Annotated in this window: 40 protein-coding genes (2 of these 40 cut by a window edge); 8 read left to right on the forward strand and 32 right to left on the reverse strand. The window is 42.6% G+C overall.

Annotated elements, in window-relative coordinates; all coding sequences use genetic code 11:
• The 10 genes from U859_RS0127800 to serC all read right to left on the reverse strand — a co-directional run.
• Positions 1–38, reverse strand: partial view of an IPT/TIG domain-containing protein gene (locus tag U859_RS0127800; protein ID WP_025146490.1) — the start only. 1,003 nt of this gene lie to the left of the window's left edge; 38 of the gene's 1,041 nt are visible here — the first part of the coding sequence; it begins with the start codon at positions 36–38; its stop codon lies beyond the left edge, outside the window.
• A 60-nt stretch (positions 39–98) separates the two neighbouring features.
• Entirely contained in the window at positions 99–1,727 is a 1,629-nt protein-coding gene (locus U859_RS0127805) for a RagB/SusD family nutrient uptake outer membrane protein (protein WP_025146491.1), read from the reverse strand.
• Positions 1,728–1,747: 20 nt separating this feature from the next.
• Positions 1,748–4,945, reverse strand: a complete 3,198-nt coding sequence (locus U859_RS0127810) for a SusC/RagA family TonB-linked outer membrane protein (protein WP_025146492.1) — start codon at positions 4,943–4,945, stop codon at positions 1,748–1,750.
• Between the two features lie 619 nt (positions 4,946–5,564).
• Positions 5,565–6,719, reverse strand: coding sequence for a TlpA disulfide reductase family protein (locus U859_RS0127820; RefSeq protein ID WP_084153167.1), 1,155 nt, complete (start codon positions 6,717–6,719; stop codon positions 5,565–5,567).
• A gap of 84 nt (positions 6,720–6,803) precedes the next feature.
• Entirely contained in the window at positions 6,804–8,204 is a 1,401-nt protein-coding gene (locus U859_RS0127825; protein ID WP_025146494.1) for a RagB/SusD family nutrient uptake outer membrane protein, read from the reverse strand.
• A gap of 5 nt (positions 8,205–8,209) precedes the next feature.
• Complete coding sequence (locus U859_RS0127830; RefSeq protein ID WP_025146495.1) at positions 8,210–11,719, reverse strand: SusC/RagA family TonB-linked outer membrane protein; 3,510 nt, start codon at positions 11,717–11,719, stop codon at positions 8,210–8,212.
• Between the two features lie 206 nt (positions 11,720–11,925).
• On the reverse strand, positions 11,926–13,056 hold the full coding sequence (locus U859_RS0127835) for a FecR family protein (RefSeq protein ID WP_025146496.1): 1,131 nt from the start codon (positions 13,054–13,056) through the stop codon (positions 11,926–11,928).
• 99 nt (positions 13,057–13,155) lie between these two features.
• On the reverse strand, positions 13,156–13,725 hold the full coding sequence (locus U859_RS0127840) for an RNA polymerase sigma factor (protein WP_025146497.1): 570 nt from the start codon (positions 13,723–13,725) through the stop codon (positions 13,156–13,158).
• Between the two features lie 644 nt (positions 13,726–14,369).
• A complete protein-coding gene (locus tag U859_RS0127845; protein WP_025146498.1) occupies positions 14,370–15,542 on the reverse strand; it encodes a DUF1015 family protein in 1,173 nt (390 codons plus the stop codon).
• A 3-nt stretch (positions 15,543–15,545) separates the two neighbouring features.
• Entirely contained in the window at positions 15,546–16,655 is a 1,110-nt protein-coding gene (gene serC, locus U859_RS0127850; protein ID WP_025146499.1) for a 3-phosphoserine/phosphohydroxythreonine transaminase, read from the reverse strand.
• 305 nt (positions 16,656–16,960) lie between these two features.
• Here serC and U859_RS0127855 point away from each other — a divergent pair, with 305 nt between their 5' ends.
• On the forward strand, positions 16,961–17,428 hold the full coding sequence (locus U859_RS0127855) for an Lrp/AsnC family transcriptional regulator (RefSeq protein ID WP_025146500.1): 468 nt from the start codon (positions 16,961–16,963) through the stop codon (positions 17,426–17,428).
• 91 nt (positions 17,429–17,519) lie between these two features.
• Here the strand turns inward: U859_RS0127855 and U859_RS0127860 are convergent, their stop codons facing one another.
• Together U859_RS0127860 and U859_RS0127865 are read right to left on the reverse strand one after the other, a co-directional pair.
• Complete coding sequence (locus tag U859_RS0127860; RefSeq protein WP_025146501.1) at positions 17,520–17,759, reverse strand: hypothetical protein; 240 nt, start codon at positions 17,757–17,759, stop codon at positions 17,520–17,522.
• A 161-nt stretch (positions 17,760–17,920) separates the two neighbouring features.
• Complete coding sequence (locus tag U859_RS0127865; protein WP_025146502.1) at positions 17,921–18,793, reverse strand: LysR substrate-binding domain-containing protein; 873 nt, start codon at positions 18,791–18,793, stop codon at positions 17,921–17,923.
• 172 nt (positions 18,794–18,965) lie between these two features.
• On the opposite strand from U859_RS0127865, the gene U859_RS0127870 reads away from it, so the two are divergent.
• The 6 genes from U859_RS0127870 (at position 18,966) to trxB (ending at position 25,794) form a co-directional block, all read left to right on the forward strand.
• Positions 18,966–20,297, forward strand: a complete 1,332-nt coding sequence (locus U859_RS0127870) for an MFS transporter (protein ID WP_240183109.1) — start codon at positions 18,966–18,968, stop codon at positions 20,295–20,297.
• Between the two features lie 2 nt (positions 20,298–20,299).
• Positions 20,300–21,034: an MBL fold metallo-hydrolase gene (locus U859_RS0127875; protein ID WP_025146504.1), complete on the forward strand. Its 735-nt coding sequence runs from the start codon at positions 20,300–20,302 to the stop codon at positions 21,032–21,034.
• A 341-nt stretch (positions 21,035–21,375) separates the two neighbouring features.
• Entirely contained in the window at positions 21,376–22,536 is a 1,161-nt protein-coding gene (locus tag U859_RS0127880) for a cysteine desulfurase family protein (RefSeq protein ID WP_025146505.1), read from the forward strand.
• Between the two features lie 6 nt (positions 22,537–22,542).
• Positions 22,543–23,343: a sulfite exporter TauE/SafE family protein gene (locus U859_RS0127885; RefSeq protein ID WP_025146506.1), complete on the forward strand. Its 801-nt coding sequence runs from the start codon at positions 22,543–22,545 to the stop codon at positions 23,341–23,343.
• A 28-nt stretch (positions 23,344–23,371) separates the two neighbouring features.
• The gene (locus U859_RS0127890; RefSeq protein WP_025146507.1) at positions 23,372–24,748 is read left to right on the forward strand and encodes an MBL fold metallo-hydrolase; all 1,377 of its coding nucleotides are present in this window, start codon (positions 23,372–23,374) and stop codon (positions 24,746–24,748) included.
• 71 nt (positions 24,749–24,819) lie between these two features.
• A complete protein-coding gene (gene trxB / locus U859_RS0127895; protein WP_025146508.1) occupies positions 24,820–25,794 on the forward strand; it encodes a thioredoxin-disulfide reductase in 975 nt (324 codons plus the stop codon).
• A gap of 358 nt (positions 25,795–26,152) precedes the next feature.
• Here trxB and U859_RS0127900 read toward each other — a convergent pair whose 3' ends face one another.
• The 3 genes from U859_RS0127900 to U859_RS0127910 form a co-directional block, all read right to left on the reverse strand.
• A complete protein-coding gene (locus U859_RS0127900; RefSeq protein WP_025146509.1) occupies positions 26,153–29,086 on the reverse strand; it encodes a M16 family metallopeptidase in 2,934 nt (977 codons plus the stop codon).
• 125 nt (positions 29,087–29,211) lie between these two features.
• A complete protein-coding gene (locus U859_RS0127905) occupies positions 29,212–30,849 on the reverse strand; it encodes a protein-disulfide reductase DsbD family protein (protein ID WP_240183113.1) in 1,638 nt (545 codons plus the stop codon).
• Between the two features lie 19 nt (positions 30,850–30,868).
• Positions 30,869–31,318, reverse strand: a complete 450-nt coding sequence (locus U859_RS0127910; RefSeq protein ID WP_025146510.1) for a protein-disulfide reductase DsbD N-terminal domain-containing protein — start codon at positions 31,316–31,318, stop codon at positions 30,869–30,871.
• Between the two features lie 307 nt (positions 31,319–31,625).
• On the opposite strand from U859_RS0127910, the gene U859_RS0127920 reads away from it, so the two are divergent.
• The gene (locus U859_RS0127920) at positions 31,626–32,093 is read left to right on the forward strand and encodes an Lrp/AsnC family transcriptional regulator (RefSeq protein WP_025146512.1); all 468 of its coding nucleotides are present in this window, start codon (positions 31,626–31,628) and stop codon (positions 32,091–32,093) included.
• A gap of 17 nt (positions 32,094–32,110) precedes the next feature.
• Here U859_RS0127920 and U859_RS0127925 read toward each other — a convergent pair whose 3' ends face one another.
• From U859_RS0127925 to U859_RS0128005, 17 genes are all read right to left on the reverse strand, one after another.
• Positions 32,111–32,464 (reverse strand): BlaI/MecI/CopY family transcriptional regulator, encoded by a 354-nt coding sequence (locus U859_RS0127925; protein WP_162800068.1) that lies wholly within the window; start codon positions 32,462–32,464, stop codon positions 32,111–32,113.
• 95 nt (positions 32,465–32,559) lie between these two features.
• On the reverse strand, positions 32,560–33,708 hold the full coding sequence (locus U859_RS0127930; RefSeq protein WP_025146514.1) for a TlpA disulfide reductase family protein: 1,149 nt from the start codon (positions 33,706–33,708) through the stop codon (positions 32,560–32,562).
• Between the two features lie 28 nt (positions 33,709–33,736).
• A complete protein-coding gene (locus U859_RS0127935; protein ID WP_025146515.1) occupies positions 33,737–34,201 on the reverse strand; it encodes a protein-disulfide reductase DsbD domain-containing protein in 465 nt (154 codons plus the stop codon).
• Between the two features lie 20 nt (positions 34,202–34,221).
• A complete protein-coding gene (locus U859_RS0127940; protein ID WP_162800069.1) occupies positions 34,222–35,751 on the reverse strand; it encodes a redoxin domain-containing protein in 1,530 nt (509 codons plus the stop codon).
• A 78-nt stretch (positions 35,752–35,829) separates the two neighbouring features.
• Positions 35,830–37,356, reverse strand: coding sequence for a RagB/SusD family nutrient uptake outer membrane protein (locus tag U859_RS0127945; RefSeq protein WP_025146517.1), 1,527 nt, complete (start codon positions 37,354–37,356; stop codon positions 35,830–35,832).
• Positions 37,357–37,384: 28 nt separating this feature from the next.
• Entirely contained in the window at positions 37,385–40,873 is a 3,489-nt protein-coding gene (locus tag U859_RS0127950) for a SusC/RagA family TonB-linked outer membrane protein (protein WP_025146518.1), read from the reverse strand.
• Positions 40,874–41,143: 270 nt separating this feature from the next.
• Positions 41,144–42,265 carry a FecR family protein gene (locus U859_RS0127955; protein WP_025146519.1) on the reverse strand — a complete coding sequence of 374 codons (1,122 nt, stop codon included), beginning with the start codon at positions 42,263–42,265 and terminating at the stop codon, positions 41,144–41,146.
• A 164-nt stretch (positions 42,266–42,429) separates the two neighbouring features.
• Positions 42,430–43,053, reverse strand: a complete 624-nt coding sequence (locus tag U859_RS0127960; RefSeq protein ID WP_025146520.1) for an RNA polymerase sigma factor — start codon at positions 43,051–43,053, stop codon at positions 42,430–42,432.
• 353 nt (positions 43,054–43,406) lie between these two features.
• A complete protein-coding gene (locus tag U859_RS0127965) occupies positions 43,407–43,922 on the reverse strand; it encodes a hypothetical protein (RefSeq protein ID WP_025146521.1) in 516 nt (171 codons plus the stop codon).
• Positions 43,923–44,054: 132 nt separating this feature from the next.
• Positions 44,055–45,035, reverse strand: a complete 981-nt coding sequence (locus tag U859_RS0127970; RefSeq protein ID WP_205314449.1) for an alpha/beta hydrolase — start codon at positions 45,033–45,035, stop codon at positions 44,055–44,057.
• Positions 45,036–45,112: 77 nt separating this feature from the next.
• The gene (locus tag U859_RS0127975) at positions 45,113–45,880 is read right to left on the reverse strand and encodes a rhamnogalacturonan acetylesterase (RefSeq protein ID WP_029986243.1); all 768 of its coding nucleotides are present in this window, start codon (positions 45,878–45,880) and stop codon (positions 45,113–45,115) included.
• 12 nt (positions 45,881–45,892) lie between these two features.
• Positions 45,893–46,669 carry a rhamnogalacturonan acetylesterase gene (locus U859_RS0127980; RefSeq protein ID WP_025146524.1) on the reverse strand — a complete coding sequence of 259 codons (777 nt, stop codon included), beginning with the start codon at positions 46,667–46,669 and terminating at the stop codon, positions 45,893–45,895.
• A gap of 62 nt (positions 46,670–46,731) precedes the next feature.
• Entirely contained in the window at positions 46,732–48,588 is a 1,857-nt protein-coding gene (locus U859_RS0127985; RefSeq protein WP_025146525.1) for a RagB/SusD family nutrient uptake outer membrane protein, read from the reverse strand.
• A gap of 10 nt (positions 48,589–48,598) precedes the next feature.
• On the reverse strand, positions 48,599–51,859 hold the full coding sequence (locus U859_RS0127990) for a SusC/RagA family TonB-linked outer membrane protein (RefSeq protein ID WP_025146526.1): 3,261 nt from the start codon (positions 51,857–51,859) through the stop codon (positions 48,599–48,601).
• A gap of 141 nt (positions 51,860–52,000) precedes the next feature.
• Entirely contained in the window at positions 52,001–56,398 is a 4,398-nt protein-coding gene (locus tag U859_RS0127995) for a hybrid sensor histidine kinase/response regulator transcription factor (protein WP_025146527.1), read from the reverse strand.
• Positions 56,399–56,727: 329 nt separating this feature from the next.
• Positions 56,728–57,339 (reverse strand): hypothetical protein, encoded by a 612-nt coding sequence (locus tag U859_RS0128000; protein ID WP_162800070.1) that lies wholly within the window; start codon positions 57,337–57,339, stop codon positions 56,728–56,730.
• 19 nt (positions 57,340–57,358) lie between these two features.
• Positions 57,359–57,671, reverse strand: the final stretch of a protein-coding gene (locus U859_RS0128005) for a hypothetical protein (protein WP_025146529.1). The gene runs 728 nt beyond the window's last position; 313 of the gene's 1,041 nt are visible here — the last part of the coding sequence; the start codon falls outside the window, past its right edge — the gene reads right to left on this strand; it ends in the stop codon at positions 57,359–57,361.

The raw sequence follows: 57,671 nt of genomic DNA on the forward strand, positions 1-57,671 counted from the left end.
ATCAAGGCATGTTTCAAAAAATAATATTTTCTTTTCATTTTGATTTATTTTCTGTGATGCCAGCAGCTAAGCATGCTGACATCAGGTGAATGAGCTATTTACCAGCCTGGATTGTTGGCCGTGATGGCTTTGTTGGTATTCATTTCGTCCTGCGGAATCGGCAGTAATAGATTGCGCTGGGTACGTTGCTTGTTTATGTTATTTTGCTGAACGGTTATCCGGTTCATCACACCCAGATAAATCCCCCAGCGTAACAGGTCAAAATGACGGATAGAGTTTTCAAGTGCAAACTCACGTCCGCGCTCTTCAAGCACAAAACTTCTGAAATCCTCCCTGCCCATTCCTATTGGCGCGGATGAAGCTTTTGCGCGGGTACGTACCGCGTTGAGCTGCGTGTAAGCAGTTGAAGAACCTGGATTGATTTCATTCTCGGCTTCAGCGAAAATTAGCAATACCTCACTATATCGCAGCAAAGGGTAAAATGCATCACTTTTACCCAGGGTAGGATCTGAAACATCACTGTATTTATTAATGTAGGCTTTATTATCTGCCGCGCCGTCATTATTATAAACTGTACCATCAGGTGCAGTTCCACCATACAAACTACTTTGAGCAGAAGGATAATAATAATAGGTTCCCCAATTGGCTTTATAACGGTGGGTTACCCCATCCAGAACACGCGTATCGCTTAACTCATAGTTGTCGTAGTGGTGATTGCTCATCCATACTGCCCCGATACCAAAAAGCGAACCTGCAGAAAAATAAGAATGGAGGTCATTTTGGAAATCCGTACCAGCCAGGGACTGGAGTTCCCACATCTGCTCCTGCTTATTGCGGTTTCCCTTAGCAAAAACATCCTTCCAGTTCGTAAACAGCGCGTACGAGGCCCCATAGCTGGAAATTACTTCCTGGGCTTTGTCTCTGGCAAGTTTGAAATATGCCGGACTGTCGAAAGATTCGTAGCCAGCCACTACAGTCTTGCTGTAGGTATAATAACTGTTATCGTTGCCACCCCTAACTTTTATGTTGGCTGCCGACAGTGCACCTGAAGCCATTGTCAGATAGGTCTTGGCCAGGAAAGACGATGCTACGGCCTTGGTTACCCGCCCCAGTTCCCCTACATTCGCATCAGTTGAAGGGAGCAGTTTTGACTCAGCGTTTTTAAAATCTGAAATCACCACATCGTATACTTCCTTGACCGATGAGCGTGGCACATTGGTACTTTTGTCCTGAGAAAGTGATTTCAGGCGAACTGGAACCCCTCCATACAGCTGCACGAGCTGGAAATAGGCCCAGCCCCTTAAAAAATAGGCCTCACCTAATATACGGTCCCTGACTGTAGCGTTCATACTACTGATATTGGCCACATTTTCCAGAACCGCGTTGGCACGGGAAATCATCGTGTAACAACCTGCCCATGGGCGGGAAACGCCCCAATAGCTTTGCGGGTTCCCCGCACCCGCGTTACCCAAATACCAGTCGGCACCTGAAACGTGGTCGTCATCCAGCAGGGTCAGGTTCCAGAAGGGCTGGATAAACAAATCATAGGTATATAGTTCATTATATACCCCATTTATGGCAGCCTTGGCATCCGTTTCGTTCTGGTAAAAATTATTAGGGGAGACAAAGGTAAAAGACTTTTCTTCCAGTGCCTTCTTACAGCCCCAAAAACCCATACTCATGGCCAGGGCGGTAATCATTAATATTTTTTTTGAAATTGTGTTCATTGTCGCTTTTGGTTAGATCATTAGAAATTGCATCGCAAAGTAAAATTGAAGGTGCGGGAATTGGGATATCCGCCCAAATCCACCCCATAAAGCGCCGGGTTATCCCCATAACTATTCACTTCCGGGTCATATCCGCTATAGCGTGTAAGGGTGTATAGGTTATTGGCACCAACAGCAACCCGCAAACCGTTAAGGCCCAGAACCTTGGTCTTGAAATTGTATCCAATGGTCACGTTTTTAAGACGTGCAAAGCTGCCATCCTCTATAAACCTGGAGGTAAAACGTACGGTCTGGCGGCTGAAATCCCGAATAATTTTGGGACTGGTGGCATTATTGTTATCCTGGCCTTCCCTCCATGCACCTTCATACATCGCATAGGTGATATTCTTAAAATCTCCTGGCAATCCGATGAAACGCGTATTCATATTGATGATGTCATTACCATAACTTCCGTTGATGAAAATGCTCAAATCAAAGTTCTTGTATCTGAAGTTATTGGTAAATCCAAAGGTAAACTTAGGATTGACATTGCCAATGAAGGTACGGTCATTATCGGTTATCGAGGAGGGATCATTATCCAGGTTGCGGTATTTGATCTCACCGATCATCTTTTTGATTAATGCCGCGTTGGCATTGGTGAACTGAGGATCATTACGAACCTCGGCTTCATTGTCATAGTAGCCATCCTCTACCCATCCGTATATCGTTCCGATGGACTGTCCGACGATCTGGATGAACGGCGAGTCACCCGTTGAGATGTTTCCTGCAAACTGCCGCTGAACTTCGCTTCCTAAACTGGTAATCTTGTTTCGGTTGAAGGCTATGTTAAAACTGGAGTTCCATTCAAAATTTTCGGATTTCACAGGCGATCCGCTCAGGGTAAATTCGATTCCCTTATTTTGCACGCTGCCTGCATTCACCAGCTTTCGCGGGAAACCGGAAGAGAGCGGAGTGGTCACATATTGCAGTAAATCATTGGTTTTTTTCAGGTAAGCATCTACAGTGAGGTTCAGGCGGTTCTGAAACATGCCCAGGTCAAGACCAAGGTTGTAGGCATCTGTGGTTTCCCATTTCAGATCAGGATTCGCCGGACCGGAAAAGTAGTCATCCGCATATCCTGTCTGAAGCGCGCCGTTTAGAGGGTATTTGTAAACGGTGAGCTTGCTCAGCGAAGAATAGGATCCTATCCCCTGGTTGCCGGTCTGACCATAACTCAGGCGGAGTTTAAGTTCACTAAGACTTTTGATTTTATCTTTAAGGAAGCCTTCATTGATTAACTTCCAGGCGATGGCTGCCGAAGGAAAGTTGGCCCATTTATTATTTGCACCGAACTTGCTGGAGCCGTCCCTTCTTAGTGATGCTGTCAGGAAATAGCGGTTATCATAACTGTAGTTCGCCCTGCCCAGAAAGGATATGAGTGTGGATTGTGACTTGTCTCCCTGTGGAGTAACCTGGGTTGCACCAGAACCCAGGTTTTCATTTTGCAAGAGGTCACTGGTAAAATCACGCGCCTCCTGTTTTTTCCACTGGCTGTTGGTCAGTTCATAGGTTGATCCTGCCACCACGCTTATCTCGTGTTTTTCAAGTTTTTTATAATAGGATAGCAAACTTTCCGACACTACGCTGTTCCACTGATCATCTGCTTTCAGCCCATCTCCATTAACGGTGAAGCCTTCATATACCGTACGCGGATAATACTGGTCACGGGTATTGGATGAGAAGTTGAAGCCCAGGTTTTGCCTGAATTTGAAATCCTTAAGAAAGGTGAACTCTGCATAATTTGAGGAGAATATATTTATCCCCTTCACCCGGTTGAGTACATCATTGACATAGATACCTGGGTTGGTAATAAAGTAGCCCTGGCTTCCTGCGGATTTGGCGTCTCCAAAAGATTGGTTATCAAAAATGGTGGTTGGATAGGTTATCGCTGAACGCACCACACCCGCATTGGCATCATCGGACTTGTCCGTTCCGGTTTTCACCCCATTGGTCACACTTCTGGCCACCGATAAGCTTGTACCCACTTTGACAAATTTTCCGAGATTCCGGTTGAGGTTAAGGTTGACACCAAAACGTTTGTAGTCAGAGTTCTCTATCGTTCCGTTTTGATCCAGGTAGTTGAAACCAATACTGTGGTTTCCGCTTTCACTACCTCCGGAAATATTCACAGAATAGTTCTGCGAAAGGCCTGTCCTGAATATCTCCTGTTGCCAGTCCTTGCTGTTCGAGGCGTAGTCCTGAGGTCCGGGTTTATAAAACTGGCCTGTTGGACCGGTAACGGTCATGCCTGGGAACGGGAATTGATCTGGTGTATAGTTGGCAATACCGTATTTATTGGCATTGGTGTAGGATAGGTTTTGGTAGGTCGCATAATCAGAGGCATTCAGCATCTTATACAGGTTGGATACCTGGGCAAGTCCGGAAGTCAGGTTAAACTCTACCTTGTCTTTTCCAACCGAGCCTTTTCTGGTGGTAATCAACACGACGCCATTGGCACCCCTTGAGCCGTATATCGCTGTAGCAGAGGCGTCCTTGAGCACATCAATGCTTTCAATATCATTTGGATTGATAAAAGACATTGCATTCAGGGTTTGTTTTTCATCTCCACCGATCGCCTTTGGAGTAGAGCTGCTACTGCTACTATTAAACGGGATGCCATCGATGACATATAAAGGCTCCGTGCCGCCTAAAAATGAATTCGAACCACGTACGCGAATGCTTAATGCAGCTCCTGGTGCACCATCATTCTGTGTAACATTCACGCCGGCAACCTTACCCTGCATAGCCTGCAAAACATTTGCCGGGGCATCCTTGGTCAGTTCCTCGCGGGTTACCCTGGATACTGCACCAGTCAGATCTTTTCTTTTAACGGTACCATAACCAATAACCACCACATCGGAGAGATTAGTATTGACTGATTTCAGTGTCACCGATACCTGCATTTTGCTGCCGATCGTGATTTCTTGTGTCGCGAGACCTACAAACCTGAAAACCAGGATATTTGAGCCCGATGGAAGATTAATCGAATATTTACCTTCAATATTGGTTGAGGTGGTGAGTGTGGTGCCTTTAACCTGAATGCCTACGCCAGGCAGGGTCTCCCCCTTCTCATCATAAACGGTTCCGGTGACCACCTTAGAGGTATTTTGTGCAAGGCTGCTTAAAAAAAAGCCCATACAACTCACCAACAGGAACGCTGCTCGTAAAGTTTTACTCATAATGTTTATATTTAGTTATATTTAATTATCCAAATTTAAATGCATCGTGCCGGATATTTGTAATATTATTTTAGCTTATGATGAGCGAAAAAATGCTTCTGAATCCGATTGCTTCACAAAAAAAGGAATATCTGTTAAGTCCTGAACCGCGATATCCTATTTACACTCCAAGGATGCTTCAGGCAATAGACAACTATTATCTGCTGGCGGGACTTTTATAAGCAAAATGAACAATCTCTTTTCAGAAAAGAATGAAACGAGCGTTTCTTTGTTCATATTAGGGGTGTAGTTTCAGATTTAATGACAAATGAATTCACCGGCCAGCCTAAAAACCTAATGAGTTAATGCTGCTGATGCTTCGGTGTATGGCGTTTCAGGCAAATGATATGAATCATCCGGTGTATATGATAAAACTATGCGATGCGATAGTTTTTTACTGATTTTACTTCGCTTTTTCAGAAACCGCCAATTGTAATGGATTCAGAAACTACAAGTATTATTATCAGAAAAACATCTGTATTAAGCTGACCGGAAGGATTGATTGTAATCCTACTGGTCAGCTTAATTTTTTCTTGGTTTACTAGTGTTGATGAATCATTTCTGGTGAAAATATCTCCAGTTACTTCTTTTCACCAAAAAGCTCGGCAAGTTTTACATCTAGGGCTTTCCCTCTTAAGTTCTGTCCGATAACTTTACCCTGGGGATCAAGCAGGAAATTGTCAGGGATTGTATTTACCCCAAATTGATTTGCCACATCGTTAGGATATTTAAGATCAGAAACCTGCGTCCATGGCAGTTTATCTTCCTGTATCGCTTTAATCCAGGCATCTTTTTTGGTATCCAGGGAGACGGCTAAAATTTCAAATCCGTTACCATTATAAAGATTAAAGGCTCTGAGCAGGTTTGGATTTTCTTCCCTGCATGGGTGGCACCAGGAAGCCCAGAAATCAATAAGCACATATTTCCCGCGGTAATCGCTGAGCTTGATCAGTTTACCGAGGTGACTTTTCTGTGCAAAGTCTTCCGGCACCTTCCCCATTAAATATTTCCTTTCACTAAACTCGATCTTTGAAAACAATGTTTTCGCATTATACCCGGACCGGATGGCTGGATTAAGGTTGTTCAATAAAGATTTAACCTGGTTTAAGGCTTCCAAATTTCTTAAAGGGAGATCATACATCAGTATAAACAGACTGGCCCACTTCTCAGGATTATCCTTGGCAAACTTCTCCAGGTTTCCTCTGCGAAGGCTCGCGGCATTCTGAATTTTTTTATCCAGCACTTTCATTTCCAGGCTGTCCTTATCAGAAAGCGCCTTTTTGTAGGCATCACGCAACTGCGGAAGCTGGGAGAACTGGTCTGCATTTGAGTGGATGAGACTGATTTCGTCCTGAAGTTTTGAGCCAGTAACCGATTTGCGTACAAAAGTTTGTGCTGTGGTTTCCAGGCCCGCGGTAAAAGTCACCGGTGAACCATCCAGGTAAAAACTTGCAGAAGCAGTTTTTTTGCCAGAAAGGTCTTTCAAAAAGACATTTGCGAGTGCCGGCTCCTCTGAATTGCCGGAAATTTTAAATTCACCACTCTTGAGCTTTACCGAATCTATCTTCTGTTTTCCAGCTGTTATCGGACCAATGATATATAGAAACTGCTCTGATCTGGTTCCATTGATTTTACCGGAAATTGAATAAGTTAGTTTTGTTTCCTGTGTTTTGCCTGAAAGTGAATTTAACATCAATAGGGTTATTGACAGGCATGTTTTTATATAATTCTTCATTTTATGGATTAAAAAATTTAGGTTAAAAAGGTTCACAGATTACTTTTTTTTGTAATCAGGAAGACTATGTACCTTTTGCAGTGTTTAATAGTTTTGGGTTAAATTCGGGTTAAAATCAGTGGCACTTTTAGGGAATGGAAATATCCATAAAGGAGAGTCTGGTGTCAGTGTAAAAACCGAGCCGTTCAGGTTCCTTGAAACGTTTTCCTTATTTTCTTCCTCGGTATTCCAGCGCTTGATGTTCGCAAAGTTTTTCCATGTAAACAGCAGCTCTGTGCGCGAGACATTTTTTAAACTGCGCATCGCCTGGGCTTTGGTGTTATCGTTAAGGGGTTTATACTGACTGGGATGGATGCGTAGTTTCCTGATCTCATTTAAAGTTTCCATGGCCGCGGTCAGTTGTTCTAACCTTATCTGGCATTCCGCTTTCATCAGGTAAGTATCCGAAACGGTCATTCCAGCAGAATTCTGCTCATAGTTGAAACTATACCAATAGGCTGTGCCATTAATTTTAGAGCGGCTAAAACCGTTTGTTGTGCTGTAGGTATTGGTATAAAACTTGATTATGCTGCCAGCTTCATAACTATCATAGCGCTCCGGACTCAGCGTACAATAGGTTGGATCCACAAAAAGTGAATTAGCAAAAAACAGGTTATCTGCCGCACCGAGTCCATTTCTGGAAATGGTTCCTGTCCTGAGGAATACGGTGTGATCTTCAAGGGCTTTGTTATACTGCAGGGAACTGTTGGCAGCTTCCAGGGCCCCAGAAAAATTACGCATCGAGAGCAGTATTTTTGCTTTAACCGCATAGGCAAATCCTTTTCCCACCCGCATTGCGTTAATGGGATTGTCGGGAAGTGAATTCAGTGCAAATGCATCATTAACATCGGAAAGCATAAGCCTGTAAACATCTGCGACTGAGTTTTTTTGTGAGATGGCCTCAAAATCGATTTTATTTGCATAAACAATCCCTCCGTCGGTTGAGGAGGTAAGCGGGTCATAAGCCTTCGCATAGATGTTTACCAGAATATAATGGAGGTATGCGCGAAGGATCAGTGCTTCCGCTTTCAGCATTTTCACTTTCTGCGGATCATCAGTTACTTTATCGGCTTGCTCCAGAATAATATTCAAACGGGTATTGATAATAGCGTACATTCCTTCATACTGAGGATCGGTAACAGAAAGTTCAGCCCTGTCAACAGCCTTGTCAAAGGTCAGCATAACGTAATTAAAATCCTTACGTGCGCCGGTTATAATCACCGGGACGTCTTTTGTTTCATAACAGGTTATATCGTTATCAAGTACATAAAGATTCGTGAACTTAAAAGTATTCTGAAAATAGCCCCAGGAATAATTAAGCAGATACTCGAGATCGTTTGCACGCGTCAATAAATTTTTACCTTTCGGAGTAATATCAGTATACTTTTGGCAGGATGACAAGGCAAAAGCGGTGATTATGGTGAGAATAGTGATTATCTTTTTCATAATTTCTAAAAATTTACGTTCATTCCAAGGATATAAGATGTGGGTATTCTTAAGCCCAGTGTTTCAGGATCGATGGAAAGCGACTCCTTTGTCCAGATGATATTAGGGTTATCTATCTGGAATCTGAATTTAATACTGGAGGCTTTCATCTTCGCAGCGATTCTTCCGGGAAGTGCATAAGCGAGTATCAGCGTTCTGATCTTCATAAAATCTGCACGTTTTACGAAATAATCTGCGAACCGAAGTTGATTATTATTGATTCCTGTTTTATAATATTGTCCAAATCCAGGTATGTAACTTTCTAAATTCTGTGGGCTCCAGCTGTTGAGCAGATAAGAAGGTAGTGCTCCGTAAGCAGGAACGGAATAAAGATTCGGGGGATTGTCGCGCAAAGAATGACCTCCGTAGTAAACGGCATAAACGCTCATGCTCAATCCCTTCCAGGAAACTTCGTTATTTATTGCGGCGTTAGTTACGGGCGTTGCTGTTCCCGAGTAAACTACTGCTCCCAGATCAGAACTTGGTACCGTGCCGGTTACCAGAGAACCATTGGAGATAAGGTATTGGGGTTGTCCGTTGGCATTTATACCTCTGTACTGGTAGGAAAACAAGGAGTTGACCGGATAATCAGTCTTAAAGGCCCCATTCCCTGCAAGCGCTGCAGGTGTCTTGATTACATCATCAACGTAAGTTATCCTATTCTTGTTATAGCCCAGGTTTAATGTAGACATCCATCTGAAACCACCATTAAATTCAGGAATTAGCCATTCATAATTTATAGTAGCCTCGACACCGGTGTTGAGCATATCCCCGTTGTTTATGATCAGGGTAGAATAACCTTGGGTCACATCTAAACGTTTTCTGGCAAACAAATCGGTCCCTCTTTTGCTGTAAAAATCCAATGCACCATTCAGTCGGTTTTTCAGTATGGCGAAATCAAGGCCGAGATTAAATGTTTTGGTTTTTTCCCAACGCAGATTAGGGTTTGGAGGAACGGTGACCGTTGCCACAGGCAGATTGGTATAAACCTGGGTACCTCCTATACTTGCCGTAAGCAGGCTGGTGTAGTTGGTGGCAATATTACCCGTTTGCCCGTAACTGGCCCTTAGTTTGAGTACATCAAAATTCACTAATTCCTGCAAAAACTGCTCCTCATTTACATTCCAGACAATACCGGCCGACCACAATGGGCTACCTCTGAATTTTGGGGCACCGCCAAAAAGATCGGCATAGTCCTTTCTGGCAGAGCCAAAAAGGGTATATTTCCGGTCGTAGGTATAAGTTAAATTAGCGTAGACTGATGCATACCTGTGGCGCGTATCGGTGTTGAGACCGAAAACATTGACATAGGGCGCAAATGCGCTTGAATTGGGGTAATTGAAGGCATTCCAAAAGGTGGAAGTTACCCTACTCAGCTGGTAAAAATCTATCGAAGAGGTGGACTGTATCTGAAGTTCATCATCATACCCAAAAAACCCACCTGTGGTACCGTAACTTCTGGTCTGCCTGAATTCATTTCCCGCGATTGCGTTTAGGCTGTGTTTGCCAATATCTTTGTTAAAATTGATTTGAAGACGGGCGGTGTAACTCGGTGATTTTAACTGATTGGTCAGCAAGCGTCCTCCGGCAGGCAATGTTCTTGCATAGGTCGCCGAGGCACCTGTCCCTGTTTGTTTTGCATAGGTATTGTTCAGCCAGCGCATCAGGTAACTCTGCGCTTCAGAGTAGCTGGAAATATCGGTATTATTATCCTCATACTGGAACTGGGGGCTGATGGTCAGTCCTGAAAAAGGTTTGATTGCAATGTTTATGAAATAACGTGAATTACGGGAAGTCGTGTTGCTGTAATCCCTTTCGAGCTCTGTAAGGTGATTGAATTTAAGGGAAGATAATCCGCTGGTGGTTTCAAACACATTATTGTAGGTGCTGTAAGGATTAAAGTCGGAGAGGTTGTAGGCTGCTCTGGAACCGTCCGGATTTAATAATCCGAAGTAGGCCGGAACGTTAAATGGATTAAGCGCATCCGCATTTCGCTGCTTTCGGACTTTCCCGATTATCGTATTGATTCCGAAATTTGCCTCAACCCATTTGTTCAGGGTATAGTTTGCTTTATAAAACAAATTCAGCTGCCTGTTGGATGCATTAATCAGTCCAAGGTTATCGGTTTTATAGTTAACAACCAGGCTGGATGTAAAATTATCCCTGTTTACCCTCACTGCCATATTGTATTGCTGGATGAGCTGATTTTCCAGCGCATTGTTTTTATACTCCGCTAAAAAATCATGCGTTTTAAGTTCTGCCAGTCCTGCATTTAGCTGCGCTGTTGTTGAAATACCTTTTGCCCGCTGATAGTGCAGGTAAGCTACGGGGGAAATCCCGTTACCGGCCTGGATTGCAGACTCAAAATTTCCGGTCATCGTTGCTATCGTCCCCAAAATCCCGCTATTGAAATAATAGTCATAATAGTTGCTTTCGAAATCCACCTGCTGAGCGGCACTCATGTAATTATAATTCCCATAATCGGGTTTTTCAAAAAAACTGATATTCGAAGAAAAATCAATCTGGGTTTTTCCCTTTTTATTAGCTTGTTTAGTCAGGATTACAATTACTCCGTTTGAAGCCCTGGCGCCATAAATTGCTGCTGCAGCGGCATCTTTAAGTAAGGTTACACCCTCCACATCATACGGATTTATATCTGCTATGCTTCCTTCAATGGGAAAACCGTCTACAACCAGAAGAACATCGGAACTGGCGTTCAAAGTTCCCACACCACGAACCCTTGTTGCGCCGTTATACTGGAGAAGACCAGGCATTCTTCCTTCCAGATTGGTCAGTATATTGGTTGCATTTCGCTTATCCAGTTCTGTACTGGTCACTGTACTGGTCGCACCGGTCATTTTTCTTTGCTTGATTGTCTGATAACCGGTATTAATGGACACTTCTTCCAGGGCGATGGAAAGTGGCCTCATTACAACATCAATCAAAGGACGTCCGGCAACTTTTACTTCCTGAGTCTGCATGTCTACGCTGCTAAAGACCAGAATATCCTCTGGCTGAGGTACAACGATACTGTATTCGCCCTGGCTGTTGGTCGATACCCTGGTCTGGGTACCCTTCACTGTTACGGTAACAAACTGGAGCGGAATTTTTCCGGAGTCGGTCACCTTACCAGCAACAGTGGTTTGCTTAAAGGAGGATAAAAGATTATCCAGGAATGATTTTTTTTTTGCCGCAATGGCTATGGTTTTGTCCCTAATAATGTAGCTGAGCGGCTGCTCACGAAAAACAAGTTCCAATACCTCCTCTAGTTCTGCATCGCTGACCTTTAAACTTACCGGTTGTGCACGGTCAAGTTCCGATTCGGTGTAAATGAAATCGAACCCACTCTGTAGCTGCAGCTCTTTGAGCACATTCCTTAAACTGGTCTTGCTTTTATGGATTGTAATTTTTTGAGCAAAGCTTGCTGCACTCACCTGGAGCAATGTGGCTATCACTATGGCGGTAGTTAATCGCATAATTAGCAAAAATTTACGGACATACCTTTTCGGCACACCCTTGGTTATGATGTAATTTTTATACATTTGTTTGTTTGGTTACGCAGGGGGGTGTTTGAAGGACGTTACCCCTGGTGGTTGGTTGATAGTACTATTGATCTCTGGCCAAATTTTTTGCAGGTTCCGTTTCGACCGGAACCTGTTTTTTATCGAATGGCAATAGGTATTTACTGGCTAACGATTATCTGCCTCCTTTCTATTTTAAAGTGAACCTTCCCTGTTAATTCGAGTATGGATAGAACCTTTTCGATACTGTCAAATCTGGAAACCGTTCCGCCAAAGAGTTCTGTAGGTACTGGTCCTTGATAGACAACGTCAACATCATACCAGCGTGCTACCCTTTTCATAATTTCTTCAATACTGGTATGGTCGAAAATGAATTTGTTATCTTTCCATGCAACTGCAAGCTGAGTGTTGGCGGTCTTTACCTCTAGAGAACCCCTGGCCGAAATTGCCTGTTCACCGGGTTTAATGCGTATTTTTTCATCAGGTTTTTCGGATAGTGATACCTGAACTGAACCACTTTCCAATGTGGTTACCGCTTTTTTTTCATCCGCATAGGAACAAATGTTAAAGTGTGTCCCAAGAACCTGTATTTCCTGCGTGGACGTCTTTACGACAAATGGATGATTTTTATCCCTGAATACCTGAAAATACGCTTCTCCCTGAAGCTCAACTACCCTTTGTTTGCCAAACTTTATTGGAAATTTAAGCGACGATCCGGCATTCAGCCAGACTTTGGTTCCATCGCTTAAAACCATCTGGTACTGTCCTCCCCTGGGCGTAATAAGTAATGAATTGCTGTTCATATCCGATCCGGCCAGCTGGCTGGCTACGATTGAACCATCTGCATATTTTATATTATTTCCCTGAACACTGACCCATCCCCTGTTTGCATCCAGCTCAATCTGTTGTCCACTGGCAAGTTTCATCATTGCCCGGTTGCGTCCTGGCTGTATAGTGGAGTGACCCTGAACATAGGATGATTTGTGGAGATCACGATATTGATAAAAGGCAAAGATTGCCAATCCCAGAAGTAGCACTATCGAGGCCGCCGCGACACTAGGCCAAAGAATTTTTGATTTCGGATAAATCGCAGCTTTTCGCTTGATTTTTCGGAACAAATCCTTTTCGAACTGCGCCTCATCTGTAGAAGGCGTTCGAGGCACCTCCACAGGATTAAGATCTATCTGGCTAAACCACAGCTCAAACTCCTTTGCTTCCCTGGTGCTAAGCTCCTGGTCAAGCCATTTTTGAGCCAGTTCCTCAATTCTGTATTTGTCTGGTTGGATCTCCATTTTCTGAAAGCTTCTTTGATAATAAGTACCATGAAGCCTAAAAAGGAAACAATTATTTTAAAAAAACACCCTAACTTACTGATTAAAAGCACGATAAAATCACAGCAAAATACTTGACAAATAGGAATCGAGCTTTGAGCGCAGCGTTTTTTTTATCCTGACCAGTTGAGTGTTTACGGCCTTTTCGGTCATATTCAATAGCAGCGCAATCTCCTTGTGGGTCTTGCCATCTTGTTTATTCAACCTAAATATTAACTCACTTTTTTTAGGAAGTTCAACGATCAGCTGTTCCAGACGTTCGCGAAGGTGTTCAAAATCCAGGTACTCCTGAGTTGAATTATCCAGCAAATCATTTTCATGTCCCAGCTGCTCAGAATAAATGCGCTGAAAACGGCTACGTTCAAAGTGCTTGATAATACGGTACTTTACAGAGGTTAACAGATAGCTTTTAAGTGTTGATGTAATCCCGAATGCGGTTCGTCTTTTCCATATCGACACAAAAATATCCTGCACAATATTCTCTGAATCTTCAAAGTCGTCAATTTTATTTGATGCAAAGAAGAGCAGTTCCTTCCAGTAACGAAGATAGATTTCCTCAAAAGCGCGGGCATCACTTTGGGTAAGCAGTTCCACGAGCTGTTCGTCACTATAGTCTTTATACGCTATCAATTTTTTGCATTTATGTCGATGCTAATTTAATAATTAATATCATTAACGGATACAAAATGAAAACCTAAAGCAGCAATACAGAGGGAAAACCCAGCAATGTGTTAAAACCCGATGCCGTTGATCTTCTGATCAGCAGGGCCAAGCAATTTCAAATACAGGTTATGCGTCAAAGACTAAATGCATTATGTGGATATAAATTTTCAGTCAGAGGTTGTCCCTGTAATAGGATCAGGAACTATCATGCTCAACGGGCAAAAAATCATACCAGACATCTATTGTAAATGCAAAGATACCTGGGGGGATTTATTAAATTCATTTTAGCACCAATACATTCCAAAAATGCCTAAAATGTATAAAACAACCGAAGTTGATCTGATTTAGATCAATACTATCACTTTGCACTTGCCAATCAATTAAACAATCTTCCTGCAAATCAATAAAAAGGAAAAACTTTCAAATTTTAGCTCTAAAGCCAGTGAATATGATCATCGCCATTGTCGCTATTGACCTCTCGGGAAACCTTTTTCTTTAAAGAGACCAATATAAAAATTACCGCGCCAAGTAGAGTAAGGGACAGTAAATCATTGAATGTCCAGGAGGACAGTAGGGATAAGATTCTAATCATAAGCTATTAATATTTTTTTTTACATGTCAATTTTAGGATTTCTGTTCATTATTTCCTGAGCATTCAGCAAAAGTCCGTAAGGAACCTTTGGCTCAATATAGCTCGATTTCGGGGGGAAACACTGCCCCTTGTCTGAGTGCTCCAGAAGTTTACAAATACTCATGGGAAACAGCGTAAAAAGTACAAAATCAGTCCTTTCAGTTATTTTTTCCATCGTTTCTGCCAGATCTGCCAGCGGATCGCTGACCAGACTGGGATCGGTTTGTGGCGAAGATATGCCGAGCATCGGGCAAAGAACATGTTCCTGAAGAATATGCACATCGGCCATTTGCGAAAAGGCGTATAAATCGGATTTCAGATCCAACTGGTACCATTGCCCTTTCAGGCACATTCCGAATCGATGAAGGCGATCGGGCAGGTATCGTTTATTTGAAGGAACAGCGGATATAAAGAACAATTTCGATATCGAGGTCAAAAAAGCCCCTTCATCAAATGCTTTATCCAGACTGATTAGCCTGGTAAAGGAGGAGATATTAAGATCAGCGGTACCGACGAAAAGGGCCATAATCCATTGCCGACTTTGCCTTTGCAGCCTTCCGGCTGCAGCAAGACGGTGGTGTCCGTCCCCAACATAAATATTTCCGGCCCTTTCAAAGAGCATTGTTATTTCCTCCAGATCCTGGGGGCTGGAGACTTTCCACAATCGGTGTATCCTACCTTCCTGTAAATATTCTGTAAAGTCATTACCCTGAATGATCTTGGAGATGAAATCGCTTATTCCCTGGTGGTTGCGGTAGGTAAGCAGTACAGGTGAACCCTCGAGTCCCAGGCAAGAGCGGTACTCCGCCAGTCTGTTCTCCCGATCCGCCAGGGTTTTTTCATGAGGAATGATCACGCCATCGATAAAGTCCTGAACGTCCGCAAGTGCCCATACACCCCGCTGGCGGCCGAGCACAGACTCTTGCTCGTAGATAAAAATAGCCTCATTTTCCTGGTTCAGGTATTTATTATTTTTAACCAGAAGCAGGAGTTCTTCTTCAACTCTATCAATCCTTCCGGTTCCCATTCCTGCATCACCCCTACCCTCAAGGGCATACTTGAGTTCCCGGTTTCCCTCACCGGCTCTGCGCAACAGGCCTGTAAACCATGATTGCTCAGGACATAATGCCCTAAATGCGCTGATATTTGCCATTTCTTACTTAATAATTGATTTTGACACTAGTGGAACAGCCCTAAGTTCCTGTTTTTCGAATACCTTCATCAGCTCTACCAACGCTTCAACCGCCTCAATCGGAAGCGCATTATAAAGGGAAACCCTGAATCCTCCAACAGATCTGTATCCGCTAATGCCCACCATTCCATGACCGGAAGCCATTTTAAAAAAGGCGCTTTCAATTTCAAGGTCTCTGGCTTTAAAGGTAATGTTCATCCTGGAGCGGTGTTCAGGGTCGGCCGTTCCTTCAAACATTGTATTGCGGTCAATCTCTGCATAGAGCAAGGTGGACTTGGCGATGTTGACCTGTTCTATTTCGTCCACACCTCCTATGCTTTTTAACCACTCCAGGTTTAACATCGCCACGTAGATAGAAAATACGGGCGGCGTGTTAAACATACTAAGGTTATTACGGTAAACCCTGTAATCGGACATAGAAGGAACTGCATGTTTAACTGAATCCAGATAGGTATTTTTTGCAATCACTAATGTCATCCCTGCGGGTCCGAGATTTTTTTGTGCACCGGCATAAATGAGTTCGAAATCACAAACACTGATTTTTCGTGAAAAAATATCCGATGACATATCACACACCAGCGGAATTGCAGTCTTGGGAAAACTGAACATTTCGGTACCTTCAATGGTATTATTGGAAGTCAGGTGCAGGTATGCGCTACCATATGCGGGCTCAAAGCGGCAAGGGATATAGTTGTATGCTTTATCTCGCGAAGAGTCCACAATCTCCACCTCACCAAATAACCTGGCTTCCTTGATGGCTTTCTGAGCGAAAACCCCGGTATCCAGATAACTTGCCCGCTGTTTCCCCTGTAAAAAATTTAGTGGAACCATAGAAAACTGGGTACTCGCTCCACCTTGCAGAAAAAGAACGGAGTAGGTGTCGGGAACTTGGAGTAATTCCCGTACAAGGTTTTCTGTTTTTTGTACGACCGCCTCAAAGTCAGGACTTCGATGAGAGATTTCCAGTATGGATAGCCCCGTGCCGTTCCAGTTTATTACTGCCTGAGACGCTTTTTTTAATACTGGTTCTGGGAGTATACACGGGCCCGCTCCGAAGTTATATATTTTTGACATAAACAATATAGTTTTAACAACTGTAAAGTTCACTATATTAATACCTTACAAAAAGTTAAAAAAGTTTAGCGATAAAAATTACTGATTCCATACTGAGATACCGGGCATAAATTCTGCAATCGTATTTCTTTATATTGTATGACAGAATTTTATTTGGCGAAGCACATAAAAAAGTAAAACTAAATGTATGTTACACACTAAGTAAAATTTAAATTGATGAATTAACACCATAAATACAGTATTATCATATATTTGACAATACATAAACCAAATAACAAAATAAACAATACACACTAAGCTTTTATATGTCAATCCCTAATTTAGATAAAACTGATAGAGCAATATTGAATTTACTCCAAGCAGACGGATCAATGACCTACAAGGAAATTGCCGGGAAAGTTGGCAAAAGCATGACCAGTGTTGTTGAGCGAATCAGGTTTTTGAAATGTAATCATTATATTAAAAGGACGGTTGCACTGATTGACATTGAGAAAGTACGTCCACTGATGGTCGCTTTTCCCCATATTCAACTTAAAGAACATTCTCAGGAAAATATTCTGGATTTCAAAAAAAGAATGTCTACATACGCTGAAGTTATGGAATGCTTCCACCTAACCGGGCATTTTGACTTTATGATCAAAATTGTACTTCCCGACATGGTGGGCTACAATGAATTTATGACTACTAATATCGCAAGTTTGCCCTACGTGGGTGCTATCCAGAGTTTCCTAGTCCTTTCGGAAACCAAGCATGAAACGGCATACCTACTCTGATAATTACTGTAATCCAGCAGGAGCGAACACTATTAAATGGGTCGGGAACTATCTTAACCTAATGCCATTTTACTTAGCTAAAAGACTGGATTTAAATGAATAGTGATAAGATCGAATGAATGATACCTGCTATTTTCCCACCAGTACTATTCCCTTTACTGGATTCATCTGCTGATGGAATCAAATCACGACCCGACTCGCGAACCTGTGGATAATTATGCAGCTGTTCGAAATAATGCTGATGCTGAAGAGCAGCATCTAAATAAAATTGTAATCCCTGATCCTCTATATAATCATCCAGGTCATATTGCTGTCTATTTGATGTATCCATCGTATAATCCTCGCTTTTTCTGCCGATTTATTCAATCAGCAATTATTTAGGCAAAATTCTGAAAGTAAAATGAATTCACAAAACACTTAATTTAGGTTAAATCAATCGATAAAACAGATTGATAATATCCTGTTAATGATGATACGCTGCAAACCTTCATGTCAGTTTTGTCCAAGCAAAATTCTGAAGAATTCTGTCGCAGACTTTTTCTCATAGGCTTCCTTGAGGGAAATGATTACTGCTTTCCTGATCATATTGGAACCGGTTATGGGAATACTAACCAGATTATCGTTTATATTGAGTGTGGTTTCCGCTAAAATCGTATACCATTGACCGGTTCTGACCAGTTCGAGGAGCGTGGGAATATCGTTAATTTCAATGGCTACCTCAGGTGAGCAGTCTGATTTTTTAAATATGCTGTCGATAAACCTCCTGGTACTGTAACCTGTTGCGGGCAAAACCATTGGCAATGTCTGAATATCAGAAAGGCTTACGGTTTTCTTTCTGCAAAGTGCCGAACCTGATGAAGCTATGAGACACATCTTTGATTCAAATAGCGACTGCAACTGTAAACTCTGGTCGTGGTAAACTTCTTCAAAGCTAAGCACGAAATCAAGCCCGGAGTGATTAAGCTTGTCAACCAGTTCTTCCGAGGTCGCAAAATACACGTTGATTTTTATTTTTGGATATTTTTCAGCAAAATGGATAAGTGCTGGAGTGAGTATATATTTCAGTCCGTAGGTTACCCCGATGTTGAGTTGCCCGGTGTTGAGCTGCTGGAGATCCAGCATGACGGACTTACCGTCATTCGCCCTGGCGAAAGCGGAACGTGCATGCGGATAAAACAGTCTTCCTGCTTCGGTCAGTTCAACGCGCTTACCGATTCTGTTGAACATGGGCAGACCAAGTTCATCTTCAAGTTGCCGAATCTGCTGGGACAGCGTACTTTGGCTAATGAACACCTCCCTGGCGGCCTGGGTAAAATTCAACAGGTCGGCAGCCTTCAAAAAATATTTCAATTGTCGTAATTCCATATACAAATTTAATAAAATCAATCTAAAATACAGATTGATATGATATAAATAATCTATTTTGACGATTAAAATATTCTTTGGAGATTTGTCCTGACGGCAATATAATAGTCCTGGATTGGGCACTCCCCTATCTTGCCTTCCTAATTTTATAGCGATGAACATGTTTCGTTCAATGAAGTACCGTAACTTCAAACTCTTTTTTTACGGTCAATCCATATCACTGATAGGTACCTGGATGCAAAAAACAGCCGTAGCATGGCTTGTCTACAGGCTTACCGGTTCTGCCCTGCTGCTTGGGCTCACCGGGTTTGTGGGCTTAATCCCTTCTTTGATTCTCTCTCCCTATGCGGGTAGTCTGATTGACAGGTACAACAGGTATCACATCATGGTTATTTGTCAGCTCATTTCCATGCTGCAGGCTGGTGCCCTGGCTTTACTGATATTATTCAACCATTACAACATTACAGCAATTATTTGCCTCAGCCTGCTGGCCGGTATCGTTAACGCATTTGATTCAACCTGCAGACAATCATTAATGGTTGACATGGTTGATGATCCGCAGGACCTACCCAACGCGATTGCACTTAATTCAACAATGACAAATTTCGCCAGAATTGCAGGACCTGCTGTGGCAGGCTTAGTGCTGGGCCAGTTTGGGGAGGATGTCTGTTTCTTCGGAAATTTCTTTAGTTATGGCCCGGTTCTGATTTGCATATTCATGATGAAACTGAATCTTGCAGAACGCAAAAAGGCTACCCAGGGAACCTGGGAAAGCCTTAGAGAGGGCTATATTTATGTACGTTCTAATCCGGATATCAGGTCACTGATTATCCTCCTTTCCGTAAGCAGCCTGCTGGTAATGCCCTTCGGAACATTGATACCCATCTTCGCCAAGGATATTTTCAACGGGGATGCCAATACCTTCAGCTGGTTCGAAATTGCAGCAGGGCTGGGCTCGGTCTTCAGCGCCGTTTATCTGGCCAACCTTAAAAGTGACAAAGTGCTCTTACCCCTCATTATCACTTCCAGCATCATTTTCGGGATAAGCGTCTTGTTTGTCGCTTACAGTAAAAACCTGGCGTCATCGCTTTTCTTCATGGCCATCAGCGGAGCCGGAATGATGGCACAATCGGCTGCGATAAATACCTATTTGCAAACCCACACCACTTTGGATATGAGGGCAAGGGTAATCAGCTATTATATTATGGCCTATCAGGGAGTCATGCCTATCGGCAGCCTGTTGGTCGGCTGGATGGCAGGCCTGATTGGAACGCGGGTGACAGTGGGTGTTGAAGGCATTATGGGCATATTAGCCGCCATAGTCTATCTATTACATCAAAAAGGGCGATATCAGACCTCGAAAGATTTGTCAGGTTATGCACAGCCAGTCAATCTCTTGAACTATACCAGCCAAAAAATAATCCGCGCCTGTTGGATAAGGACTTCATTTAGAAAAAAATGGGACGTGAATTTAAAATCGAATGATAAAATAAAAAACACATAAAAATGGAAATAATACCATTGACACAAGGCAATTTTCAGGTTGATAAAAACAAAAACTTCATTCCCATTATCAGCGAAAATAATAACCAGGGAATTTCTGATGGTTTGAATATCTCCGTCAGACCCTTTGTAGTGATTACTTCAAACCAGACTATACTGCTTGATGCAGGGCTTGGCTCACGGGATCAAGAGTCTCCGCCGCTCAGTGAATCTATACGTGCACAAGGACTTGTTAACGATCAGATCACTACAATCCTTCTTTCCCATCTTCATAAAGACCACATCGGAGGTTTAGGTTATTTCAGGAACGGAAGTTTTAGACCTCAATTTCCAAATGCAAAGATCTATCTACAGGCCAGGGAGCTTGAATTTGCGCAATCACAGACCCAAAACCCGTCCTATGACCAGTTATTACTCAATGAACTGGCTTGTATGCCCAACCTTATACGCATGGATAAACAAAGTGATTCTATCACTCCGGAAATTTCTTACCAGGTAAGTGGCGGCCATACCCCTTACCATCAGGTATTCTGGATCAGAGCGTATGGCAAAACAGTCTTTTACGGTGGGGATGTCCTGCCTAAAATAAGCTATATAAACTTCCCTGGCGCATACAAAACGGATCATGATGGAAAGCTGGCCCTAAGGGAACGCCAGCAATGGGTTAAAACCGCGACGAAAGAAAACTGGAAAATTCTGCTTTACCATGATTCCCAAAATGAAGCAGCCTTCCTTTGACCGCTGAATACGGATTTAAAATTATTGAATATAATCTCAAAAAGAGTTCCAGCACATCTCCACTTGAACCGACAAAATACTATCTCTTACCCCACGGAGGTAAAGAGATTTCTGTTTTAAAAAACAGGTAAAATTTAAGTTGGCTACCTGCCTCTGGGGATGCCGAGTGAAAACTTCGTGCTGTATTTTTTACGAGGAAAAAGCATACAGATGATATAGATTGATAAAAAAAACACCAAAATACAAAAATTCCGAATAAATTATGGATTATCCACCTCTGCTTGACACAATCAATTAACTGTAAGATATTTGTCCATATAATTTTCAGAAAACAGATAACTATGGAAAAAATCACCTACCTTGATAATGCAGCTACTACCGCGCTGGATACCAGGGTTTTAGACGCCATGCTACCTTACCTGGGTGAACAATATGGCAATCCTTCATCATCATACGCCTTTGGAAGGCTATCCCGCGCGGCGATTGAGTTAGCCAGAAAAACTGTTGCCACGCACCTTGGCGTGAAAGCAACGAACATATATTTCACCAGCGGTGGCACGGAGAGCAATAACACTGCAATTTCTTGTGCAATCAATGATTTGGGATGCAGTCATGTTATAACCTCAGCGATAGAGCACCATTCGGTACTACATACCGTTCAGCATCATTGCGCCAGTTCGGCGGTGAGTTGTTCTTACGTTCGTTTAGACAAATATGGCCAGGTGGATCTTTTAGACCTCGAGCAGCAACTAACCAGCAAGTCAGCTAACGGCATTAAGTGTCTGGTTAGTTTAATGCATGCAAACAATGAAATAGGTGCTATTCTTGACATTGGCAGGGTCGGCGAGCTGTGCAGAAACCACAGTGCAATTTTTCACTCGGACTGCGTGCAGACTATAGGACACTACGCAATAAACCTGGCAGAGGTTGGCGTACATTTCGCCTCGGCCTCTGGGCATAAGTTTCATGGACCCAAGGGAACAGGCATTCTATATGTCAGCAACGACACCTCTTTAACGCCATATATACATGGCGGAGGTCAGGAGCGTAAAAAACGTGCCGGCACGGAAAATGTTCATGGCATTATTGGATTTTCAGAAGCGTTAAACATCGCAATGCAACAGCTCGTTGAAGACCAGGAAAAGATTGTCGGGCTAAACCAGAAAATGCAGCGCGGGCTTTTGAGCATTTCCTCCGAGATCACTTTTAACAGCTTCACTGACTGCCTCTATACGGTGCTAAGTGTGAATTTCCCTCAGGGAAGCGATACTGACCTCTTGCTTTCCTCCTTCGACCGCAACGGAATATGTGCTTCAGGCGGAAGCGCATGCAGTAGTGGCGATGACGGCGGGAGCCATGTTATCGCAGCGTTGGGAAATAACATACCTGGGGCTACGATCCGTTTTTCCTTCAGCAGAATGACATCCGAATGCGATATTGACTATGCCATCAGCAGGATTGCAGTTGAGCTTGGAAAAATAGAAAATAAAGTAGCCCATTAAAAGGCCATGGAAATTCTGGGTTACCTCTCTTCAGTTTTAATAGGCATTTCCCTGGGCTTGCTGGGTGCCGGGGGCAGTATACTTACCGTACCAATCCTGGTATACCTTTTCGGGCTTAGTCCTGCAATATCGGTACGCTACTCTTTGTGGATTGTAGGCTTTACCAGCCTCTTCGCGCTAATACCTAGAGTCCGAAAGGGCGAAGTATTGCTGCTCGAAGGTGGTGTCTTCGGAGTGATATCAATATCGGTGGTGTGTATTGTGCGGGTGCTAATCCTGCCACTGGTTCCACACGAGCTTTATAAAAAAGGTGATTTTGTATTAACTCTGGACAATGCAAGCATGATTTCTTTTGCTATCCTTATGTTTTTTGTATCCCGGGCGATGACCCGCCAGTCTGATGCCCGACCAGATACTCCAGTAACAAAAGCGTCTGACTTACTTTTAGTTTCTTCAGCTATTGCAACCGGATTGCTTACTGGTTTTCTGGGCGCAGGTGGTGGTTTTTTAATTGTACCGGTTTTAATGTTTTTTTTCAGGCTTGATGCAAAAAAAGCAATCGGAACTTCGTTGTTTATCATCACACTGAATTCTATCTCCGGATTTCTTTCTGAAATGAACCTTCAGAAACTGGACTGGACTTTCATTGGCTGCCTGACGATACTGTCGGTTTTCGGAAGCATAATAGGACGCCTTATCGGCCAGCGCCTGGATACCATCCACCTCAGAAAAGCCTTCGGATGGTTTATATTTATCCTGGCTGTAACGCTGCTAACCATCCAGGGGATTCAGCTTATTTACACCTAATCCACTATTGAACAAAATTCAAAGCACCATGAAAATAGAACAAATTTATGAAAAGTGTCTTTCGCAAGCATCATACTACATTGAGTTTAATGGCGAGGCTGCTGTAATCGATCCGTTAAGGGATGTTTCCCGTTACCTGGCACTTGCCGATGTGTCAGGGGCAAAAATTAAATACATATTCGAGACTCATTTTCATGCAGATTTTGTAAGCGGACACCTCGAACTTGAACAAAAGACCGGCGCAGTAATTATTTTTGGTCCCGAAGCGGTAACCGGCTTTAAAGCTCATATTGCTTCGGATGGCGAATACTTCGGACTAGGGGGTGCAAGTTTAACGCTACTGCACACGCCTGGCCATACACTGGAGAGCAGCTGTCTGTTGCTTAAAGACGTTCACCATCAACAGGTAGCCATTTTCACAGGAGATACACTTTTTCTGGGAGACGTGGGTCGCCCGGATTTAGCGCAGGATACAAATATTGGTTTGAGTAAGGAAAATCTTGCCGGAATGCTATATGATTCTTTGCACCGTAATATCCTTCCCCTATCTGATCACATCACATTATATCCAGGCCATGGCGCGGGCAGCGCGTGCGGTAAGAATATGAGCAGTGAAACCGTCGATACGCTGGGTAACCAGCGAAAGTCAAACTATGCACTTAATGCCCAGTTGAGCAAACCGGATTTTATCCACCTATTATGCGGCAATCTGAATGATGCCCCGGAATACTTTCCGATGGACGTGAGGCTGAATCGTCAGGGATATACGTCAATCGATCAGATCATAAAGATGGTTGTTCCACTCAATCCGCGTCACTTCAGTGAACGGATGAGCCAGCAAGGCACAATGGTGCTGGATGTGCGCAGTGCTGACGATTTTGCGGCCGGCCATATCCCGGGCTCAATCAACATTGGACTGGACGGACGGTTTGCACCATGGGTCGGAGAAATAATACCCTCCTCACAGAAACAGATTTTACTGGTTTGTCCCAGGGAAAGAATCGAGGAAACCATAATGAGACTGGGTAGGATTGGTTACCATCAATGTACAGCATACCTTGCCTTAGGGATAGATAGCTGGAGTTCCGCGGGAAATCCTGTTGAAAATGTACTTAACATTTCTGCCGCTGCATTCTGTGAATTACATCAAAATTTAAAAGGAAATCTTATTGATGTTCGCGCAGCCTCGGAATTTGCGCTTGGATCAATTGGCGACAGTCAGAATATCCCGCTTTCTAAAGACATAGAATTAAAAAACGAACTGATGGAAGATACTTATATTTTCTGCGCTGGTGGATACCGGTCAATGATCTTCATTTCGAAAGCAAAGGCGGCAGGACATCAAAAGCTGATCAATATTAGCGGTGGGTATAATGCTTTGGTTCAAGCGGGTATCCAGTCATAAAAACAAATAAAAGGCATGCTATTTATTGGCTAAAAGCAGATAACAATCAGGCAAAAAAATAAATAAGTAAAATGAAACAGGAAGAGAATAAAGAGCACCATCAGTGCCTGATCATAGGATCTGGTCCTGCAGGTTATACCGCAGCCATTTATGCAGCAAGAGCTGATTTAAAACCAGTGATGTATACCGGGATGGAGGCAGGTGGTCAGCTTACGCAAACCACTGAAGTGGATAATTTCCCTGGTTATCCTAAGGGAATAACGGGACCGGAAATGATGGAAGATTTCAGAAAACAGGCGGAAAGATTTGGGACAGCAATACATTTTGGCTACATCAGCTCGGTAGACTTTTCCAGACGCCCCTTTAGTGTAGTCCTAGACGAGGTGAAAATGATCACCGCCGACACTGTGATTATAGCAACCGGAGCAACCGCAAAATGGCTGGAAATTCCCGGCGAACAACAATATAATGGCTTCGGTGTGTCGGCTTGCGCAGTTTGCGATGGATTTTTCTTTAAAGGAGTTGAGGTTGCAATTGTAGGAGGCGGCGATACCGCGGCGGAGGAAGCTACCTATTTGGCTAAATTATGTAAGAAAGTCCACCTTCTGGTGAGAAGAGATCAGTTCAGAGCTTCAAAGGCCATGATATCACGTGTGCTTGCAACCCCAAACATCGAAATCCACTACAACACCAGTACCGTTGAAATTCTTGGAAATGGAAAAAACGTTACCGGTGTCCGGGTATTGAATACATCGAGTGGTCTGGAATCCGCCATCAATGTCGAGGGATTTTTTGTAGCTATCGGCCATCAGCCTAACACTGGAATTTTCAACGGTCAGCTGGATATGAATGAAATGGGTTACCTGATTACCAAGCCAGGCAGCTCAAAGACCAATATCCCCGGGATATTTGCCTGCGGCGACGTACAGGATATGCACTACCGTCAGGCGATTACTGCTGCAGCATCAGGATGCATGGCAGCACTTGACGCAGAGCGCTACCTCGCCGGGTTAATACCCTCTCCCCTTATTCTGATGAGCCTCTAGCCGTAAGCAGGATGTAGAAGCTGAACGAATTTAGCCAAATCAGAAAAAACCTATCTCCCGTTTGCTGCGCCTGGAAGTGATTATCCTATCCCAACAGACACCTACGAACTGTTTAAGCATTTATTTAGTTATGGAGGGGACATCATACTGTTTTATGTCCAAAGAAATCTTCCCTGATTTTCTCAGCATCCTTTAAAGTATAAAAAGTGCTTTTGCATACACTATCATACGGAATGCCCATGTATATGCGGCTTAAACTATAAGCTGGTGTAATACAGGATGTCGGCCGTTTGAAAAGTAAAAGGGTTTGTCGAAACCAATCGACAAACCCTTTATTGTTATATGTAGGTAAATAACTTTAGTAACCGAAGATCTGCTCCAGGGAGAGTTTAGTTACCGGACCCAATTTCTCAAGTCCCTGTAGGTTAATTTTCTTTTCTGAAGAGACGATGCAATAGATGTAGGATTTTCCGGCAATATTTTCTGAATGAAACTGTCTGATATCCGTAAATTCCAATGCTTTCAGTTGATTATACCTACTGATTCTGGAATCCTCATTGAATCCTAGTTTTTTATCTGCCAGATAACTATATATAATGTCATCCTGGGTAATTCGTTGGGTCTGGATACTATTCTCCGCACTGGTCTTTGCCAGAGCAAAAGACTTTGACGCTTCAGGAATAACTGAAATCAGTTCATTCATTCCACTAACCGCCTCCAGCATTTTGTCTGCCTGTGCACCAACGTAGGCAATCATTGCAGTCTCCCTGGTCCTGCTCGCAGGAACCTGATATGTTGCGAAAGTGGAATAGGCAAGCGCTTTGGATTCTCTGATAGTCTGAAAAACAACAGACCCCATTCCCCCACCGAAGTAGTTATTGAAAAGAGAAATTCCGGCAAGCTTTTGCGGATCGTAAAGACCTCCGTTTCTTACCCAACGAATATCAGCCTGTACCATATCATAATCTGCGAAATAGACCTTGGTGCTGTCGGTTTTTGCATAAGTAAAGGTTTTGAATGGGGCTTCAGGTGTAAATTCACTTGGCAGCGGGTGTATTTTTACGATATCGGACTGTAAGGTTGCTAATGTTTTGGGACCGTAATAGACTATCGAATGTTTGTAATTGGTCAGGTTATGCAGGAGGTCAATAAGGTCTGCAGACTTGATATTTTTCACTTCTGAAACGCTCAGGGAGTATCTGAATGGATTATCAGCACCAAACTGTGCAAAGGAGGTTAGGCCATTCATGATCATACTTTTATTGAGTTTCTGGTTATCCATATTCTTCAAAATCCTGGACTTGAAAGCATCTAGTGCCTTTTCATCAGCCTTGCAATTTGTTAATATTTTTTCCAGTAGCACAACCGCCCTATCAAAATTTTGATCAAGTCCGCTTAAGGTAAGTGAAGTGACCTCAGTCCCTACATTCAGGGAGTAAGTGCAGGCGAGTTCATAAAACTCACGGCTTATTTCCTCAGCGGTTTTTTTATCATCGCCCAAAAAACTCAGGTATTGTGCCGCATAAGGCAAAAGTTTATAATTATAGGAACCTTTATCAAAGCGGTAAGTCATTCTGAAAATCCCATTATCCTTGTTCTGTACGTAAAGCACGTCAGCAATACCAGATTTTCCAAAGGACAAATCCTTGGTATAATCCAGAAATTTAGGGGTAATTGGTTTTACTGGAGCTGAGATGATATTCTTAGTAAAAGGAGAGATTTCGTTACGGTTGGTCTGGATTGCAGTGATTGCGGGTTTATCGACCTTCAGAATATTTTTATCAACTCCTTTACGCTTAAATATAACTGCATAATTGTCTAAGAAAAAGCGATTGGCGAAATCAACAATTTCCTTTTTGCTAACCTTTTCCATCTCATCATTCGATGCGAGGATTTTTCGCCATTGTGTTCCGCGGTTTTGAATAAACGCATTCATAATTGCTTGTGCACGGGCATCATTACTTTCAAAAGCATTTAGGTCTTCCAGTTTAATATTGGCAACGGTAGCCTTGATCAGTCGTTCGTCAAATTTTCCGGCCTTAAGTAAGTTAATTTGCTGTAAGAACAGTTGCTCAGCATCCTCCAGGCTTTGCCCCGATTTTGGCGAACCACTCATAATGAACATCCCATAATCCTTCATCTGATTGTATCCAGCTCCTGAATTAAGCATTTTTTGCTGTTTATTGACATTAATATCCATCAGGCCTGCCTTACCGTTGGAAAGGATTTTAGCGATCATATCCAGTAAAAGGCTTTCGCGGGTGTTGCTGGCAAAACCCCTGTAAGCTACCATAAGGTTTTCAGCGCTGGGATCATAAACATCAACCCTTTGTACCGTTGTCAATGGTTTTTCCGGTGCTGGTTTATATTCTGAGAGTGGCTTGGCCGTCATATAGGTAAAACTTTTATCAATCTTCTTTACCGCCTCATCAAAGTTAAGATCACCAGCCATGATGACTGCCATATTGTTGGGCACATAAAATTTGTTGTAGTAATTTCTGATCTCTACCATTGACGGATTTTTAAGATGTTCAATGGTACCAATAGTCGTCTGCTGTCCGTAATTGTGTGTAGGAAAAAGTGTTTTCAGCAAAACTTCATAAGTTTTCCTTCGGGCATTGTCCATGCCCATGTTTTTTTCCTCATAAACAGCTTCAAGTTCAGTATGGAAAAGACGGAAAACAGGTGCACGAAAACGTTCAGCCTGTACCGCCAGGAATTTATCCAAGGCATTGCTCGGCAGGTTTTCCTCATAAACGGTTTCCTCAACTGCTGTATGGGCATTGGTGACTGTGCTACCAATTGATTTCATCATTTTATCATATTCATTGGCAATAGCATACTTGGAAGCCTCACCCGAAACCCTGTCAATTTCCTTATAGATTTGTTTTCTTGTTTCAGGATCGGTCGTTTTTCCATAGGTTTCATAAAGGCCTTGAATCTTATCCAGCAAAGGTTTTTCCTTTGCATAGTCAAGGGTTCCGAATTTGTCCGTGCCTTTGAAAAGAAGGTGTTCCAGGTAATGGGCCAGACCAGTATTGGTTTTAGGATCACTATTGCTACCCGCACGAACAGCCATTTTAAATGTTATCTGAGGCTCTTTATTATTCTGGGAAAGAATAACAGTCAGTCCGTTTTTCAAGGTATAGAAACGGCTTTTGGTTGGATCGTTTGTTACATAACGATAAGCATAACCTCCTGAATTCCCGGTCTTCCACTGAAAGGTCGACTGTGCATTCGCATTACTCAGCACCAAGAGCATGAGTGCTGTTATCAATAATTTTATTTTCATTTTTAGGATTTACATTACAGGCGTTGAGGTTAAAAATAAGGGTAAACCATCCAGTATTACCCTTATAATAATCAATTAACTAACTAAAACTAAAACGGCGACTTCTACAAAAAACCGTTTTTTCTTTATCTGAAAGCGTCAAGGCCGCTTTGCAGAAATTTCTTATAATTTATCGGATCATAGTCTGCGCCCTGCGGAGCTACCAGTTTCTCTTCGGTATTTGGATTAAGGAGCACATAATAAGGTTGAGAATTGGACTGGAATTTCCGGGTCTGCAGGTCACTCCATTTTTTACCAATCGTGTTGAGGATTTTACCCTCTGGGGTTGTTACCCTGTCGGCTTCAGAAAGCTCACTTTTATCATCAACATAGAGCTGGATGAGTATGTATTCCTGACTGATCAGGCGGTATACTTCCTTATCAGGCCATACATTGGCCTCCATCTTCCTGCAGTTCACACATGCATGTCCAGTGAAATCAATAAGTACAGGCTTGTTTACCCTTTTCGCTTCCTGCAATCCCTCCTGGTAATCGAAATAAGCATTCAGTTTAAGGGGCGCATGGAACTTATCTGCATATTTATGAACTCCCCCAGGCTCTTCTCTGGCGGTGGTCACTCCACTGGTAAGAATTTGGGTATAAAGATCGAAGTCCTGCGTTTCCTGAGGTGGCAGAAATGCTGAAACACTTTTTAACGGAGCACCCCAAAGCCCTGGAATGAGATAAATTGTAAATGCCATCACAATGGCCGCCAGAAATAATCTCGGTACGGAAAGGTATGCTACTGTGCTGTCATGCGCAAACCTGAGTTTCCCAAATAAATAAATGCCCATCGAACCAAAAATCACGATCCAAAGGCTTAAGAAAAGTTCCCTGTCAAACCACTCCCAGTGATAGGCCAGATCCACATTACTCAAGAATTTAAGCGCAAAGGCAAGTTCAAGAAAACCCAGTACGACTTTAACACTATTAAGCCATCCCCCGGATTTTGGAAGTTTATTCATCGCCGAGGGAAAAAGGGCGAAAAGCGCGAACGGTATGGCCAGGGCAAGAGAAAAACCAAACATACCTGTTGCAGGCCCAAGTAATGCACCTGTTGTAGCGGCCTGAACCAGCAGCGTTCCTATGATCGGTCCTGTACAGGAGAACGAAACCAGTGCGAGGGTCCCCGCCATAAAAAATAACCCTGCAAGGCCGCCCTTATCGGAATTGGCATCCATTTTATTGACCCACGACGAAGGGAGTGTAATCTCAAAAGCACCCAGAAAGGAAGCGGCAAACAGTACAAGTAACAGGAAGAAGAAAAAGTTAAAAATCCCGTTGGTTGAAAGGCTGTTTAATGCATCAGCTCCAAAAATGACGGTGACCAGCAAGCCGAGCACCACATAAATCACTATGATAAAAAAGCCATACAATGCCGCCCGCTGAAACGCTTTTCCTTTTTCCGCGCCTTTGGTAAAGAAACTTACCGTCAAAGGGAGCATCGGAAAGATACAGGGCATTAAAAGCGCTGCCAAGCCCCCTATAAAGCCTGCAATAAAAATTCCGGTCAGCGTATTTTCTCCCTGTTTTTCTACAGCTGGCTTTATGGGTTTATCAACCGGTTCAGAACTTATTTTTGCTACACTGTCAGTTGCTGTAGCGACAGTGTCAGTCTTGATTTCAGTGAACACCAGATCGTCCGTAGCAAGACTATCCTGCGCGTACCCAAAAGCAAACATACAACACAACAGCGTTGTAAGACAGCTTCTTTTTAATAACATCATTTTCAAATCAAATATATTATTTCACAAGAATGCTAAATTCAACCTCTTCGGGAGGCAGGCACTGACTGTCATCACATACCATATATTCAACCTTGCCCTTTACTGAAACCCCTTTGGCTGAAAGTTTCACTTTTTGCTGAAATACTACAGTATTTTCAAAATAACTTACGTTCATTTTAAAAGTAGATTCAAATTTGGTGACTGGTTTTGGTTCAGATGTTTTCCCTATCAGCGAAAAGGATTTGGAAGGCGTAAAAGTGAAAGTGGTTTTCACCGGTCCGCCATCTTTAACAAACTGGGAATAAATATGCCATCCCTGATCGATTGTCGCTTTAAGATAAAGCGTTGCCTCATTAGGGCTTGTTCTTTTTGCTGCATAGCTCCACGTTACTGGTTTAAGTATCTGACTATAAGCTCTGGCTCCGAAAAACGCAGCAAAGCAGCATAACATTAGGATTTTTTTCATTTGGTGTATTTTTTTGGTTGTTGATTTTCAATATTCACCTCATTGTGCCTGCTGTAAACTCTTCTGAATTATCAGACTTGTATGCGTCCAACAAATGGGCTAAATATTACTGGCCAGCACTAAACCCAAGCTTTCTATCAGGAAGTTTAGGCGTTTATATTTTGGTAAAAATCATTATTATAAACTTTTGTATCAATGATTATTGTTATTTTCAGATATTTTCTGCTTTTTTACATACCAAACAATAAAAAGTTCAGATTAGACATTAAATTCTTTCTAATAACTGTTTTTTTTTCAATTTAAGACTATGATTTTAGGCGATTTAGATAAAATAGACATCGAAATACTAAGGCTTTTACAGGATGACGCGTCATTGACAAACAAGGAGATATCCTCAAAACTGCATAAATCAATTGCAACGATCCATGAGCGCATCCGAAAACTAAAGGAACAGGGCTATATCAAACGAATCGTAGCCATCCTGGACCGCAAAAAGATTAACCGTAACCTGATTGCGTTTTCCCACGTGTTGCTTAAGGAACATACCGCAGCGACCCTAATTGCATTTGAAACTGAAGTGTCAAAATTTAATGAGGTAATGGAATGCTTTCAGATGACGGGCGCCCACGACTTCATTTTGAGGATTGCCACCAGGGATATGGAAGAATACCATGAGTTCCTTCGAAACAAGTTGGCCACCTTACCGAATATCACAACTGTGCAAAGCTATTTTGTACTTTCAGAGCCCAAAAGCCATACAGCATACCCTATATAAGCATCAAACTCATCCGTTTAACCTGAAACGCTTAAATAGTCATCGGTCAGTTCTTTTAACACTTCCGCATTTCCTCCGCACAGCTCATTCTTCATCCAGTCCATAAATTCAAAGACCAATCTGGCATGGTTCCACACCGGGTAATAAATCATTTTTTTCCCAGTCTTATGACCACGAATCATTTTTTTGATCACCATCATTCGCAGATTGAAAGATATGGTGCTGTAAGCCAGGTTTGAAAGTAAACTCACCTGAGCAAGCTCATCCGAAGTTGCTTGCTGCAAGGACCATAAAGCGCACAATATCGTCAGCTCAACTTTATTCACATGCTTGCCATTACTTAATAATGGTGCCTTTATTTTTTGTTCCAACAGCGTCATTTATCTAACTGCAAATTTCATCGCTTAATCACTTTTAAACTCATCATTACTACCAGATAGCAGTAACGATGAGTATTTTAAAGGATTTATTTACCATTGGTTTTATTAAGTAACTCACCAAGCTTGTCCTGTAAAGCTTGTCCTCGAAGATTAACTGCAATAATTTTTCCAGCAGGATCGATCAAATAGTTTTGTGGAATTGAAGCTATCCCATATAGCTTAGCAACATCATTATCCCAAAATTTCAAATCGGACAACTGCGTCCAATTGAGGCCATCAGCCTTGATAGCGGCTAACCAAGAATCCTTCTTTCCAGGCTGATCAAGTGAGATACCAAGTACAGTAAAATTCAGGTTTTTGTATTTATTGTAAGCTACAACAACATTTGGATTTTCTGCCCTGCAGGGTCCACACCAACTTGCCCAGAAGTCAAGCAATACATATTTTCCACGGAAAGAACTCAGGCTGACAGGTTTGCCATCGGTATCATTCTGCGTAAAGTCGGGAGCCATCTTGCCTACCGTAGTTGCACGCGCAAGTGCGATGGCTTTCGCAAACTCTGCACCTTTATCGCTTTTACGAACATTTGGGGATAGGCTATTGAAAATCGGGCTGATTTTGTCCGGATCGATAGAAGCGCCGGCAACTTCCATTAGCGCATCTAGGCTCAAAAATGAATTTGGGTTTTTCTTGATATATTCATATTGAAGGGCTTGACGTTCTTCGGTAGCCTGGTTGAAGCGTTTCCGGATATCATTGACAAAAACTGTATCTTTTTGCTTTTCCGTACCTGCTGCCACATATTCAGCATTTAGGGCTGCTCTTTTTTTATCACCAGGAGCTAAGGTCTTCTGGTAGGCGAGATATTCTTCATTGATTTTCGAGCCTGTGACAGTAGCCTTTTTTACAGAATCAGCGGAGGATAACTTAATGTTACCGCTTTCGATGTAGACAAATTTATAATCAGGTGTTCTTCCAAGCTTTTTCAGCCCCAGCCCCTGGTGGTCAAGAATTACCTGAACCCTTACTGGAGAGGCAAGCTTACCAGCGAACTGGAAAGCTCCATTTTCAATTGCCACAGAATCCATCACATTTTTCCCGGACAATCGGTAACTCAAATAAGCCATGGCAGGCTTACCTACTTGACCTACCTGACCGTTGATTTTAAATTCACCCGTTTGTGCAAAAGCAAACACAGGAAGAAAAGATAGGACACTTAAGATATTTTTTTTCATTGTTTTAATATTTAATTTATTTATAGATTTACTTTACGAGTATTGAAAATTTTACGTCTTCCGGGGGAAGGCAGCGCTCCTCATCACATACCATAAAATGTACTGAGCCAGAAACTTTCGTTGGTGTACCTGAAGAAAGCTTGATCTTCTGTTGGAAAGTTACAGAACCCTCCAAAAATTCCAGTACCATGTTAAAATTTGGATCAAACACTTTTTTTGATTGGGGTTCAGAAACTTTTCCATCAAGCTTATACAGCTTATCGGCAACGAATTGAAAACTTGTTTTCACAGGGCCACTGCCAGCAGTCATATCCTGCGAATATATATGCCATCCCTGATCAATTACTGCCCGTATGAATAATATTGCTTCATTTTTCCCAGTCCGCTTTGAAGCATAACTCCATTTCACAGGTTTAAATATCTGAGCGCTTGCGCTAGTAGAAAGCAAAGCGAGGACAAATAAGGGAATTAGGATTTTTTTTACGTATTTCATAAACTCTGGTTTATTCACAATTAAGAGTTGCTCGAATTGACAGCGAGATCAATCATTAGTTTGAGATCTGCTTCAGCTTCCAAATCGTCGATCATAAAATTTGAAAATAAAATTCTGCCTTTTCCATCAATTATGAAATTGACAGGCGCTGCAGTTCGGTTGTCGAGATTGCCTTTTTTCCTACCTTTTACATCTTCAAGTGCCTGAAATGAATATCCGCTTTGCTTTAAGAACGGAACTACATATTCATTTTGTTCTGGTGCTATGTTTAGACCGATATAAGCAAGTTTATCTGCGCCAAATTGGTTAACCACACGCTGGAAATGTGGAAATTCCCCCCTACAAGGTCCACAGCCTGGAAACCAATAGGTAAGTAAAACCGCCTTACCTTGAAAATCCTTGAGCGAGGCATTTCCACTTCCCACATAACGCTTCAGACTAAAATCTGTGGCAGGTTGCGCTACCCTCGTAAGCTGGCTTATGATATCCCGAGTAAGATCTGATTTCGACTTGGATAATTTGCTGGCATATTTGGACAGCTTTTCATAAATAAAAACTTTAGGATTTTTGCTGAGCGCAGTCAGCAAAGTGTCGTAGGCTGCCTGTGTGTTGCCAGTTTCGTCTATAGCCTCAGCTTTCATTGCCAGCACCAATTGGCTTGGTTTAACATACCGGCTAAACTTAAGTTTTTCAATAATTGGGAGTGCATCCGCTCCCTTGCCCTGATCAAGGAAATTTCTGGCAGCTATAAATTGCTCGGCCAACTCGATATTTTTAAGCCACTGTTCAGCAACTTTGGGTTTCGAGGACAATTCCCTTGCTAAGTCTAGTGCTCGTTGAGGATACTTTTCTAATAGGGCATTAAACAAACGGAATGCGGCAACCCCGGCTGAAGGGTTGGTCTCGATACTTGCATTGCGATAAGCCATATCAAGATATTTGATTTTCTCTTCATATGTGGGTGCCTTTATCCCGAGAAGCAAAATTGCAGCGGTTGCCGTCCAGTTCTCAGGGAAGCGTTTGGAATAATCCAGACTAACCCTTTGATATTCTTTCCAATCTTCCGAAAATTTTTGGGTATAACGAAAGGCAAAATCACTATTTGTAGGATCTGCTTCCATCGCTTTTTGTAAGTACTTCTCCCCCGCGTTAAAATCGCCCCAGCGCTGACTGTCCTCGGATAGTGCACCCCACGCTTTGGCATTCTTCGGATTGCGTTTCACAGCCTCTAGCAGAAATGGTTTGGCCTTTGGGCTCTCAATTTTAGTAAAGGCTTCGCCCAAGGCAAATGGGAAAACATCCGATTTGGGATATTTTTGAATCCATTTCGCATACTGGGCGTCGATTTCTTTGGTATCAATTCCTACAGCTTTGATATATTCCCGCTGATAAGTCAGGCTATCAGGAGCATTTTCAACTTTAGCCTTCAAGCGCGCAATTTCATTTTTATCTGTCGATGCAGGTTGATCACCATGCTGCGCAAAGGCAGATAGGCCAGTGATGGCCAAAGTTGCAGCAAGTATGCTGCGCTTTAATTTATTGTTCATCATCTTCATTTTTGTGTATTTCCTCAGCAACAAACACCACCTTCTTAATTTGTCGCGAGATGGTGCAAGTTTAGCTACATATTATTGATAAGCATTTTGTACAATTTGCCCCTGGCTATTTGCAATTTCCAAATTATTGAAAGGTACGACCATGTTGACTGGGTTAAAAATATAGGTCTGCGGCGTATTCAAATCCACGATCCCATTTGTAGCCTTATAAAAGGTACGGGTAACGGTAACATCGTCCGAGGGATCACTATTTGCGCCAAATCTGCGTATATCCAGAAACCTGAACGTGAATGGCAACTCGCGGCGTCTTTCCTGTAATACTTTTGTTAATGCATCTCCCTGAGTGGATAAAGAAAGCGTATAAGAAAAGCCCGTTTTAAAACGTTTAGCACGGAGTGTGTTAATTGCACCTGTTGCACCGGATAAGTCGTTGATCCTCGCGCAGGCTTCAGCTTTGTTCAGTAAAACTTCCGCAATGGATGGTCCCTCAATATTCCATATCCCATCATTAAACTGTGTATATCTATATGTCGATGGTGTAACTACTGTAAACCGTCTCCCTCCATCTGGAATGATAAACCATTTGAACCTAAGGTCGTTGGATTGATCATACAGTGCAATCAGTGAAGGGCTTGGAATCAGGAACTGGGCAGAAGATGATCGAACTCTAGGAAAATAAAACTCTGGCCATGTCAATATCCTGTTGGTAGCGGAGGTGTAGTTCCATCCATTTAGTTCTGAATAGTTCAGCGTCACAGATGGGTTACTGTAAGTTGCCGGGGTGCCTTGTGCTATGGTATTGTAATCTACTAGCTGAGCAACCGGTTTTGCAAGCGCACTGTTTGCATACTGAATTGACTTTGCATAGTCACCTGTGAACAGGTAGTATCTACTTAAGAAAGCATCAATAGCGGTCTTACTTACCCTCCAACGCAAGTTTGCTTGAACATCGTCATAAGTAGCATAGGACTGGGCCTGAGTTACATCAGAAAGTATCTGATCATAAGTCTCCTGCAATGTGGACCTCGAAATGGATTCGGCATAGTCGGTTGTCTTTTTAATGGGCATTCCAGGTCCGGACAAGTTTGCTGAAGCATATGGCTTGCAGTAGTAGTTGACCAGCAGCCAATAGGCGTAGGCTCTGATAAAATATGCATTGGCCTTTACCAGGTTCTTTGTTGCATCTGAGCCAGTTACATCGTCAACATTGGCGAGAATCACATTCGCGGTGAATATTTTTCTATACTGGGCAGTATAAAAGGTATCAGAAGTTTGGTTTGCAATGGTGGGCACATCAAACAGATAGGTACTGATCACAGCAGGGCTGAACGAACTTAATGCGCTATTTGATTTATAGAGCGCCTGACTGATATCAGTATCATCCGTGGCATGGGAAAATATGTATTCACTACCATTGTCCACAAAGTTTGGATATTGGGCAGTCAATACATTCAACGAGTTATCTTCAAGTGCCAGCAGCTGGTCTGCAGTCTTAATTTCAGCAAGCACGCGTGGGGCTTCGGAAAGGTATTTTTTGCAAGAGGTCACAGAACCTAATGTTATCATCGCTAGGGCGATCATAATTTTATTTGTTTTCATCTTCATTCTTTTTTAATAGTCGCTTGTACTAAAACCCAATGTTTGCACCGATAGTATAGGATCTCAGCGGACGTTCTGTTCCTGGCAGATAATCCGGATTATACTTATTTCTGTTGGCAACATAAATCATCCCCAGGTCGGTTCCCTGAAGAAAAACCCTGACATTTCTTAAACCTGCCTTTCTAATGAGATCTTTTGGTAGTGAATAATCCAACATCACGTTCGAACACTGAATGTAGGATGAACTCTCGGTTAGTGTATTAAGTATCGGATAGGACGTCGACCAGAGGTAGAAGTCATTTGAATTCTGCATCGGGAAGCCTGGTACGCTGGTGCTGCCTGCAAAAACATCAGCCACCCATCTATTAACCTGGGTTTTGGTCGACCCACTCCACGCTGTTGCATAATTAAAAGTAGGATTGCGATAAACCCCGCCCAAGTTTCCGGTAAAGAAAGCTGTTAGGTTAAAATTCTTATAGCCCAATGAAGCGCGATAGCTCAAAATCGTCGGTGGGGTGGTTGTTCCTTGGTAAACCATAAACTGCTCACCCGGACTTGTCATGTAGTTAGATATCAGCGCTATATTTACAGATGTGCCATTGGGACCGATGATTGTTGGCACACCGTTTTGCATTCCAGAATAGACAAAAGAGTAGACAGCGTTCAAGGGCATTCCTTCGATATAAGTTGTTGCAGGATCCCTCATCGCATTCGCTAACCGCTGAGGAAAAAATAGGCTTGTAATCCTGTTTCTGTTATAGCTATACTGAAGCGATGTATTGTAGCTTAGGCCTGTTGCCCCAATATTTCCCCTGGAGCCCAGCTCAAGCTCGATACCGCGGTTAGAAATCTCAGCATTATTGAAACGTTGCTGATTGGTGCCTGTAGTAGATGCCAACTTGATAATACCTGTAATGTCCTTACCTTGCTTATTATATACCTCGACGGTACCAAACAAGCGTCCATTGAACATCGAATAATCCAATCCGATGTTTGTGCTTACCGTACGCTCCCACCTTAAGGTTGGATTACCATTATCAGCAATGCTAGCAGTAATCGTCCCCGTTGTAACATCCGGAGCTGATCCAACAGATAATAATGTACTTGTAGAACTTGAGGTCACGGTGTTACCGGTGCTACCATAGGTGGCACGTAGGATTAAACGATCGAGCCATCCTATCCTTTGCGCAAAGGCTTCATTTTTTGCATTCCACGATCCGCCGATGGTCCAGAATGGTGACCACCTTAGCGAGGGATCTTTGGTGATATAATTTGAGGCATCGCTTCTTGCGCTCGCTGACAATGTATATTTATCGTCATAAGTATAACTGGCTAAGCTATATAAAGAAACGTAACGGTTCAAGCTATAAGATAGCGTTGTATTACCTCCAGATAAGGTCGCGCCTGGGTTCACACTCGTGAACTGGTAATACTGGTCCACTGCACTGCCGTAACCATATTGAGGTACTGTCGATTGAAGTGTCGCTGGATTATAGCCATATTGCCATGGATCTGTTCTTAAATCTGTACGGTTATTTGTAATTTCCGTACCGGCCGAAGCTGAAATCCTGTGTTTACCGATCAGCTTATCGTAACTGAATTGATTTCTGAATAAATAGTTCGCAGAATTGGTGTTGCTATACTGATTAATACCACCTTTAGGAAGATACACCGTGCCCACTGTCTTGGTTGTATTATTGTACTGTACATATTGGTTAACCATATTGCGGACATAATAGGTGTCATCACTGTAGTAATTGTTGACATCTATTCTCCCCCGCTCATACTGTAAACTGGTATTGAACGTCAATCCAGGAAGTAGTTTAGCTACAAATCCAGTTTGTATTCTGGCCAGATAGCTTTTCGTATCGAGATCACGCGCTCTAGTCTCACGAAGAAGATTGTAGTTCCAATCGGGATACGGAAACCTGCTCAGTGGAAGTAGTGATAAGGCATAATCGTTTCGGGTACCTACATTGATTGAATACAGTCCGTTAGGGTTCAATAATGTTTCGTAGGGCGAGAGAGATTGGATCTCCGCATTGGTCGCACCGCTATTTTTCTGGGCATTGTACTGAACAAACATACCAAAGTTGAAGGTCAGGAATTTGGCTACCTTATATTCATTACTTAAATTGATGCTATAACGCTGATTTCCCGTACCCTGGTAGCGGGTCTGATTGTTTTCAAATAACAAGGATGAATAGGTTTTCGAGCGCTCGGTGTTGGCAGAGAAGTTAACGTTGTACTGATTAACAATGGCCCTACGCATCAATAAGTCCTGAATCTGACTACGGTTGTTAATCAAACTAAGGCTATCGAGCGTTGTGTTCATTGCTCCGGTAGACAGCTGACCATAGCGGTTGGCGTAAATCGCTCGTTGAGCAAGCGTCAGTGGTAGGGACTGATCGAGTGGAAAAGAAGCTCCACCAGTATATACATTAGTTGCAAAATATAAGTTATTTTGGGCCGCTAGTTTTTCATATCGGATCATATCCGCTGAACTTGCAGTGGCCAGATATTGATTAAGGTCGGTTTTTTCGGAAATCCTGGTAAATACACTTCCATCGATTGTCAACCCATTTTTGCCTTTACCCTTTTTTGTGGTTATTACGATAACCCCATTTGCAGAGCGGGCACCCCAGATTGCAGCCGCAGCCGCGTCCTTCAAGATATCAATGCTTTCTACATCATTTGGGTTGATCGATGAAAAATCGGCATTCGTTCCTGCCGCATTTTGGATGGGAAAACCGTCTACGACAACTAATGGACCAGTACCAGCATACATTGTTCCAGCACCGCGAATGAGAATATTCATTGTCCCATCAGCATTTTGCTTCGCCTGAACCCCCGTCGCAACTCCCTGAAGCACTGTTGACAAATCAGATACCGGGCGTTTAGAAAGAATATCTTCACCTATGTGCTGGAATGAACCAGTGGCAAGATCTTTCTTGATGGTTTGATAACCAGAGGTCACCACAACTTCCTGAAGTGCCCTGATGCTGAACGATAGAGTAATTACAACTACCTTTCCCGTTTCGGCAGGTACGGTGTACATTGCGGAGTTGTAGCCTATGAAATTTATTGAAATCTGATCGCCTACATTAGCAAACAAGGAGAAGTTACCATTGTTATCCGTTGTGGTCGCGATATTGGTTCTAACGTTTTTCACTGTGGCGCCCGGAAGGCCATTTCCGACAGAATCCACGATTTTCCCTCTAAAAACTACCTGTTTGGCATTTTCAGGCATTGGAATCTTTGTTTTTGCAAGAACCACTACTGTTTTTGATTCTAACCGATAGGTAAATGGCTGATCAGCAAAACATCTGTCAAGTACTTCTTTAACAGATTTGTTGACAACATTGATATCAACCGGCTTTGCTGTTTTGAACAAGTCAACCTGGTAGATGAAGTCGTAACCAGTCTGAATTTTGATATCCTTAAATATCTCCACCAATGGTGCCGACTTTTTAGAAATGGTAAGTGATTGACCTTCAGCAGCAAAGGATAGCTGCATGAAACATGCGAATAGACAAATACAGGTTAGGTTAAATCGCATTATCCAGTATCTTAATGGGAATCGATCGGGTGAATTTCCTCCATTTTCTAACTTTTCACATATAGGGAAAGCTACTGACCGAAACCAGTTATTGGTGTAAATTTTATACATTTGTTTGGTTATAGTTTAAATAGTTGTTGGAATCAATTGATTAAAAGATAACCGTATTGAGCCGGGAGCGTTGGAGCGCTTCCGGTTTTTTTGTGGTTATCCTGTGGTTCATTAATCTTAGCGCTTCACGATAACCCTCCTTTCTTCTATTAAAAAGTGTACAGCCTGCGTAGATTCTAATGTTTTAAGAATATCTTTTATACCTCTGGATCTGGAAATAGAACCTCCGAAGGCTATCTTCCCTACATCATCCCTAAATTCGATATCAACATCATACCAGCGACTGATTTGCCTCATGATTTCCTTTAAGGAAGAGTTAGTAAAGACAAAATCACCATTTTTCCAAGCCATTACCTGGTCCTGGTCAGCTTTTATAATTTCAATCTGGCCGTTAGACAGGATGGACTGCTGCCCTGGAACCAACAGCTTGAGAATACCATTCTTAGGTTTTACCCTCACACTTCCGTTTAAAAGCGTTGTTCGAACGGATGGTTCATCATCATATGCATTAACATTAAAATGGGTCCCCAGAACTTCTATTTGCTGATCTGCAGTATTGACCAGGAAAGGATGACTACGATCATGTTTAACCTCAAAATATGCCTCACCGCTGAGCTCAACCACACGATTTTTACCCGTGAACCTTATTGGATATTTCAGGGACGACATGGAGTTCAGCCACACCCCTGTTCCATCTGGGAGCACCATATGAAACTTACCGCCCCGGGGTATTTCAATTGCATTTGTTCCTACGGGTCCCTCAGTTGCTTGTTCATGCTGCGTATAAATAATCTGATTATCGGACTGGACGATCTGTGTCCCCGCTTGTACAGCTAGCTGACCATTGGTGGAATTATCCAGCGTGATTCTTGAACCATCGGCAAGAACCAACATTGCTTTATCCTGGCCAGGTAAAATTCTACCCGACTTACTGATCAATAGATTTTGTTTTGGTGGAGGGGATTTAAAGTAGAGGCTGGCAAAAAAAACCAATCCTGCTAAACTTGCGGCAGCTCCATAATAAATGAGGCGAAAGAAACGCTTTTTTGATGCAGATTTTGCCTGGGCAGTTTTTTGCCATATCTGGTCCTTGAGTGAACTATTAACAGCATAGCTGGAAATATCCTGTCTTTGATATTCTTCTAGATAAAACTGCTCAACAAGAGCAGCTTCCTCGGGTGTACAGGAACCTTCCAGGTATTTATCAATAAGTTGTTTTGCTTGTTCTTTATGGTTCATAGGAGAGTGATATATTTTAAAGACACCACTCAGCCCCAAAGGATGTAGAAGAATTAATTATTTTTTAAAAATAAATTAACATGCGGATAAATGTAAGCCAATTTGAAGGACTGGCTTAAGTTAGCCAGATCATTCCCCCTTAAAAAGGGAGGATATATTCAGCATTATTTTGAAGAAATGTATTTCAGAAGAAAGCCTAAAAACAGGTAGCTCAATATAAACAGAGACCCGTAGGATTTGGAAAGATGATTTTTCAGGATTAGTATGGCGTTGCTGATCTGGCGTTTCACCGTCGTTTCGGCAATATTCATTTTGAGGGCAATTTCCTTATTGGTCATGGACTGTTTGCGGCTCATTTCAAAAACTTCCCGCATACGTTCTGGAAGGTTACTGATTACCTTGTCGATGGCCTGTTCGAGTTCCTGAAACTGAATTTTCTCAATAACTGAGGTTTGATGAGTCTGCAGATAAAGCGCAAACCTGTCATAATATTGGGAACGTCTATCATTAGCACGGATCTCATTGAGCACCCTATGTCTTACCGCAGAAAACAAGTAAGCCTTTAGCGTTGTGTGAATCGAAAGCTGATCGCCCTGTTTCCATAAAGAGGTGAATACTTCCTGAACCATATCTTTTGCTTCCTCTTCATTTCCAAGCATTTTTAGTGCATGAACATAGAGCGAATGCCAATGACGATCGAAAACGTTAGCAAACGAAATGTGATCGCCCTCTTTTATAAGAGAGACCAATTGCAGATCGCTTAACTCTTTATGGTCGTTCCTTTTCAATGATTTTTCAATAAATATTTAATAATATCAGCTTGAAGCAAAGAATTCCTCCTGAATACTTAACAAACATCCATTTTTATAATGGATTTTAATATAAATATATATATTTTATTTAAAAAACAATAAATTACATCAAATTATCAGTATCATTTTTTTCAAAAAAACAAAACCTAACCAATAATGGCAAACTCAATCTACAATATTCATCATCAATAGAAGATGAAGATATGCCATTAAAAGCAAGATTTAATAATTTACCTAAAGTTAAAAATTAATTGACAATAAATAAACAGGAGTCAGCAGGCAGAAGAAGATTTAGCAATTCGGTCTTCAGACCATGTATTTAAAATCACTCATCTAAAAAAGCTCCTTGACTTTGCAGACAGGTTATTTTTTCCTATAATGTATATACTAAGAAAAGAAATCTTTCTAATTAAATTTAAGTCTGTTAATAAAGTTGTGCGGAATCCCGACAGGTAATAACCGTCAAGCTTATTAGAGTCTTCTAGGACAAGCCTGGCTGAAGCAAAGGTAGAATATATATCTTGCTCATGCAGGTATACAGTGATGAAATTGCATTGATTCAGCAGTTGCTGATTAATCATATCTGCCTTATCGAGGTAAATAGCAGGATATTCGGCAACGCCGAGTCTTGCCCTGATCACACACCTCGAGTTCGCGCGAAACCTTAAAAAAGCAAGGGATTTTCGGATATTACGCCTGGGCTTTCCAATGAAATGATTTGACACTGGCCCTAACGATCGCGAAATAAAATAGCCGAAGTCGGAACGATAGACCTTCGCCCCTGTCTGTACTATTCTTTGGGCAAATTCAGCAACCAGTTTACTGTGCGTGTAATATTTTTCCATTTAAATTTTTATCATGAAAGTCCTGTAAAAATTATGGGAGCTTTGAATTTATAGATGGACATTTTCAAAACGCCGTTTCTCTTATCTAGAAGTACATTGTTACAGGAAAATGTATGATTAAGGGATTTAATTTCAACGAAATATCTTATGCATAAAACTTACCATGTAATCTGCCGTCTTTTCTGCCCATGGATGAAAGAGCCAGAAAGGATGAACCTTGACATCTACTTTGTGAACTTGGTAATAAACGCCCCACTCGTTCAAACTTGCGATCAATTCATCCTGCCCGGCGTGAAAGCGGGAATATCCGCTATTTAAGAATAGTATCGGAACCATTTTTTCATTGGCCCAGAAACCAGCAGACGCTTCTTTCCATACATCTGGTTTTTCAGAAAAATCCCCCCCGAGCCAGAGAATATCGGGAGAATCGGGTTTCCGGTTGAGATTTAAGGAACCTGGAGCGAGAAAACTGATTACTCCGTCGATATTGATTACTGCGTTCACCACACTTGACGTTTTTAAGCCTTCGCGGTTCCCTTCAAAAGCGGCAACACCATTTGTCGCTGCAACCAGAGCAGCTATCTGACCACCGGCAGATGTACCGGAAATGACGATTTTGCTGGTATCTATCCCATAAGTTTCAGCATTAGCCTTGAGCCATCGGATGGCGGATTTGATATTGTAAATTGCGGCGGGATACTTGGCTTCTGGGGATAGCTGGTATTCGACAGGAATACTAACAAAGCCTCTTTTTGCAATCATTTGCGCCAAAGGGACTTCCATTTGTTTATCACCCGAGCGCCATCCGCCTCCATGTACCATAATCAGGGCAGGGAGTAATTTTCGGCTATCCGGCCTGTAAACATCAAGATGCAAATCTCTGACGCCAAATCTTGAAGCCGCAGAGTTGCTGTAGACAACGTTCTTGAATACCAGTAAACCTTTGGGCAAGCTATCCTTGGCAGGAATCGCAAAGGGATAATCCTTCCGGATTTGCCTGAACACCTGGGCAACAGTATAGCTGGTATCCCGTGGGATAGAAATCCCCTGGCTAAAGAGTTCAGTGAATATTGTGCTCAGCAAAAATACCAGTATATATTGCTTATTCATCATAACCTGTATTTGTATAGAAAAGTAATTGTTCGGTTCAAAAAAGCCTAAAAGACACCATAATATTTGAAAACTAATGGTCAGTTGATTCTACCTTTGAGCATTCTATCAGATAGGCCGATGTGTTTTTCCTGCAAATCCCTTAAAACGAGTTCTGCAATTCTCCTGGCACCATATTCATTGAAATGCGTATTGTCATGGCTACCCTGCGGATAATTCGGATGCTCCAGCGCATCAAGGGTCATGAACAGCTGAGCAGTAATTTCAGGGCCCAGTTTTTGAAAAAGTGCCCGGCTTTTTTCATCGAGATTAATGACCGGGGTTTGACTTTGCCTGCCAACCTCAATCGCAGCTGCTGTGTATTCCAGGTGGGTTTCCAACGCATCTCCGTTTTTATCAAAACGCATTCTGCTCACAGGGGTTATCAGAATGGGTATCCCTCCTTTACTTCGGACATCGGTGATCATCCGTGTCAGGTTCTTACGATAATCGTTTGCTGGAGTGTATCGAGCTGCAAATTCAGGCTGTTTTGCTTCATCATTATGTCCAAACTGAATCAGAACATAGTCCCCCGCCCTTAGGCTATCGATTACTGGCTTCCATAAATTTTCAGCTAAAAAGGTTTTGGTACTCCGCCCTCCCTTTGCGAAGTTACTAACAACAACTGAGGTATCAAAATAATCGGCAAATGGCATACCCCACCCTGTCAGGGGCGCCCTGCTTGAAGGATAAAGACATACAGTAGAATCACCGACCAGGAAGACATTTGTTTTTTGTTGCACGGGAATTATAAAAGACGAACAAAATAGCCCGATTATAAAAAGTATTGAGGTTCTGATGTATTTCATGAATCTGCAGTTTTATTTTTTAATCCCTGAAGGCTTGACAATTCTTTGGGCAAGATCATGGTTCATCTGCTTGATAGCCGACAAGACAATACAGGCTACCTTTCTTGCACCCAGCTCATTGAGGTGTGTATCATCTGAACTTCCGTTGGGATAATTGGGATTTTGAGAAGGCTCGAGATAATTAAATAAATTCTGAGAACCGATGGGACCGAATTTTCGGATCAACTGCTGGCTCTGTCGATCGATGTCAATTAAATTAACCTTCATTTCGTCAGCGAGTTCGCGCACGATAGCAGCATATTTCTCGTGTGTTTGCTGAAGGTTTCCTTCAGCATCAAATTTGCGCCTGGCTACGGAAGTCAATAATAAAGGTACGCCGCCTTTAGACCGGGTTTCGTCAATAAATCTCCGCAGGTTATCTGCAAACTCTGTTTCCGTTGTCGCTGCAGCCTTGGTTTGCACCTCGTCATTGTGACCAAATTCGATAAAAACATAATCACCTTCCCCAAGTTTATCCATCACGCTCGACCATAGACCATCCTTTATAAAAGTCCTGGTACTGCTTCCGTTTCGTGCAAAATTGGATACGGTTACCGTACTGTCGAAAAATTTACAAAAAGGCATGCCCCAACCTGTTTCGGGATAGGCGGATTTACTTTTAATTGCCATTGTCGAATCGCCAATCAAAAACAAGTTGATTTGCCTTGGGCGTATCGCGAAAGCCACCAAAGCCTGGAGCACCAGTATTGTCAGGGAACCCAAAAAAATTCCCTTAATTGATTTATTCATTAGTTGAAGGTTTAAAGTTTTTAAAAACCCGCAGCTCGGCCGAGCTGCGGATAAATGTTTATTTAATAACCATAGTCCTGGGTCAACACTCCGCTGCTGGCATTGATTACATTAATATATATCGGATAGAGCTCACTTTTATTCGGCTGAAAGGCGAAGGCAAACAAACTGGTATATACCGGATTAATCTGATTGTATCCAACCCAGGGCACACGTGTTGTTCCGGCAGGAACAGTGGAGGATGCTGGTTTATACAAACTATTGGCCCATATCCTGGAATCATCCGCAGAAGTTGTGTTAAAATAATACATGAACTGCGGGAGGCTGCTGACCAGACAATATGCAGCGGGTGAAGCCATATAACTTGGCGCATTCATGGCAACAGGCGTGGCATTCCCAAGATTCCCCAGATTTATTCTGGTTTCATTTAAAGCGGTTTGCAGCAAATTCCAGCGGATCAGGTCATACTTGCGTATACCTTCGGAACCGAACTCGAGGTATCTTTCCCTGACGATGAATTTGAAGAAACCATCATAATCGGCTGGAATATTTGGCACTAATGCGGCATTGCCGCTATGCGCCCTTTTACTGACCTCGGTAACCGCGGCAAGCGCGTCCGCTGTTGGGCCATGGTTAATTTCATTGACTGCTTCGGCATACATTAGCAAAACGTCCGAAAATCGGATCAACACCCAGTTAATCCCTGAAAAAAGGGTTGCATTTGTAGGGTTGGCAGGATTTGCCCACCATTCTCTGCGATACTTACCGTCATAGATGCTGGTTATTGCATGACCGGTTCTGTTGATACCGTCGGATTTTGTTTCGTACGGTACTGCAGTTACGTCCCGACGAACGTCCGTAGAATCAAAAGCGTAGTAATAAGTGGGTAACACCAACGGAGAGCCGCCCCCCACTCCCGCAAAGCGGGTACCGTTATATATCCCGATACGCCCATCGGTAGTTCCGGTTGCGCCGCCTTCGGCAACCTGAAACATGAGTTCTCCATTGGGCTCATTGGCAAGCCTGCTACAAACATAGTCTTTCCATACCGCTTTATAGCTTGGGTTTAAATTGTGTTGATCCCTTCGTGCCATAACTTCCGCACATTCATCTCTTGCTATCGTATAATACTTCAGATAATCCGGGCGTCTCTGCATTTGCTGCGGAGATCTTCTTAGTGAATAACCGGCCCTGGCCAGTGCAATTCTGGCCCTGAGCGCTTTGACCGCCCCTTTGGTTAACCGCTCATCTGCGGCATCGCCAAGGGTAGCAACTTCGGTCCTCCAGGGCATCAGGTCAGAGGCTATTTTCAGGTCCCCTATAATACGGTCATAAATGGTATCCCTATCTGTTTTGGGCAGGAACAGGTTTTCCGATTCTGCTGAAGGACTAAAGGCAGCCGGCACATCTCCCCAATGTTTGATAAGATCAAAATAAAACTGGGCACGTAACGTCAGTGCTTCCCCGTATAGTCTTCGAAGCTGGCCTTTCTGAAGCGGACTGCCATTGCTGTATAAATCCATCAGGGGGATTTGTTGAATGCAGATGTTTGCCCTTTCTATCCCCGCATAACAGTTGCTGTAAGCAGTGGAAAGTCCCCCGTTGGACGAAATTACATTGTAGCGGGCCAGATCTCTCCGCTCATTATCCCTTGTAGCACCTCCGGCGCCCATCATTTCATCGGTATCATACGGATAGTAGCCACTGAGGTAAAGGCCGTAGGCATTTTGTGTGGATAAACTGTTGTAAATCCCGATAACGGCAGACTTCGCATAAGGTACATTGCTGAATACAAATTTCTGACTGAATGAAGAAACAGGTTCAGGTTCCAGAAATTTTTTACACGAAATTAAAAGTGTTGTTGAGGCGATCAACAAAAGAGAAAGATATTTTATTGTGAAGATATTTGTCCTTTTCATAATTAAAGTATTAAAATGTAACATTTACACCTGCAACATATACGCGTGATTTTGGATAAGCAGAGTAATCCACACCGGCAGTGATAGGTGTCGACCGCCTGGTACTCACATCAGGGTCATATCCTGAATATCCGGTAATGGTACCCAGATTATTTCCGGTAACGAATACCCTGAAACTTGCTATGCGCAGCTTAGAACTTAACGCGCTCGGCAGGGTATAACCCAGGGTCAGGTTGTTTATTCTTAAAAAAGAACCATTTTCTATTGCAAAGGACTGGCTGTTACTCCACTCAATACCCTGTACGGGGATCCAGTATTGTGCATTTGCGTTTAAAGCATTCAAAATTTCGGGTGATGCACCGATTACCCCGATGGCAGCACTTGGCACCCCTTGCAACTGAACGCCCGTGTTAGGATCGACAGTGCGATAGCGGTCATTGAAGCTGCTCAGTAAATTGGCTCCATTGGTATAACTGCTGGTAAACTCCAGTTTATTGTAATTGGCAACCTTTCCCCCAATAGAATAATTTAAAAAGATTGATGCATCAAAGTTTTTCCAGCTAAATTGCTGGCCAAATCCCCCAATCACCCTTGGCAGGGCATGTCCCAGTACGGTGTAATCAGCGGTATTGATCAGCCCGTCACCATTGATGTCGACAAATTTTTGCGTTCCCGGCTGTATGGTCGATGAGCTGATTGCTGAAACCGGAACCCCTGGTTTTAGCGTGTATCTTGTTGTTGCCCATGGATAAGCCGGGTTGGTGTATGGAACAGCATTAAAGTCAGAAACTTTATAATATCCGTCATTTTTTAATCCCCAGAATGTTCCTACCTCCTCACCTACTTTTACCAGGAAGTCTGCGGGTTGTTGAGAGGTATTGAAATAACCGGAGTTGGACAGAAACTGTTGCTGGGCACCTAGGCTTTTAATAATATTTTTATTGGTGGAAATATTGAAGTTAACACTCCACTTGAAAGATTTTTGCTGCAGTATTGTTCCGTTGATCTGTAGTTCCAATCCTGTATTTTGTGTTGCTCCTACGTTTTGGAACTGACTGCCATAACCAGAATTGGCAGGGATAACATTATTGATGAGCAGCTGGCTGGTCGTATTCCTGTAAGCGTCTAAAGTCAGCGATAACCGCCCTTTAAAAAAGGAAGCGTCCAATCCGATATTTCTGGATATCTGGGATTCCCATTGCAGGTTAGGGTTGCCCAAACCCGTGGTAGAGGAACCAAATGTAAAAAGGTCATTAAGAAAATAGGAACGCCCGGCGGCAAAAAAATTACCGTATGAATAAGGGGTGATGCGGTTATTACCGATCGAACCGTAGCTTAATCTAAGTTTCAGTTCAGAAATTAATGTCTGGTTTTTGAGAAAATTTTCTTCCGAGATCCTCCAGGCCAATGATCCTGATGGAAAATAACCCCAACGGTGTTCAGGTCCAAAAATTGAACTGCCGTCGGCCCGGAGGTTGAATGTTGCAAAGTACCGTTGCTGGTAGTTGTAACTTATCCTGGAGAAAAACGAAAGGTTGTTGATCGGAACTTCGCTTACTGTTGGCGGTATCACAGTCTGGGCCAGGCTATAATTTGCAAAGGCCTGATCAGGGGTGGTACCAACAGGAAAATTGCGCAAGTCAAGCAAGCTTGTAGTTTGATAAGTCTGATAAAGTTCCTGGCCAATTAAAATATTTACCGCGTGTTTTGAGCCCAAAATCGCTGAGTTGTCATAGTTTAGCGTGTTTGAATTGTTTATCGTACGGGTATTGGCCGTGGCAAGCAACAATAAGGGTTGTTTACCACCAGTGGTACGGGAATTATAGGTTACTGTATCATCAAATGACCGGTTGGTGTTATTATTGAAATCAATAGCGGCAATTGATTTAAAAACAATTTTTTTACTCAGCTGATAGCTAACATTAGCATTCAGGTTCAGTACATTATTGGATTTCCTGCGGTACTGGTTCTGGAGTTCTTTTAATGGATTTATCAACGAGAGTCCATTGCCCGCGGTAGCATTCGCCTGGTTGACATCGTAATAATCTTCCTCCTGACCAGGTAGCAAGAGCGGCTGGTAACGAACAATCTGCCGAAGATTGTTACTTGAAGCTCCACCTACATCGGAAGTACCCTGTCCATCCAGACGATTGTTATTATAACGGACATTGAAACCAATCTTCATTTTCGAGGTTGCCTGGTGGTCGAACCTGAAATTGATCAGCCCCCTTGTGTATTTGGTATACATCAGTATGCCATCCTGGTTATTGTAAGTTGCACTCAGATTATACTGGGTCTGCTTGGTTCCACCACTCACACTGAAATTGTGGGTTTGCATAAATGCATTTCTGCCAAACAATTTATCCTGCCAGTTTATAGCTTCCACATTCTTTATGGCAGTTACCACGCTGTAAGGATTGCCAGTCTTATAGTAACGGGATAAAACGGTCGTGTCCCCGGTAATCTTGGCGCGTTCATACTGAAATTCCACAAATTCATATGGACTCATGACCTCCAGTTCTTTCGGCAGCTGTTGTATGGCCAGGGAATTATTATAATTGATCGTGGTTTTTCCCTGTGTGTCCTTTCCACCTTTGGTCGTTATGATAACGACCCCGTTCGACCCCCTTGCCCCATAGATGGACGTTGATGCGGCATCCTTCAAAACATCGATGGACTCGATATCCTGCGGGGAAAGTACATTTATTGCATTGTCCACCTGCACTCCATCTACGATGTACAGCGGCGAACCGCTCTGGGTTATGGACGTTCTCCCGCGAATGTAAATATCCGCCTGCGCGCCTGGGGCGCCTTCTGAAACGGTCACCTGAACGCCTGCGAGTTTCCCTTGCAATGCTTCTGCTGCCGACAGGGTCGGGTTGTCCCGAAGGTCTTTTGCCGAAACTGAAGATACCGCGCCTGTTAGGTCCCTGCGTTTCACCGTCTGGTAACCTATGGCAACCACTTCATCCAGAACCTTACTATCCTGTTCAAGTCTGACATCCAGTACGGTGCGCTCACCAACTGAAATTTCTTTCACCTTATATCCCACTGATGTGTAGACCAGTAGGGCTTGGCCCTGTGGAAGTCCGATGCGATAGGTACCATCATTGGAAGTAACGGTACCGATTGTTGTTCCTTTTAGTTTAATACTTACCCCTGGAAGATTTTCCCCGCTTTCATCTGTTACCTTGCCAGTAACGGTACGTGTCTGCGCACATACGGAGCTGACAAAAAGCATCAGCAGGAATTGCTGTAAAACTTTTCTCATAAATTGTGTTATTAAATATTTGGTTATCGACTGGGTTATTCAACCCAAACTTTAAAAACAAACTTATGATCTAAGCAAAAAAAAGCGGTTCAAAAATTGGTATAAATGGTATAAAAATTGTTAAAAACCAAACCCAAAACGCTATCCTGAGGCTTTAGCCTTTAGTTTCAGGTAATCTGAGGGTGTGAGGTGCAGGTGTTCTTTGAAACAGGTACTGAAATACTTTGCATTTTTAAAACCAACCATATAAGCGATCTCTGAGATGTTATACTCACCTGAATCGAGGTATTGCTTTGCACGCTTGATGCGAATCTCTGAGACGAACTCTACCGGGGTGAGTGTGGTCAGGCTTTTGAGCTTTTTGTAAAATGTAGAACGTCCCATGTTCATTAATTCTGCAATATCATCAATATTAAAGTCTGCCTCCATCATCCGCTCCTCAAGAAACAGGATAATCTTTTTCAGGAATAATTCATCAGTATGGGTAATCACAATTTCATTGGGCCCGGGTATGCGTGTTTTTTTTCCCTGAATCAGCTTGTCTGTAATTTTTTTTCTTTGATTGATCAGATTAGTGATGCAGGCCAATAGAAATTCATTTTGAAAAGGCTTGGTAACGTAGTAATCGGCACCATATCTCAACCCCTCCAGCTGATGCTCGACAGCTGATCTCGCGGTCAGCAGTATTACCGGTATGTGACTGGTCAGGTTATTATTTTTAATTTCTTCCAGCATTTCTATACCATCCATTTCCGGCATCATAACATCGCTCAAAATCAGATCTGGCATTAGTTTTCTGGCCATATTTAACCCGGTCTGACCATTATCTGCGACCTCTACCCGATAATGTTGGCTTAACTGAAGGTTTAAGAAGGTGCGCAAATCACTGTTATCCTCCACGAGCAGCAGTAAAGGTGCATCAACAAGAGGGGGTTTGCTTTTCTGCACTACCTCCTCTAAAACAGTGGTCTCAATCGGAGAACTTGACATGCCAGTATCTTTTAGGTCAGTGTAAGAAATACCAACTGCATTCAGGTAATCCTTTCCAAGCGGAAGTTCAATAACCACCGTGAGTCCATGGCGGTCATTATTGCGGGCAAAAATATGTCCACGATGCAATTCAGTCATTTCGCGGGATAATGCTAATCCAATTCCGGTTCCGCTTAGTTGATTTTGGGAATTCTGCTCACCGACATAATACAATTCGAAAATATCGGACAGCCTGCTTTCCTCAACTCCTCCGGCCTGATCAAAAATTTCAATTCTAAACGTTTTGTGTTCAAAACATTGGGATACCAGAATTCCGATTGTCGTGTCCGGCCTGCTGAACTTGAAAGCATTCGATAAGACGTTATAAAGAATGACGTCAATTTTCTCGGAGTCTAGCCATACCAAAAAATCCTGACTTGTATCATCCATACTCAGCGTGATATTTTTTTCCCTGGCAACATCGTTAAAATACGCGCAGATATTTCTGATAAAACCCAGAATAAGGAATTGTGAAATTAGCAGACGCCCATTTCCACTCTCAATTTTGTTATGTTCCAAAAGCTGGTTAATAAATTTGAGTAGCCTTTTGGCATTTCTACTGACGATATCCAGGTGCTGACGCACAGGATAGGACAATTGCTGATCTTTTTTGATTTCTTCAACAGGATTTATAATCAATGTTAGCGGGGTACGAAGTTCGTGAGAGATTTTTGTAAAAAAATTCACTTTTAAATCTGCCATTTTTTGTCCAACAACCACCCGCTGTCTTAAGGATAATAATGTGAGCACGACCCGTCGGATGCTCCAGATGAGCACTATGGACAAAAGTATATAAATCAGATAAGCCCACCAGGTCAGATAAAAAGGGGGCAGAATAGTGATGACCAGACTTTTAAACGGGGTATTAAGGTAATCACCGGTATTGACTGCCCTGACCTGGAATGTATATCTCCCGTGTGGTAAGTTGGTGTAGGTTGCCCGTCGTTCACCCTTATTATCGCGCCATCCATTGTCAAATCCGATCAGACGGTATTCATAGGCCTGCCTGTTATTTGGCCGGTAATCCAGCAGGCAGTAATCTATACTGACTGTATTTTGATCATGTTCCAGCTTAAGTTGAGCAATTTGATTAATATCTTCTTTCAGTATTTCATTTTTATTATTTTCTCTTACTTCAGCATTATTAATCAGTAGTTTAGTGAGCACCATGTTTATTGCTTTTTTTTTACTGGTAATCTGACCAGGCGCAAATAACACATACCCGCACAGGGAACCGAAGACCATATCTCCTGAGGGAAGTTTTAAACAGGAAGCTTCGGAAAACCCGGATTTTGGAAGGCCGTTATAATAATCAAAGTTAATCACCTTTCCGGTTTGAGGGTTGAATCTGGAGAGTCCATTTTCAGTGGAGAGCCATAGCAAACGGGAATTATCTTCGGTGCAACCAAATACGTAATCACTTGGAAAACCGTTGTCCATGGTATAAGATCTAAAACGCAGCATTCTCAAAGGGTTTCCTCCCGACGCCCTGTTGAGTCCTCCGCCTGAGGTAGCGAGCCACATCACATCTTTTGAGTCGCGAAAAATATACTGGATATCGTTTTTTCCGAGGCTCAGGCTGTCACCCGGTACTTTAGTAAAACACTTGTAACCCATCAGGGTATTGCCTGAGCGCGCAAGGGACAAAACCATCAGGCCGTCTGTTGTACCGATCCATATGTTTTTATTGACATCCTCCCGCAAGTAACGAACTTTTAAAAAACTACGCTGCGGCAGGGTCGCCATGGCGTTGTTTCTGTTTAAGAAAGTCACCATCCCATTTTCTTCCCTGACAAGATTTATTCCTCCTCCGAAAGTTCCTACCCATACCCTATCCCGGTGGTCTATCTGAATAGCATAAATACTGTTATTGCTCAAGGTATACTTATCTTTTTCGTTATTAAGAAAATGCTGAAGCCTGTAACGGCGCTGAGCGGAATCCAGCGGGTCTGCCCGGTATAAGCCATTTGATCTTGTACCTAACCACAGTCTTCCCTGTTTATCCTGCGTGATACAGTAGACGATGCCTATCCCCTGAGCGGGTTCGTTCTCAAAAGTAATTCCGAGTTTTTTTCCATTTTCAACAGTATACACCTTTCCGGATTTTGAAGCGAGCCATAGCCGATTTTTACTATCATTGAAAATACCCCGGATTTCATTATCAGAACGGTTGTCTGTAGTTTCAACAACCCGTCGTACATGAAAGTTAGCGCCTGAAAACATGATTTTATTCAAACCCTTATCATCTGTATGAATCCACAAATTGCCCAGAGGGTCCAAGTAGGAAAGTATAGTCACATTTGAAAAAAGACTTTTTTCTCTACCGGGTTCATTATAGAAGTAGGCTATTTTTTCATTATGTTCATCATAATAGCCGAATCCACCCTGCCTCATGCTGACCCATACCAGGCCCTGAGCATCTTCGAATACTTTAAAAAAATTAGAGGTGTGTTCATAATAAGCATCCACGCGCTGATAAAAAGACTGGAATTTTCCTGTGGTCGGGCTGTATCGTACTGCCCCAAAATTTTTTGCATGTAACCACAGAAAACCGCGCCTGTCCTGATATATGCTATAAAAGATTCCTGCCTGCTTCATGACATGTTCACTTTTAACCCGCTTATCCTGTCCAATGGTCAATAGTCCGGCATTAGCGGTTGTAGCATACAAATTTTGCCTATCTTTTGCGTAAAAAATGGCTGTCAGCTGGTGTGCGGAGACTTTATTAATGCTAAATTTCCCTGTGTGCTTATCAAAAGTTATGACTTCACCATTTGAAGTACCGATACTCACCTCGCGATGGTCATCATCAATACAGCTGTAGTCGCGGTCCGCTCTGTACTGACTTCCAATATCGAAAAGTCTGTAGGCTCCCCGATAACGGGTCAAGCAGGAAAGACCTGCCTTAGTCAGTAACCAGATTCTGAAGTCCTTATCTTCATAAACCATATTAATGGTATTCGACCGGATATGACTACTGCCCCTGGATTCTTTAGAAAAATGGGTGTAGCCTGGATGAACTGCGCCAGGATCCTGAAAGATAAAAATTCCACTATTAAGCGTCGTAATTAAAATAGCTCCATGCTTTGTTCGAATTATTTTATCAAAAACCGGCACTGTGGCGGTTTTGCTGACACTTTTAAACATTATGGGTAAAAACTGGTTGGTTTTTCTGCTGAAGCGATAAATTCTGTTGTCATAAGACCTGAGCCAAATGTTACCGGCACGGTCCTCTACCATTGTTTCAATTCTGCTGCTGCCAAGGCTGGAGCTATCTCCGGGACGTGATTTGTATACTACAAAATTATTTCCGTCGAATCGGTTGAGTCCATCCCAACTTCCAAACCACATGAAGCCCTGTTGATCCCGAAGCATGCACATGATCCGGTTATGTGAAAGGCCGTTCTCGGTGGAATAATGCTGAACAGTAGCCTTGAGCTGAGCTTTTACCAAAACGCTTGCAAAGGCAAAAAATAATATCGCAAGATATTGAACGGATGTTCTGAACATGATGGGTGCTGATCTATTTGGCTTTAAACAAGGTAAAAATCTGGTTGGTGATAAGCAAATAGTATCGCGATAAAAAGTATGCAATCGTTGCCAGAAAGATGGTTTTAAAGCCTTTCGCTAACCCAAATTCAACAGGCAGGCCTTTGAGACAGACTAAAACAGCTTTTCATGTCCCGTTTTTTTAAGTATGAGCCGGCAATCTCATAAAATCAAAGCAGGGCTAACCCTGCTTTGATTTTCGTGACTAACCTAAATAAAATCCTAAAACCAACCAGCTCAAAGGTGGGCAATATTCATCAGCAGGCTTTTATCGTAAAGATTTAGAAACCTCAGCTTTTTGGCGAAGAAATGCCAGGGTTTATTTTTTTAGATTTTTTCATTGAGTCGATAGCTTTAGGGGTAACGTTGTAATAATAGGTGTTGTTACTGGGAAGCATTTTAAAATATTTCTGATGGTTTTTGAAAGGGTTGTTGTCCCGGTTGAGGTATAGGGAGATGCTCATAATCCGCCCAACTTCATAATCATGGATCTGCTCCATCAGGGCATCCCGTTTCGCAGAATAATAAAAAAGATAAAACATATTATTAGGCATGTGGCTGTAATTGAATATGCCAACAAGCCTGAAATCGAGCAATTGACTACTCGGCGGTGTGTTTCCGGTAAACCTGTCCGGTCCCACCCTGGTTAGAAACTGAGTGTCGGAAGGTGCTTTACCCAGCCTATGAATCTCATCATTGTTAATAAATTCAAACCTTGCATCATTTCTCATGACGTTTGGTTTATCCCAGCCGGACTTGCCCACCTCATCGCCCGAGAAAAGCATCGAGATGTAATGAAACTGATGAACTCCAGTCGGAAAGTTTTCCTTCCTGATGCCTGACTGAGCAAACGCTGAGGCGCTGATCAGGCAGAAAAGCAGGTTAAGCAGATTTTTTTTCATAACCATAACAAAAACTTGATTATTGTGAAATGATTCCTTCATATATAAACCGTTCATTTGCTGCCCCGACTACAGGACTATTAAAATTCATATAAACACCATGATTTCTATTATTTTGATAGGTTGCCAAACTTCCTGCGAATCCAGTATCCTGTCCGTAAAAAGTGTATTCACTGGAATATCTAAAGTGACTCTGGCTCAAAAATTTCCTGGTTATTTTGAATCCACGCGAATTAGTCTGTCCGATCTGAAGCCCTTCCATCAAATTGGCACTGGAAGTAAATTCGGTTTTACCATCATCATCCACCAGTGCACTCCTGATTTCCTGATCA

This window comes from Pedobacter jeongneungensis (assembly GCF_000633455.1).
In the GTDB taxonomy this organism is placed as follows: domain Bacteria; phylum Bacteroidota; class Bacteroidia; order Sphingobacteriales; family Sphingobacteriaceae; genus Pedobacter; species Pedobacter jeongneungensis_A.

Excerpts from the sequence above, each read along its gene's own strand:
- U859_RS0127805 (WP_025146491.1), bottom strand. The coding sequence starts at position 1,727 with ATGAACACAATTTCAAAAAAAATATTAATGATTACCGCCCTGGCCATG.
- U859_RS0127810 (WP_025146492.1), bottom strand. The coding sequence starts at position 4,945 with ATGAGTAAAACTTTACGAGCAGCGTTCCTGTTGGTGAGTTGTATGGGC.
- U859_RS0127820 (WP_084153167.1), bottom strand. The coding sequence starts at position 6,719 with ATGAAGAATTATATAAAAACATGCCTGTCAATAACCCTATTGATGTTA.
- U859_RS0127825 (WP_025146494.1), bottom strand. The coding sequence starts at position 8,204 with ATGAAAAAGATAATCACTATTCTCACCATAATCACCGCTTTTGCCTTG.
- U859_RS0127830 (WP_025146495.1), bottom strand. The coding sequence starts at position 11,719 with ATGCGATTAACTACCGCCATAGTGATAGCCACATTGCTCCAGGTGAGT.
- U859_RS0127835 (WP_025146496.1), bottom strand. The coding sequence starts at position 13,056 with ATGGAGATCCAACCAGACAAATACAGAATTGAGGAACTGGCTCAAAAA.
- U859_RS0127845 (WP_025146498.1), bottom strand. The coding sequence starts at position 15,542 with ATGGCAAATATCAGCGCATTTAGGGCATTATGTCCTGAGCAATCATGG.
- serC (WP_025146499.1), bottom strand. The coding sequence starts at position 16,655 with ATGTCAAAAATATATAACTTCGGAGCGGGCCCGTGTATACTCCCAGAA.
- U859_RS0127855 (WP_025146500.1), top strand. The coding sequence starts at position 16,961 with ATGTCAATCCCTAATTTAGATAAAACTGATAGAGCAATATTGAATTTA.
- U859_RS0127860 (WP_025146501.1), bottom strand. The coding sequence starts at position 17,759 with ATGGATACATCAAATAGACAGCAATATGACCTGGATGATTATATAGAG.
- U859_RS0127865 (WP_025146502.1), bottom strand. The coding sequence starts at position 18,793 with ATGGAATTACGACAATTGAAATATTTTTTGAAGGCTGCCGACCTGTTG.
- U859_RS0127870 (WP_240183109.1), top strand. The coding sequence starts at position 18,966 with ATGAAGTACCGTAACTTCAAACTCTTTTTTTACGGTCAATCCATATCA.
- U859_RS0127875 (WP_025146504.1), top strand. The coding sequence starts at position 20,300 with ATGGAAATAATACCATTGACACAAGGCAATTTTCAGGTTGATAAAAAC.
- U859_RS0127880 (WP_025146505.1), top strand. The coding sequence starts at position 21,376 with ATGGAAAAAATCACCTACCTTGATAATGCAGCTACTACCGCGCTGGAT.
- U859_RS0127885 (WP_025146506.1), top strand. The coding sequence starts at position 22,543 with ATGGAAATTCTGGGTTACCTCTCTTCAGTTTTAATAGGCATTTCCCTG.
- U859_RS0127890 (WP_025146507.1), top strand. The coding sequence starts at position 23,372 with ATGAAAATAGAACAAATTTATGAAAAGTGTCTTTCGCAAGCATCATAC.
- trxB (WP_025146508.1), top strand. The coding sequence starts at position 24,820 with ATGAAACAGGAAGAGAATAAAGAGCACCATCAGTGCCTGATCATAGGA.
- U859_RS0127900 (WP_025146509.1), bottom strand. The coding sequence starts at position 29,086 with ATGAAAATAAAATTATTGATAACAGCACTCATGCTCTTGGTGCTGAGT.
- U859_RS0127905 (WP_240183113.1), bottom strand. The coding sequence starts at position 30,849 with ATGTTATTAAAAAGAAGCTGTCTTACAACGCTGTTGTGTTGTATGTTT.
- U859_RS0127910 (WP_025146510.1), bottom strand. The coding sequence starts at position 31,318 with ATGAAAAAAATCCTAATGTTATGCTGCTTTGCTGCGTTTTTCGGAGCC.
- U859_RS0127920 (WP_025146512.1), top strand. The coding sequence starts at position 31,626 with ATGATTTTAGGCGATTTAGATAAAATAGACATCGAAATACTAAGGCTT.
- U859_RS0127930 (WP_025146514.1), bottom strand. The coding sequence starts at position 33,708 with ATGAAAAAAAATATCTTAAGTGTCCTATCTTTTCTTCCTGTGTTTGCT.
- U859_RS0127935 (WP_025146515.1), bottom strand. The coding sequence starts at position 34,201 with ATGAAATACGTAAAAAAAATCCTAATTCCCTTATTTGTCCTCGCTTTG.
- U859_RS0127940 (WP_162800069.1), bottom strand. The coding sequence starts at position 35,751 with ATGATGAACAATAAATTAAAGCGCAGCATACTTGCTGCAACTTTGGCC.
- U859_RS0127945 (WP_025146517.1), bottom strand. The coding sequence starts at position 37,356 with ATGAAAACAAATAAAATTATGATCGCCCTAGCGATGATAACATTAGGT.
- U859_RS0127950 (WP_025146518.1), bottom strand. The coding sequence starts at position 40,873 with ATGCAGCTATCCTTTGCTGCTGAAGGTCAATCACTTACCATTTCTAAA.
- U859_RS0127955 (WP_025146519.1), bottom strand. The coding sequence starts at position 42,265 with ATGAACCATAAAGAACAAGCAAAACAACTTATTGATAAATACCTGGAA.
- U859_RS0127965 (WP_025146521.1), bottom strand. The coding sequence starts at position 43,922 with ATGGAAAAATATTACACGCACAGTAAACTGGTTGCTGAATTTGCCCAA.
- U859_RS0127970 (WP_205314449.1), bottom strand. The coding sequence starts at position 45,035 with ATGATGAATAAGCAATATATACTGGTATTTTTGCTGAGCACAATATTC.
- U859_RS0127975 (WP_029986243.1), bottom strand. The coding sequence starts at position 45,880 with ATGAAATACATCAGAACCTCAATACTTTTTATAATCGGGCTATTTTGT.
- U859_RS0127980 (WP_025146524.1), bottom strand. The coding sequence starts at position 46,669 with ATGAATAAATCAATTAAGGGAATTTTTTTGGGTTCCCTGACAATACTG.
- U859_RS0127985 (WP_025146525.1), bottom strand. The coding sequence starts at position 48,588 with ATGAAAAGGACAAATATCTTCACAATAAAATATCTTTCTCTTTTGTTG.
- U859_RS0127990 (WP_025146526.1), bottom strand. The coding sequence starts at position 51,859 with ATGAGAAAAGTTTTACAGCAATTCCTGCTGATGCTTTTTGTCAGCTCC.
- U859_RS0127995 (WP_025146527.1), bottom strand. The coding sequence starts at position 56,398 with ATGTTCAGAACATCCGTTCAATATCTTGCGATATTATTTTTTGCCTTT.
- U859_RS0128000 (WP_162800070.1), bottom strand. The coding sequence starts at position 57,339 with ATGAAAAAAAATCTGCTTAACCTGCTTTTCTGCCTGATCAGCGCCTCA.